Raw genomic sequence first — 56,673 nt, 5'->3', positions numbered from 1 at the left:
GGCGTCAGCCAGAACGCGGTGGAGATCTTCCGCCAGGCCGGCTACAGCCAGATCGAATACCACCAGACTTCGCTGCCGGAAGACGAGCTGAAGGCGCGCGTTGCCGAGGCGCACATCGTCGGCATCCGCTCGCGCAGCCACCTCACCGCCGACGTGCTGGCCGAAGCCAAGCGGCTGATCGCGGTGGGCTGCTTCTGTATCGGCACCAACCAGGTAGACCTGGAAACGGCCAAGAAACTGGGCGTGCCGGTGTTCAATGCGCCCTACTCCAACACCCGCAGCGTGGCGGAGCTGGTGCTGGCAGAGGCGATCATGCTGCTGCGCGGCATCCCGCAGAAGAACGCGCTGTGCCACCGCGGCGGCTGGACCAAGTCCGCCGCCGGCAGCTACGAGGCGCGCGGCAAGACGCTCGGCGTGATCGGCTATGGCCACATCGGTACCCAGGTCGGCGTGCTGGCCGAGGGCCTGGGCATGCAGGTGATCTTCCACGACATCGAGACCAAGCTGTCGCTCGGCAACGCCCGCGCGGCGGCAAGCCTGGACGACCTGCTGGCGCGCTCGGACGTGGTCACGCTGCACGTTCCCGAGACTCCCGCCACCCAGATGATGATCGGCGCCAGCCAGCTGGCGAAGATGCGCGCCGGCGCGCTGTTGATCAACGCATCGCGCGGCACCGTGGTGGATATCGACGCGCTGGCCAAGGCACTGCAGCAAGGGCATCTGGCCGGCGCCGCGATCGATGTGTTTCCGGTCGAGCCCAAGGGCAACAGCGACCCGTTCGTCTCTCCGCTGGTGGGCTTGGACAACGTGATCCTGACACCGCACATCGGCGGTTCCACGCTCGAGGCGCAGGACAACATCGGCATCGAGGTGGCCGCCAAGCTGGTGCGCTACAGCGACAACGGCTCAACCCTGTCGGCGGTGAACTTTCCCGAGGTGTCGCTGCCGGAGCACCCGCGCAGCCGCCGTCTGCTGCACATCCACCAGAACGTGCCGGGCGTGCTGTCGCGCATCAACGAGCTGTTCTCCGCCGGCAACATCAACATCGACGCGCAGTTCCTGCAGACCGACCCGCAGGTCGGCTACGTAGTGATCGACGTCTCGGCCGACGAGGCGCAGGCCGACGCATTGAAGGACAAGCTCGCCGCGATCCAGGGCACGCTGCGCACGCGAGTGCTGTACTGAACCAGGCCGGTTCGACCGGAGGCACTCCTGGCCATCGCAAGGACGCAACTGACGCAAGCAGGCAACAAAAAACCGCGCCGAGGCGCGGTTTGATGGGACGATGCAGCCGCCCAGCTAATCAAATGGTCGGGGCGGCCGGATTCGAACCGACGACCCTCTGCCCCCCAGGCAGATGCGCTACCAGGCTGCGCTACGCCCCGACTGAAACAAGTCCGCAAGTCTAGCAGCTTGCGGGGCCGCGCCGGAAGCTCTCAGCGCCGCAGCATGCCCAGCACTTCTTCCAGTTCCATCCGCACCTGGCGCACGATCTGGTGCGACATGCTCGCTTCCATCCTCGCCTGGGGCCCCTCCAGACGGGCGCGCGCACCGGTAATGGTGAAGCCCTCGTCGTACAGCAGCGAACGAATCTGGCGAATCATCAGCACGTCGTGGCGCTGGTAGTAGCGCCGGTTGCCGCGGCGCTTGACCGGGTTGAGCGCAGGAAACTCCTGCTCCCAGTAGCGCAGCACGTGCGGTTTCACCCCGCACAACTCGCTGACCTCACCGATGGTGAAATAGCGCTTGGCCGGAATCGCGGGTAGTTCGGTGTTATTCCCTTGGTCCAGCATAGCCCTCGACCCGCACCTTGAGTTTCTGACCCGGACGGAACGTCACCACCCGCCGCGCGGAGATAGGAATCTCCTCGCCGGTTTTCGGGTTGCGCCCCGGACGCTGGTTCTTCATGCGCAGGTCGAAATTGCCGAAACCGGACAACTTCACCTGTTCTCCCCTTTCCAAGGCTTCGCGCACCACCTCAAAGTAAGCGTCGACGAATTCCTTCGCCTCGCGCTTGTTGAGGCCCACTTCGAGGAACAGGCGCTCGGCCATTTCCGCCTTGGTCAGCGCCATCTCAACCTCGCAACCTTGCCTTGCATGACATCTCCAACGCGGTAACCGCCTCACGTACGCAACGGTCCGCGTCGTCGTCGGTAAGCGTGCGTGAAGCGTCCTGTAAAATCAAGCCCATAGCGAGACTCTTTCGGCCTGCTTCGACCCCTTTGCCGCTGTACCGATCGAACAACTTGAGCTCGCTCAGTACGGCACCGAGGGTGTCACGTACCACCCGCTCGATCTGTGACCAGCTGACCGCCTCGGGCAGATCCAGCGCCAGGTCGCGGCGAACCGAGGGGAATCGTGCGACCGGTCGCGCGCGCGGCAGCCGGCGGGTCAGCAGCGGATCGAGGGCAACCTCCAGCACGTGGACGTCCGGCCCGAGATCAAGCACCTTGGCCAACTGCGGATGCAGCGCACCGAGGAAGCCCACAGTCACGCCATCGTGCGCCACGCGCGCACCGCGCCCAGGATGCAGCCACCCGGGCAGCTGGTCGGCGTGCACCGACCAGCGCTGCGGCTCGCCACCCCAGGCGATCAGGGCGTCGAGATCACCCTTGAGATCGAAGAAATCCAGCGCGCGGGCCGGCACGCCCCACTGTTCGGCGTGCGCGCCGCCGCAGGCGGCGATCGCCAGGCTCGGCGTTTCCAGCGGCGGATCGCCGGCAGCGAACACCCGCGCCACCTCGAACAAGCGCACCCGCTCCTGCTGGCGCGCCCGGTTGTGGCGCAGCGACTCGACCAGGCCAGGCAGCAACGACGGGCGCATGATCGCGAGGTCCGCCGACAGCGGATTGGCCAACGGCACCCCCTGGTCGCCAAAGCCCCAGCGGGCAAGCAGCTCGGCCGGCACGAACGACAGGTTCACCGCCTCGTAGTGGCCCCGCGCAGCCAGTTGCTCGCGCAGGGCAAGTTCGTCGATGCGCGCTTCCGGCGCAGCCGCCAGCGTCAGGGCGCCCGCCGGCGTATGGGTGGGGATGTTGTCGTAGCCGTAGATCCGCGCGACCTCCTCGATGAGGTCCTCTTCGCGCTCGATGTCGAAGCGGCTGCTGGGTGCGGTGACGCGCCAGCCATCGGGCGCATCCTCCACGCGCATGCCCAGCGCGGTAAAGATGCGCGACACTTCGGCGTCGGCCACCATCACGCCCAACACGCGGCGCAGGCGATCGCGCCGCAGGGTGACCGGCACGGGCTGCGGCAGGTCGTCGGGCCGCTCCGCCACCAGCACGGGCCCGGCGCGGCCGCCAACGATCAGCAGCAGCAATTCGGTGGCGCGCTCGAGCGCCCGCTGGGGCAGGGCCGGATCCACGCCGCGCTCGAAACGGTGCGAGGCATCCGTGTGCAGACCCAGCTTGCGCGCCTTGCCCATGATCGCGGCCGGCGCGAAGTGGGCCGACTCCAGGAACACGTTCACCGTGGTGTCGGTGACGCGGGAGCCATGCCCACCCATCACGCCAGCGACGGCCAGCGCCTGGTGCTCGTCGGCGATCACCACGAAGCCGCCGTCGAGCGTTGCCTCGCTGGCATCGAGCAGCTTCAGCGTTTCGCCTTGCGCCGCATGGCGCACCACGATGTCGCCACGGAGCACGTCGTTATCGAACGCATGCATGGGCTGGCCCAGCTCGAGCATCACGTAGTTGGTGACGTCGACCACGGCGCTGATCGGGCGCAGCCCTGCCCGGCGCAGGCGTTCGGCCATCCACAATGGCGTGCGCGCGGTCGCGTCGATGCCCTCGATGATGCGGCCGAGATAACGCGGCGCATCCTTGCCCGCCTCCAGCCGAATGCCGCGACGGGCGGCGCCGGTCACCGGAGCGGTCGACTGCGCCGGCACCTTCACCCGGCTGCCGAAAAGCGCTGCCACGTCGTGCGCGAGACCTACCAGGCCCAGGCAATCCGGACGGTTGGGCGTGAGCTTGAGCTCGATGCTGGCGTCCGGCAGGCCGAGGTAGGTCGCCAGTGGCTGGCCAACCGGCGCGTCCGCCGGCAGCTCCAGCAAGCCGGATGCATCGGCATCGACTCCCAGCTCCTTGGCCGAGCAGAGCATGCCTGTCGACTCCACCCCGCGCAGCCTGGCTGCCTTGATCGCGATGCCGCCCGGCAGCGAAGCGCCGACGGTGGCCAGCGGCACTTTGATGCCCACGCGCGCATTTGGCGCGCCGCAAACGATCTGCAGTAGCGCGCCCTGTCCGGCATCGACGCGGCACACCTGCAGCCGATCGGCTTCCGGATGCTTTTCGGCCGCCACGATCTCGGCCACCACGACCCCATCCAGCCCCTGGCCCAGGACGGTAAGTTCTTCCACCTCCAGGCCCGCCATGGTCAGTGCGTGAGCCAGCTGGGCCCGGTCCGCCTCGATTTCGACCAGCTCGCGCAGCCAGTTCTCGGAAAATTTCATCGTTGTCGGTTCCTTGCCGGGCTTACGCGAACTGCTTGAGGAAGCGCAGGTCGTTCTCGAAGAACGCGCGCAGGTCGGACACGCCATAGCGCAGCATGGCGAAGCGCTCCACGCCCAGGCCGAACGCGAAGCCGGTGTACCGCTCCGGATCAATGCCGCAGTTTCTCAGCACGTTCGGATGCACCATGCCGCAGCCCAGGACCTCCAGCCAGCGGGTGGATCCATCCTCCGCATCCCAGCGGATGTCCACCTCGGCCGAAGGTTCGGTAAAGGGGAAGTAGCTCGGGCGAAAACGCATCTCGAAATCGCGCTCGAAGAACGCCCGGACGAACTCGGCCAGCGTGCCCTTGAGGTCGGCAAAACTGGAGGTCTCGTCGACCAGTAGCCCTTCGACCTGGTGGAACATCGGCGAGTGGGTCTGGTCCGAATCGCTGCGATAGACCTTGCCCGGCGCGATGATGCGGATCGGCGGCTGCCGACCCTGCATCGAGCGCACCTGCACCGGCGAGGTGTGGGTGCGCAGCAGGCGCCCGTCGCCGAAGTAGAACGTGTCGTGCATGGCACGCGCCGGGTGGTGCGGCGGGAAGTTCAACGCCTCGAAGTTGTGCCAGTCGTCCTCGATCTCCGGACCGTCGGCGCGCTGGTAGCCGAGCCGGGCGAAGATCGAGGCGATGCGCTCGAGCGCGCGGGTGATCGGATGGATGCCACCGCGCTCACCGTCGCGACCGGGCAGGCTGATGTCGATGGTCTCCGAGGCGAGGCGCCGGTCCAGTTCGGCCTGTTCCAGGGTTGCCTTGCGTGCAGTCAACGCCTCGGCAAGCCGCTCCTTGACCCGGTTGACCTCGGCGCCGCGTGCCTTGCGCTCCTCGGGCGCCAGCGTGCCCAGCGACTTCAGCGCGGCGGTGACGACACCGCTTTTGCCGAGCAGGCCGACGCGCAGCGCATCGAGCGCGTCCAGCGAAGCGGCCCGTTCGATATCGGCCAGCGCCTGCGCGGCGCGGCTGTCCAGATCGTCCATCGATGCAGTTCCGGTGATTGCCCCAAACGAAAACGGGGAGGAGGCGTTGGCCTCCTCCCCGCTTGCTTTACATCATATCGTCGGCGCGCGAGCGCTGAAGACGATCAAGCAGCCAGACTGGCCTTCGCCTTTTCCGCGATGGCACCGAATGCCTTGATGTCGTGCACGGCGATGTCGGCCAGCACCTTGCGGTCGACCGTGATGCCGGCCTTGCTCAGGCCATTGATCAGACGGCTGTACGACATGCCGAACTGACGTGCGGCAGCATTGATGCGCACGATCCACAGGGCGCGAAACTGACGCTTGCGCTGCTTGCGACCGATGTAGGCGTACTGACCGGCCTTGATGACGGCCTGGTTGGCAACGCGGAAGACCTTGCGACGGGCGTTGTAATAGCCCTTGGCGCGGCCAATGATTTTCTTGTGACGACGACGGGCGGTAACGCCACGCTTTACACGAGCCATGGTTTATCTCCCCGCCTTAAAGGTACGGCAACATGCGAGCTACACCCTTGGTGTCGCACGCTTTCAGGTGGTTCGGGGCACGCAGGCCGCGCTTACGCTTGGTCGACTTCTTGGTCAGGATGTGTGACTTGAAGGCGTGACCGCACTTGATTTTGCCCGACGCGGTCTTGCGAAAACGCTTCGCAGCCGCCCGGTTGGTCTTGATCTTGGGCATGGAAATGCTCCTTATCCGGTTTCTGACTGATCTGGCGGTGGCGATGATCCAAAGGATCGAGCCACTCTTTCCGTCCTGCCGCGATCGGTGCACGACCCTTCCAAGCGGGTCGAACCGCGAAGTATACGCAAGCATGTGGCAGCGCACCAGTAGCCGGATGAAAAGGCCAGGAACAGTTGCCCGAAAGCCCTGCCACCCCAAGAGCGCGGCGCGCCATATGCCCGGTGCCGCGGGGCGAAAACGCAAAACGGCGGCCCGAAGGCCGCCGATTGCACTGTCCGCGCCGGGCGAACCGGCCGCGTGATCGCCTACTTTTTCTTCGGCCCGATCATCATGACCATCTGGCGCCCCTCGAGACGCGGGAACGATTCAACCTGACCGTTCTCGCCGACGTCTTCCTGGATCTTCTTGGCCAGGTTCTGGCCCAGATCCTGATGGGACATCTCGCGGCCGCGAAAGCGGATGGTGACCTTGACCTTGTCGCCCTCTTCCAGGAAGCGGAGCATGTTGCGCAGCTTGATCTGGTAGTCGCCCACGTCGGTCACGGGGCGAAACTTCACTTCCTTGATCTCGACCTGCTTCTGCTTCTTCTTGGCGGCGGAAGCCTTCTTCTGGGCTTCGAACTTGAACTTGCCGTAATCCATGATGCGGCAGACCGGCGGATCGCCGTTCGGCTGGATCTCGACCAGATCCATGCCTGCTTCCTGCGCCAGGGCCAAGGCCTCGTCACGGGTGAGAATGCCAAGCTGTTCGGAATCGACGCCGATCACGCGGACCCGCGGAACGCGGATCTCGAGGTTGCGGCGATTGCCCTTGCTGTCGGTGGTTGCGATACCACTATCCTCCAGAAAATTGTTATTGAACCGGGCGCGCCGTCAACGGCGCGTCTCGGCCTGCAGACGTTCGATGAAGTCGGCCAGCGGCATGCTGCCGAGATCTTCCCCCGAACGGGTACGCACAGAAACGGCACCGGCCTCCTTCTCGCGATCACCAACGACAAGCAGGTACGGCACTTTCTGGATCGTATGCTCCCTGATTTTATAGCCGACCTTCTCGTTGCGCAAATCGGCCTCTACCCGGAAACCTTTGTCGACAAGGGCTTGCGTTACCTCAGCGACATAATCCGCCTGGGCGTCGGTAATGCTGAACACCGCCGCCTGCACCGGCGCCAGCCACGGCGGCAGCAGGCCTGCGTGGTGCTCGATCAGGATGCCGATGAAGCGCTCCATGGAACCGACGATGGCGCGATGCAGCATCACAGGGTGCTGGCGCTGCGAGTTTTCGTCGACATACTCGGCGCCCAGGCGCTCCGGCATCATGAAATCGACCTGCATGGTGCCCACCTGCCATGCCCGACCGATCGAGTCCTTCATGTGGTACTCGATCTTCGGGCCATAGAAGGCTCCTTCGCCCGGCAGCTCTTCCCACTGCACGCCGGCGGCCGACAGCGCCGCGCGCAGCGCGGCCTCGGCCCGATCCCAGACCGCGTCAGTGCCAATGCGCTTGTCTGGACGCAGTGCGATCTTCAACGCGATGTCTTCGAAGCCGAAGTCGCCGTACACCGCCATCGCCTGCTGGTGGAAGGCGGTGACTTCGGACTCGATCTGTTCGGCGGTGCAGAAGATATGGCCATCGTCCTGGGTAAACGCACGCACGCGCATGATGCCGTGCAGTGCACCGGACGGCTCGTTGCGGTGGCATCCGCCGAACTCCCCGTAACGAATGGGCAACTCGCGGTAACTGTGCAGGCCGGTGTTGAAGATCTGCACATGGCCGGGGCAGTTCATCGGCTTCAGCGCGTACGTATGCTTCTCCGACTCGGTGAAGAACATGTTCTCGGCGTAATTGTCCCAGTGGCCGGACCGCTTCCACAGCGACACGTCCAGCACCTGCGGGCAACGCACTTCCTGATAGCCGCTCTTGCGGTAGACGTCGCGCATGTACTGTTCAACCTGCTGCCAGATCGCCCAGCCTTTGGGATGCCAGAACACCATCCCCGGGCTTTCTTCCTGCTGGTGGAACAGATTCAACGCCTTGCCGATCTTGCGGTGATCGCGCTTTTCAGCCTCTTCCAACTGATGCAGGTAGGCCTTCAGATCCTTGTCGTTCAGCCAGGCGGTGCCGTAGATGCGGGTGAGCATCGCGTTGTTGGAATCGCCCCGCCAATAGGCGCCCGCCACCTTCATCAGCTTGAACGCACGCAGCTTGCCGGTGTTGGGCACGTGCGGGCCGCGGCACAGGTCGGTGAATTCGCCCTGGGAGTAAAGCGACAGATCCTCGCTGGCCGGAATCGACTCGATGATCTGCGCCTTGTACTCCTCACCCAGACCGCGGAAGAACGCCACGGCCTCGTCGCGCGATTTCACGCTGCGCGTCACCGGCAATTGCTCGGCAACGATCTTGTGCATCTCGGCCTCGATCTTCGGTAGGTCTTCCGGGGTGAAAGGCCGCTCGTAGGCGAAGTCGTAGTAGAAGCCGTTGTCGATCACCGGGCCGATGGTGACCTGCGCGCCCGGGTACAGCCGTTGCACTGCCTGGCCCATCAGGTGCGCAGTGGAATGACGCAGGATCTCCAGCGCCTCCGGGCTCTTGTCGGTGACGATCTGCAGGCTGGCGTCGTGATCGATCGGGAAGCCGGCATCGACGAGCTTGCCGTCGACCTTGCCGGCCAAAGTGGCCTTGGCCAGTCCGGCGCCAATGGAGGCGGCCACGTCCTGCACGCTCACGGGATGCTCGAACGGCCGCTTGCTGCCGTCGGGAAGGGTGATCTCGATCATGAAAAGTCTCTTTTGAAAGCAAAAAAGGGCTGGACGCCCTTTTCCTGATGACAAGGCGTGGAAAAAGTCAGCGTGGGCGGGAGGTAGTGGACATGTCGCACACTCGGCCGGCGTTTGGCACGCGAGCCACCTTGGCAGGAAGATCGAAGCAGATACCTAGTCTAGCCGAGAAAATGCGCCGGAACAGGTGCCCTGGGGCGCCTCCTTTCACACCGCAAAGACCACGTCCGTCAGGTGGGCGATAGAATCGCCGCTTCGCCTCAGGGAACCGACGCCATGCGTATTCTTGTCACCGGCACCGCCGGCTTCATCGGGGCGGCGCTCGCGCAACGGCTGCTGGCGCGCGGAGATGAAGTGTGGGGTCTGGACAATCACAACGACTACTACGACACGGCACTGAAAGAGGCCCGGCTGGCGCAGTTCGCGCAGCATCCGGCTTACACCCACCAGCGTGCGGACCTGGCCGATGCCGATGCCGTGCAAAGCGCATTTTCCCGATTCCGGCCGCAGCGCGTGGTCAACCTCGCGGCGCAGGCCGGCGTGCGCTATTCGCTCAAGAATCCGCACGCCTACGTGAGCAGCAACCTGGTCGGGTTCACCCACATCCTGGAGGCATGCCGGCATCACGCGGTGGAGCATCTCGTCTACGCCTCGTCCAGCTCGGTCTACGGCGCCAACCGCAAGCTGCCGTTCGCCGTCGAAGACGCGGTGGATCATCCGGTCAGCCTCTACGCCGCCACCAAGAAGGCGAACGAGCTGATGGCCCACACCTACAGCCATCTTTACGGGCTGCCGACGACGGGGCTGCGATTTTTCACGGTGTACGGTCCGTGGGGTCGGCCGGACATGTCGCCGATGCTGTTCGCCGACCGCATCAGCCGGGGCGAGCCGATCGACGTGTTCAACTTCGGCAACCACAGCCGCGACTTCACCTATGTGGACGACATCGTCGAGGGCGTGATCCGCACCCTCGACCACCCGGCCACGCCCGATCCCGCATACGACCCGATGCAGCCGAACGCCGGCACCTCGCTGGCACCCTATCGGGTCTACAACATCGGCAACGATCAGCCGGTGCAACTGCTGCGCTTCATCGAACTGATGGAGCAGGCACTGGGCCGCACGGTGGAAAAGCGTTTGCTGCCGATGCAGCCGGGCGACGTCCCGGACACCTGGGCCGACGTATCGGCGTTGCGCCGCGACGTCGGCTACTGTCCCGGCACGCCCATCGAGGAGGGCGTGGCGCGCTTCGTGGAGTGGTACCGCGCCTATCACGGCAGCTGATCGCCGGGGCGATTTGCGCAGCCCGGTCGACGTGCTTCGGAAACCCACCAGCAGTAGCACCCAGACCGAGCAGCGCCCTGGGCCATCTCACCCAACGCATCGAACCACGACTGCTGGCGCTGCTTGCGGTGATCGCCGGGCACTGTGGGTGTTCATCGGGACGGCCGGCGAAATGGTCGAAGGCGACAACCGACACCTGGGCCAATTGATGCTGCTGTCGATGCGGGTGGCCGGCCATCCAGAGACGCCGCCGGGGCCGGCGTGGCCGCAGGACGCCACCCGCGACATGGCCGCGCCGGGCAGCGTGACCCTGCTGGGGTGGCTGGTGCTGGCGGTGATCCTCTTTCTGCTGCTCGCATGCCGGCACGGCCCGGGGCCGTTCGTGGCGCAGGCCATCACCGGGGTGCGCTCGCCGCCCGCCTGCTCAAACAGGGCTTCCATCGCCCCCGCCCGCAGCTGTTTCCGCACGGTGACCTAGTGGTCACCGCCAGCTTTCGCAGCGGACGCGCGATGGTCTACCTGACCTGGAATCGCTGCTCGCCGAAACCGTCGCCACGCCCGGTCTGAAGATCTATCTGAATGAGCCCGTCCTGCGCGCTTGCGGCCCTTTTGAGTATCAGCCGGGTCTATCTCGTCGTGCACTGGCCGACTGGCGTGATCGCCGGCTGGACCACCGCTGCGGCCTGGGCGTTGCTGTGGTGGCTCGGTGCGAAATGGTTCGCTCGGCACTCGGCTTTGCCGGCATGGCCGGCAGACCCACGGTATCCCGCGAGGGGTCGTCCTGCTCCAACCGGCACTGCCCACGCCTGGCTGGTCGACGCATCGCTCGGTGCAAGGCGAGCGGACGGTCGTGCTCGAGCACCCGCATCGTGCGCTACCGCCTTCATGGCGGCAGCAACGCCCGGACCCGAGGTCTTGCTGCGTAGACCTAGAACGGCTTGGCCAGCACCAGGAAAATCACCGCGAGCAACACCAGTACCGGCAACTCGTTCAGCCAGCGCAGCGCCCTGGATGAGGGCAAGGTGCGCCCCTGCTCGCTGCCCTTGAGCAGCCGCCCGCATGCGATGAAATAGGCCAGCAACACCGCCACCAGCCCCAGCTTGGCGTCGATCCAGTGCATCCCCGCAGTGACATTGGGCAGGGCCGCCGGCCACACCCGCCAGCCCTGCCACAGTACGAGTCCGAATGCGAACGCGATGCCGAACATATTGTGGCCGAACTTGTACAGCCGCCGCCCCATCAGCTGCAGCCGCGCACGCACCGCCGCATCGCCCCCCGCCTCGGCCACGTTCACCAGGATGCGCGGCAGGTAGAACACCGTCGCCATCCACGCGATCACGAACAGAAGATGAAACGACTTGATCCAGAGGTAGGTCATGCGGGGGCCCAAGGAAGAGACTGCTCATTGTGGCGCAGCTGCGGTGCTGGAGCGAACACGGCGGCAGCGTGCCAGTAGAAAATCCGGTCCGCCTCGACCCGGCGGCCCATTTGTGCCTGACTGCGGTACGCACGCCGCAGCCCAATTTTGAGCGCATGACGCAGAATTGCTGCACCGCGGTTCCCTTATAGTGCCGGTTTGTCGCTCGTAGCTTGCGGGTACTACCCACCTCAACGGTAGTTGCCGGCAGGTTGCTGAGCGGACAACGCTGAGTGCAGGTTCGGGGAACCAGATTCATGCGCTGCTCAAACTTTACTCATCAATGCAACAGCGGCCGCTGCGCACCGCGCGGGCGGCGTCGTGGCGCATTGCTGGCCATGTTCGCCATGGGCCTGCAACCGGCCATGGCAGACGTGGGGCCGCAGGATCTCAGCCGCCTGTCCATCGAGGACCTGGGGAATGTGCTGGTGTCCTCGGTTGCCAAGCGCCCGCAGCCGCTCGCCACGGCACCTTCGTCGGTCTACGTCATCAGCCATGACGACATCATCCGCTCCGGCGCACGCAACCTGCCCGAGGCCCTGCGGCTGGCGCCCAACCTGGAGGTGTTCCGGACTAGCCCGAGCGACTACGTGATTGCTGCACGAGGCCTCAGCGGCAGTGACGCGGCGCAGAACTTCCCGAACAAGCTGCTGGTGCTGATCGATGGCCGCAGCGTGTACTCGCCGATTTTCTCGGGCATGTACTGGGATGACCAGTACGTGCTGCCGGAGAACGTCGAGCGCATCGAGGTCATCAGCGGCCCGGGCGGCGCGCTGTGGGGCGCCAACGCGGTCAACGGGGTAATCAACATCATTACCCGCGATGCTGCGACAACTACCGGCACGGTCATCACCGCCAGTGTCGGCAACCTGCAGCACAGCGCGGCGGTGCAGTACGGCGGCGCGCTTGGCGACAGCGCCCATTACCGGGTCTATGCGCGTGACCTGCACGTGGACGCTTTCGACGACCAGGCAGTCAATGACGCCCGCAACGGCAGCCATCAGCAGCAGGCCGGCGCCCGGCTGGACTGGGAGCTGGGTCCGGCGGACACCCTGATGGCGCAGGGCTACCTGCATCAAGGCCGCGAGGGGCAGTCTGGCACCACGGACCGGCGCAACGCCGGGGGCAGCGTGCTGGTGCGCTGGCGGCGCGCCAGCGAGGCCTCCAGCATTCAGTTGCAGGCCTACTATGACCACGTGCATCGCTGGGCCGATGCCAGCGGTGGCGGCTTCTACCTGGACACCGGCGACATCGAACTGCAGCAGGATCTTGCCGTCGCCGGCAAGCACAAGCTCACCTGGGGCATCGGCGACCGCATCTACCACTACAAGATCATCCCGCGCATCGGCATCGCCAACTCCCTTCTGTGGGACCCGGCCGTCAACACGCAGAACCTGGCGAATGCGTTCGTGCAGGACCAGGTTGCGCTGTCGCCGCACACCCAGTTGACGCTGGGGCTGAAGGCGGAGAACGACCCGTACTCGGGCGTCTCGCTGATGCCGAGTGTGCGAATGTCCTGGGCCGCCACCGGGCAGCAGTCGCTGTGGGCCGCCGCCTCGCGCGCCGTGCGTACGCCAACACCTTTCGACGAGGACGTTGTCGAACAGGTCGGTTCCCAGCCGTTCCTGGTCGGCAACCCGCATTTCCGGCGCGAAAAACTCACCGCCTTCGAAGCCGGCTGGCGGATGCAGTTCGCCACCCGCGCGACGCTGTCGCTGGCGAGCTTCTACCACGCGTACGACGACCTCAAGAGCATCGAATTCTCTCCCGCCGGCCTGCCGCTGCTGTGGGGAAATGGCATGGCCGGGCACAGTTACGGGGTGGAGGCCTGGGGCAGTTATGAGGTCAATGACTGGTGGCGACTGAGCGCCGGCATCACTGCGCAACGCCAGCGGTTCCATTTCAAGAGCGGCGCCAGCGGCTTGCTCGGTGTTTCCCAGGCCGGCAACGATCCGCGCCACTACGGTTTCATCCGCTCCAGCATGAATCTTTCCGATCGGTGGATGCTGGACGCCAACGTGCGTGAAGTCGCCGCCTTGCCCGAGCCCCACCTGCCTGGCTATGTGGAACTCGATGCGCGGCTGGCCTGGCGGGCCAGCGACACACTGGATGTCGCGCTGATCGGCACCAACCTGCTGCACGACTGGCATCAGGAGCGCGTGTCCGGCGATCGCATCGGCCGCAGCCTCTCGATCGACCTGCGTCTGAAACTCAAATGAGGACGCATGGCCACAGGACCACGGCTCCGGGGCGCGTGGCGCTGGCCCGGCGTGCTGCCTTGCGCCTTGGCCGGCGCCGCGGCATACCGGCCATGCTTGCCCTGCTGATGGCTCTGGCTTGCGTTGCTGCGCCCGCGCAGCCCGCCCCGCCTTCGCTTTCGCTGGAATACGCAGTCAAGGCCACCTATCTGTACAAGCTGGCGCCGTTTGTCGACTGGCCCGGCGGAACCCTGCCCACGCCGCAGGCACCTTTCGTGATCTGCGTGATCGGCGACGATCCGTTCCACGGCTACCTGCAAACCGCCGTGGCCAGCCAGACGTATGGAACACACCCGTTCGAGGTGCGTGAACTGGACACCGCGAGCAAGGCGGACGGCTGCCAGATCCTGTTCATCGGACAGGCGTCCCGCCAGCGCGTGGAGCAGATCCTCGCAGCAGTCAGCGGCAAGCCCGTGCTCACCGTGACCGACTCCGATATCGACGCGCCGGGATCGATCGTGCATTTCGTGCTGAGCGACGGGCGGGTGCGATTTCGGATCGATGCTGAGGCCGCTTCCCGCCACCAGCTGGCGATCAGCGCCAAGCTGATGGAACTTTCGATGGCGGCCAGGAGCGACTCGTGACCGCCGGGAGCACCAGGCAGCCGCTGGTGTCCAGGCCCGTGGTGGCGGTCATGGCCACCTTGATGCTGTTGGCAGCCGGCGCCCTCACCACGGCTTACCAGTACCACGCGAACCGGATCGAGCGCGGTCATCGGTTGACCGTACAGGCGAATATCCTGGCAGCCAGCGTGACCGCTGCGATCGCGTTCAATGACCGCGCAACCGCCCAGGAATACGTCAACGCATTGGAGCTCGACTCCCGACTCGAGGCTGCGGCGGTCTACGACCAGGCGCACCGGCGGGTGGCCGGGTTCCATCGGCCGGGAACGCTGCCCATCGACCCTGCGCTTATCGGCCGCGAAACGCTTCGGCCCGAGGCGGGCCTGGTGGAGGTGACGGCCCGACAAGGCAGTACGCTCGTGGGCTTCGTCTACCTGCGCAGCACCCGCGAATCACTGCTCGCGCAAGCGACGCGCTACAGCGGTGTCCTGCTGCTGACACTCATGGCGGCGCTGATGCTGACCGCGTTGGCTGTGGCCCAGCGCGCGCTCGCGCGCGCCAACGCCGCGCTGGGCGAGCGCGCCACCGAGTTGGCCGACGCCTACACCCGCCTCAGCGCCGAGATGGAGCAACGCGCGCGGACCGAAGAGGCCCTTCGGCAAAGCCAGAAGATGGAAGCCATCGGCCAACTCTCCGGTGGTGTCGCGCACGATTTCAACAACCTGCTGATGATCATCCGCGGCAGCCTCACCCGGCTCGAGCAGCGCCTGCAGCAGAGTCCCGCAACGATTGAGCGCCCGTTCCACGAGACGCTGGCGGCCGGGCATGACGAACCGCCGGCGCCTGGAGGAGAGGCGCCTGTTGTAGTCGCTCGCGGGAGCCGCGACCTCCAGCTAAGCCGTTACCTGGACATGGCCCACGAGGCGATCGATCGTGCTGCCGGCCTGGTCCAGCGGCTTCTGAGCTTCGCGCGCAAACAGCCCTTGTCGCCGAAACGGCTCAACCTGGACGACCTGATCCGCGGCATCCAGCCCTTGCTCGGCCACTCGCTGGGCTCGAACGTGAGTATCGACTTCCAGCTTCAATCCCGCTGGAGCGTGTTCTGCGACGCCAACCAGATGGAAAACGCGATCCTGAACCTGATCATCAATGCCCGCGACGCGATGCCCAGCGGCGGGCGCATCACCCTGCGAACAGAAGACATCACCGTGGATACCGGTCGGCGGGTCAACGAGGTTCCCGCCGGTGATCACGTGCACCTGCAGGTGACCGACACCGGCACGGGCATGAGCGATGACGTGCGCCGCAAGGCGTTCGATCCGTTTTTCACCACCAAACCGGTCGGCCAGGGTTCGGGCCTGGGGCTGAGCACCATCCTGGGCTACGTCGAGCAGTCCCACGGCGTGATCTGGATCGAAAGCCAGGCAGGCCACGGCACCACCCTGCACATCGTGCTGCCGCGAGACACTGTCGACCTCATCAGCGAGGAAGCGTGATGCCACCCCCCACTCCCGCGGCACCGTTCCGGCTCCTGCTGGTCGAAGACGAGGCCCTCCTGCGCGAGATTCTTTCGGAACTCCTGCGCGACGCCGGCTTTCTCGTGACCGAGGCGGCCCACGGAGCCGCCGCACTAGCGGTGCTCCAGTCCGATGCGCCGATCGATCTGCTGCTCAGCGATATCAAGCTGCCGGACATGGACGGCTATACGGTGGCCGAAGCGGGCAACGCCGCCCACCCGGGCCTGAAGGTGATCCTGATGACAGGTTACGCGCCCTCGCCGTTGCCCGCGACGCTGCAATCGGCGGTATACCGGGTGCTGCAGAAGCCGTTCCCGCTGGAAGAATTGTTGCGAATCCTCCGCTCAGCCGTCGGTGCATAACGGCCGAGGCCGGTTCAGCGGAAGGGTGCACCGGGCGGCACGTTGGACTCGAGGGGAGAATGAAAAAAGCCGGCGCACTGCGCCGGCTTTTGTTCAACTCTTGGTGGGCGGTACAAGGATCGAACTTGTGACCCCTACCATGTCAAGGTAGTGCTCTACCGCTGAGCTAACCGCCCAAGAGCCGCGAAGTATAGCCAAAGGGCAAAATGCGGCGCAAGGACCTTCGCACCGGCAAGAGCCCGCGCCCCCGCACTCAGCGAAGCGCCTGCTCGCGCAGCTTTCCGATCTGGTCGCGCAGGCGGGCGGCATCCTCGAACTCGAGGTTCTGGGCGTGCTTGTACATCTGGCTCTCGAGCTTCTTGATCGCTGCCGAAGCCTGGGCGGGGCTCATTGCGGCGTAATCGCCGCCCACCTCCGCCACCGCCTTCTCGCGCTCGCGGCCACCACGCTTGCCACCGCGCCCGCGCGCGCCGGCATCACTGCGGGCGCCTTCCATGATGTCGGCGATCCGCCGCACCACCGTCTGGGGCGTGATGCCCTGCGAGGCGTTCCAGGCGATCTGTTTCTCACGGCGCCGGGCGGTCTCCTCCATCGCTGCCTGCATCGAGCCGGTGATCTGGTCGGCGTAGAGAATGGCGCGGCCGCGCACGTTCCGCGCGGCGCGCCCGATCGTCTGGATCAGCGAGCCGGTGGATCGCAGGAAACCCTCCTTGTCGGCATCCAGGATCGCCACCAGCGAAACCTCGGGCATGTCCAGCCCCTCGCGCAGCAGGTTGATGCCCACCAGCACGTCGAACTCGCCCAGTCGCAGGTCGCGGATGATCTCGCTGCGCTCGACGGTCTCGATGTCCGAGTGCAGATAGCGCACCTTCACGTCGTGCTCGGACAGGTACTCGGTGAGATTCTCCGCCATGCGCTTGGTCAATGTGGTCACCAGCGTGCGGTCACCCTTGGCGATCTGCTTGTGGACCTCGCTCAGCAGGTCGTCGACCTGGGTGCGCACCGGGCGCACCTCCACCTCGGGATCGACCAGGCCGGTGGGTCGCACCACCAGTTCGACCACCGCATCGCCGGACTTCTTCAGCTCGTAGTCGCGCGGCGTGGCCGAGACGTAGATCGCCCGCGGCACGCGCTGCTCCCACTCCTCGAAGCGCAGTGGGCGGTTGTCCATGGCCGAGGGCAGCCGGAAACCGAACTCCACCAGCGTCTCCTTGCGCGACCGGTCGCCCTTGTACATGGCCCCCAGCTGCGGGACCGTCACGTGGGACTCGTCCACCACCAGCAGGCCGTCCGCCGGCAGGTAGTCGAACAGCGTCGGTGGCGGCTCGCCAGGCAGCCGCCGCGTGAGGTGCCGCGAGTAGTTCTCGATACCCTGGCAGTAGCCCACCTCGGCCATCATCTCGATGTCGAAACGGGTGCGCTGATCCAGCCGCTGGGCTTCGAGCAGCTTGCTGTTGGCGTACAGCTGGTCCAGCCGCTCCTTCAGCTCGACCTTCACCGTCTCGATCGCGTTGAGCACGCTCTCGCGGGTCGACGCGTAGTGCGTGCGCGGGTAGACCGTGTAGCGGGGCACCTTGCGGATCACCTCGCCGGTGAGCGGATCGAACAGCGCCATGTTCTCCACCTCACCATCGAAGAGCTCCACGCGCAGCGCCTCGGTTTCGGACTCTGCCGGGAAGACATCGATGATCTCGCCGCGCACCCGGTAGGTGCCGCGGCGCAGTTCCATCTCGTTGCGGGTGTATTGCAGCTCGGTCAGCTGGCGAATCAGCTGGCGCTGATCGATCCGCTCGCCCTTGGCCAGGATCAGCCGCAGCGAGAGATAGTCTTCCGGATTGCCCAGGCCATAAATGGCCGATACGGTGGCAACGATGATCGAATCCCGCCGCGACAGCAGCGCCTTGGTGGCAGCCAGGCGCATCTGCTCGATGTGCTCGTTGATCGACGCATCCTTCTCGATGAACGTGTCGGAGGCCACCACATAGGCCTCGGGCTGGTAGTAGTCGTAGTAACTGACGAAATACTCCACCGCGTTGTGCGGGAAAAACTCCTTGAACTCGCCATACAGCTGCGCCGCGAGCGTCTTGTTCGGCGCCATCACGATGGTCGGCCGCTGCACCTGCTGGATCACGTTGGCGATGGTGTAGGTCTTGCCCGAGCCGGTCACGCCGAGCAGCGTCTGTGCCGCCAGACCGGCCTCGAAGCCCTCGCTGAGGCGCTTGATGGCCTGTGGCTGGTCGCCGGCAGGCTGATAGGGAGAGACGAGTTCGAAGCGATCGGTCATGGCGGTTACATGCGGGCGCGGACCCGCATTTTAAATCGCAGCTGCTGACAGGGCGTGTCAGCAGCCACCCACGCGCGCGAGCTGCCTGCGTCCACTGCAGGCGAGGCCGGAGGGCGCCTACGATCAAAAGCGCCCTCGCAGGAGCAAAGGCATGCAAGACGGGAAAGGACACCGTTACCGTGGTCACCGCGCCCAGGCAGGCGTGACCCTCATCGAGCAGATCATGGCGCTGGCGGTGGTCGCCATCGTCGCCAGCATCGCCGCGCCCTCGCTGGGCGGCTTGATGGCGCGCAGCCGCCTGCAGTCGATGCAGACCGACTTCATCGCCGGTCTCAACCATGCACGCCTCACCGCCGTCACCCGCGGCGTTACCACCGTATTCTGCCCCACCGACGACGGGCAACAATGCAACGGGAGCAACGTCTGGAGCGGCGGCTGGCTGGTCGGCGAAGACCGCGATGCCGATGGCCAGCCGGATGGCCGGCCATTGTATGCAGGCTCATCGATGGCGAAGCACGTCGTCGTGCGCAGTGGCACCGGCCGCTACCGGGTGCGGTTTCACGCCGACGGCACCGCGCCAGGAAGCAACCTCACCATCACGCTGTGCTCCCCGGACAACCGCCAGCCGCCACTGAATGTGGTGGTGTCCAACGCCGGGCGTATCCGCGGCGCCCCGGCGTCAGGGCCGCAGGCAGCTGCGTGCCGTGGGGCCGGATGAACCATTGCCTCGCGCCAAACAAAAAAGCCGGCATCTCTGCCGGCTTTTTTGTTGCATGTGGCGCCCGAAGTTGGACTCGAACCAACGACCCCCTGATTAACAGTCAAGTGCTCTAACCAGCTGAGCTATTCGGGCGGGAGCTGCGTAGTTTGTCGAGGGAGGAACGGGCTGTCAAGACACGGCCAGCCTCATCAACGCTCAGGCCGAACGCACGCGATAGCAAGGTTCATAGGCCGTGCCGCCAGGCAGCTTCATGCGGTGCTGCGAAACAAATGCCTGCAGCAGTTCGTCCAGCGAACGCATGATGTCTGCCTCGCCGTCGATATCGAACGGGCCGTGCTGCTCGATGGCCCGTACGCCCTCTTCCTTCACATTGCCGGCGACGATGCCCGAGAACGCCCGACGCAGGTCGGCGGCCAGTTCGTGCCGCGGCCGATCCCGATGAATGGCCAGCGCCCGCATCGCCTCATGGGTGGGACGGAACGGCATCTGGAAGGCAAAGGGAATGCTCAGCGCCCAGTTGAAGAAGAACGCATCCTTGTTGTCCAGGCGATGGTTGCGCACCTTGTCCACGCCCTTGACCATCGCCCGAGCCACCGCCGCCGGATCGTCCACGATGATCTGGTAATGCTGGGCCACATCCTCGCCCAGCGTCAGCCGCAGGAAGCGATCGATCTGCTCGAAATACGCGGCGGACTGACGCGGCCCGGTAAAGATTAGCGGGAACGGCACGCCTGCGTTGTCCGGGTGAAGAAGGATGCCGAGCAGATAGAGGATTTCCTCCGCCGTGCCCACGCCACCGGGGAACACGATGATGCCGTGCCCCATCCGCACGAACGCCTCCAGGCGCTTCTCGATGTCCGGCATGATCACCAGCTGGTTGACGATCGGGTTCGGCGACTCGGCCGCGATGATGCCCGGCTCGGTGATGCCGATGTAACGGTTGTTGCGCCGACGCTGCTTGGCGTGGGCGATGGTGGCACCCTTCATCGGGCCCTTCATGGCGCCCGGGCCGCAGCCCGTGCAGATGTCCATGCCGCGCAGGCCGAGCTGGTAGCCGACCTGCTTGGTGTATTCGTACTCGTCGCGCGAGATCGAGTGACCACCCCAGCACACCACCAGGTTCGGGTCGATCTGCGGCTTGAGGATGCGCGCGTTGCGCAGGATCTCGAACACCGCATGGGTGAGACCCACGGTGTCGTCGAGGTCGAAACCGCCCTGCTCCAGCTGGGTCGACACGTAGACGATGTCGCGCACCACCGCCACCAGCAGCTCGTTGATGCCACGGATGATCTGGCCGTCGACGAACGCCTGCGCCGGCGCGTGGGTCAGCTCGATCTTGATGCCGCGATCCTGCTGCAGCACCTGGATATCGAAGTGCGGGTACAGCTCGAACATCGAACGCGGGTCGTCGCTCATGCTGCCCGAGGTCAGCACCGCCAGCGCACAGCGGCGCAACAGGGCGTGCATGCCCGAACCGCTGGCATCGCGCAGCCGCGCCACTTCGTTGCGCGAAAGAATGTCCAGGCCACCGGCGGGCGAAATGCGCGCGCTGACGGTGGTTGCCTTGCCGGCGGCGCCGGCGTGAATCTCGTTCATCCGCAAACTCTCCTGCCGCTGACGGCCCACTGCCTCATGCAGCGCCGTGGCGGACCGCCAAGCATCCCCCGCACTCATGTCACGGTCAAGGCAATAAAAAACCGGCGCCCTCGCGGGCGCCGGCTGAGTTGCAGCAAGATCCGATCAGAGGATCAGAAGGTGTACCGCACGGTGAGCTGCACGGCCCAGCGCTGGGCGAGATCGCTCGGATAGGTCGAGGTAGGCACCTGCTCCGGGCTGTAGTTGCCGTTGTCATCGAGGTAACGGCTGCCCGTGATGTCGTAGACGTACTTGCCATCCTGGGTGCCGTAGAAATCGGCCAGCGCCCGGTAACCAGGGAAGTTGGCGCGCTTCTCGATGCCCCAGTGCTTGTTCAGCAGGTTGGTGAAGTTGTAGACGTCGAGCTTGATCTGGCCCTTGTTCCCTTTGAAGATGCCCGGGATCTCCTGGCTGAAGCTCAGGTCGATCTGGTTCAGCCAGCCCGCGCGGTCACCGTTGCGGCCGGCCGCGCCGCCCTGATGGTTCTTCAGGTAATCGTTCTTGCTGATGAAGCTGTAGAACTGCTGGATGAGCTTCTCGTCGGTGCCGTTCTTGAAGACCACATCGCCCTGGTTGGGGATGTAGACCAGGTCGTTGGTGAACCCATCGCCATTGGCGTCGTTGCCGAACGTCCAGCTGTACGGCGAAGCGCTGTGCCCGTCATAGAAGATGCTGGCGCTGGTTGCGTAGTTGCCGAAGAAGCGGTGCTGCCAGTTCAGGCCGGCAATCACGCGACGCGGGATCGACGAATTGGACGGGCTGGCGACGTTCTCGTTCGGGTTGACCACGTAGTTGTTGACGTAGTTGGAGCGCGCCACGCTGCTGGTTCCCGGGTTGACCTCGGTCGAACGGCTCCAGGTGAAGCCGACCATGCCCGACCAATCGGTCGAGAACGGCTTCTTCAACGACAGCGCGAGGCTGTCGGCACTGCCGCGGCTGGTGTTGGCAAGGTTGACCATGGAATCGGAGAACGCCGGGTTCGCCAGATAGCGCGATGTCGTCGAACGCGGGTCGACAGTCGGGTCCTGGGCGTAGCTGAAGCGACCGTCCGGCAGCACGCCGGTGGGCGCGCCCAGGTTCAGGTTCTGGTACCAGATCGCGTCGCGGACCTTGATGTGCTCGTAGTCGGCGGTGGCGATCAGGCCCCACCACGGCAGTTCCTTGTCGAAGCCCAGGCTGAACTTCCACACGCTCGGCAGGCGGAAGCCCGGCTCGATCGTGTTGACGGTCTGCTGGCCGGAGCCGGCCTGACCGTCGTTCTGGTTGTGCGCATCCGGGCTGAAAGCAGGCAGATCATCGCTGCAACCGTTCTGGGTCGGACCACAGTTGTACTGCGTCTGGGTGGCGCCCGAGTTGGAATAGATGTTGCCGATCCACACGCCCGGCGGGTTGGAGATGAACAGGCCGGCACCACCGCGCAACTGGGTCAGCAGCTCGGTGTCGAAGGCGTAGTTGAACGACATGCGCGGCTGCACCACACGGTTGCCGTTGATGGTGGTCTGGTTGGTGCGCCCGAAGCCGCCGGTTGCCTTGCCCGTCACCGGATCAACCCCCGGAGCCGCAGCGAACGCCGGGTTGTACTGCGGCTTGTCGCTCACCAGCGGAATGTCGACACGCACGCCGTACTGCACCGACAAATTGTTGGTGACCTGCCAGGTGTCCTGCAGGAACACGCCCCACTGCTTCAGCTCGAAGTTCGCAGCAACGTCATCCAGGTTGCCGCTGGTCGGACGGTTGTAGCGGTACTGGTAGTACGAGCCACGCGCGAAATTCTCCAGCCCGGTGTACTTCTCACCGGTAGCCGGGTTGATGTCGTCAGAGCCCTCGAACGTGTAGCTGCCGAAGTAGTTCTGCAGGAACAGGTTGTAGGTGGTGTCGCGCTCGTAGTCGAAGCCGCCCTTGAGGGTGTGGTCACCTGCGTAATAGGTGCCCGCCCACGCTGCATTCAGCGTCTTCACGTCCAGCACGTTGGCCTGGTACGAGTAGTTGGTGCCGAACTCGACCGCGGAATCCCTGTAGGTCAGCGGGTAGACCGTGATATCGGGCAGATCGCCGCCGGTCACCGGGCTGCTGCCCTTGTGGAACTTGGCGTACGAGATGGTGGTATCGGTGGAGAAGTTCTCCGACCAGTCATCGTAGAAATGCAGCGCGTAGCTGGTGTTCTTGGTCTCGGAGTTGTACCAGCCGCTGGAGAGCACCAGCTTGGAGCTGCTGCCGGGGATGGTCGGCTTGCTCTCGTTGGTCCGGCTGTAGGTGAAGCTGGCGCGGTGGTTGTCGGTGATGTTCCAGTCGATCTTGCCGAGATAGCGCTTGTCTTCGAGGTCGGTGCTGCCACCGCCGTACGTGCCGATGTTGGTGATGCCGTACTGGGCGGCGATATCGCGCACCTGCTCCACCTGCTCCGGGGTCAGACCCTTCACGGTAACGCTGGCACCGGTGCCTTCCGGACCATACGAACTGCCCGCACCGATCTGCTTGCTCTTTTCCGCCGAGAGGAAGAAGAACAGCTTGTCCTTGACGATCGGACCACCGACCGTTGCGCCACCGGTCCACTGACGATCGAAACCGTTGAACTTCGCGTCGTCCTCGTTCTTGCCAATCATGTTCTGGTTCTGGAACACGTAGTAGACAGAACCGTGGAAATCGTTGGTGCCGCTCTTGGTCACCGCATTGACGATCGCGCCCACGCCGCGGCGGGTAGCAACGTCATAGTTGGCGGTGGAAATGTTGTATTCCTCGATCGTGTCCTGCGAGATCGGGGTAGCCAGGGTCGGCAGGCCGTTCGCGTTCAGGCCGAAGGGGTCGTTCGCGCTGACCGAATCCACCGTGATGTTGTTGTAGCGGCTGTTCTGGCCGACGGCCGAAAACGAACCGGCGGCGCGGTCGGTGACGACGATGCGCGGATCGAGTCGGACAATGTTCTGGATCGAGCGATCCGGCGTCGGCATGGCTTCGATCTCGCGCGCCGACACGTTGGTCGACAGGCCCTTGTTGTCGGGGCTGAAGGTCTGCGCCAGAGCGCTGGCGGACACGGTGACGCCGCCGAGCTCGGTTGCCTGCTGGGCGCTGGCCGGGCTCATCGTGATGTTGATCGCCGACTCCTGGCCGAGCTGCAGGTAGACGTTGTCCTGGTCGGCTTCGGTGCCGTCCTTGCTGACCTTGACGTCGAACGGGCCGCCCACGCGCAGGCCCTGCGCCACGTAGCGACCGCTGGCGTCAGTGGTAACCACCTTGGTGGTGCCCGACGGCTCGTGCACGATCTGAACCGTGGCATTTGCCACCGGCTGGCCACTGGCATCAAGCACACGGCCACTGATCGACGAGGAGGTGTCCTGCGCCATCGCAGGTGCCGACACGGCCAGCAACGAGGCGATGGCAAACGGCAGGACTTTGGAGCGAATTCGACTGTTCATTACGGTATCGACCCTTGGGTTCGCAACGGAAATCGGTTTCAGGAACGCAAACGGCTCACGGCCCAGCGGATGCCAGGCGGCAGTGGAAGGTGCGTTCCCCGGTTTTGGTGTGACGCGTGTGTCGGACGAGCAGCTCGCGGTGGTCCACCCACCTGCCAACTAATTGTTAAACCGACTTTAACGATAGTGTATGACACTTTTGTAACGGTTTCACTTCAGCTCCACCGGCACGGCCATCGAGCGGGTGAGGCGTTTTCACGCGGCGCCAGGCCCCAGTCACGACTTGCCCAGATAGCGCGCTCGCTTGGCCGGCTTGAGGTTTGCCAGATCCAGCATCACCAGTCCGTCGACGCAACCGGAGAAACCGGGGTCCTCACCGAAATCCAGGAACTGCACCCCTTGTGGCTCGACCAGATCCACGTACTGGCGATAGAGCACTGGCAGGCTCACGCCGAGCGCATCCAGATGATGTTTCAACTTGCCCAGGCCCGCGCTGGGCTCGAGCCCGGCGAGCGCGGCACGGACCAACTCGATCACGTCTCGCGAAATCACGAACGGCTGCCGGGCAGAGGCCAATCCCGGCGCACCGAAGTAATGCTGGTGCGCTGCGGCGATCCACTCCCGTGCCTCGCGCGGAAGGTTCACCGACATGCTCACCGGGCCGAACAGGTAACGAAGCTCCGGATGACGCTGCAGGTACAGGCCGATCCCCTGCCAGAGCTGGTCGAGCGCACGCGACTTCCAGTACGCAGGGGCGATGAAGCTGCGGCCAAGCTCCAGTCCCTGCGCGAGGCGGGACTCCAGTGCCGGCGAATAATTGAACAGGCTGGCGGTATAGAGCGAGGCCAGGCCCCGCTCGGCGATGATGCGACCGCCGTGGCCGAAGCGGTACGAGCCCACAATGCGCAGCGCCTTCGGATCCCACAGGACCAGATGCTCGTAGTAGCTGTCGTAGACATCCAGATCGCGGCGCGCTCCCGTGCCTTCGCCGACCTTGCGGAAGGTCAGCTCACGCAGGCGCCCGATCTCGCGCAGCACGGGGCTGTCGGCAGCACCCTTGAACAGCATCACCTGCTTGCCATCAGCCAGCTCGGCCAGCTTCTCCGCGTCGGCGGCAAGACCTGCGACCACCCGTTCGGCGGGTTCCGGATGGGCCAGCGGCGCCTGGCCGCCGAACACCAGGCCGCGATGTCGGCCAACACGGTAAACGTGCCGGCGCATGAGCTTGGCGGCCTGCGCCGGGTCGTCGCCGCTACGCTGGGCGAGTTCTTCGGCACTGACCAGCGCACCGACACTGAAGCCGATGCGCTGGCGCGTCGGCGCTACCGCTTCGCGCGGCAGCATGGCGGTGGACAAGGGCTTGGCCAGCATCGACAGGCCGTAGAACATCGCCGAGTTGCGTGCCGCCATGTGCACCGGCAGCACCGGTGCCTTGCTGCGCAGCGCCAGCCGGGCAAATCCGTCGGACCAGACACCGTCGCGCAGACCGCCGGGTCCCAGACGCGATACCTCGCCGGCGGGGAACACGATCAGCGCCTCGCCATTGTCCAGCGCCCGATAGATGTTGCGCAGTTTGGAAGCCGCGCCCTTGCCGAAGACATCCACCGGCAGCAGCAGGCGACGCAGTGGCTCGATCAGCGCCAGCCAGTCATTGCCCAGAATGCGCACGTCCGGCCTGACCGAACCGATCAGATGCAGCAGCGCGAGCGCATCGACCATGCCCAGCGGATGGTTTGCGACCACCAGCAACGGACCGTCGACCGGGATGTTCTCGCGTTCGCGCGGGTTGATCCGGTAGCTGGCGCCGAGCACCTCCAGCGTGCGCTCGACGAAGTCGAACCCCTCGACATCACCAACCGCGCGCAGCACGCGATTGAAGCCTGCCTCATCGGCCAGTCGGCCCAGCACGCCCGCAACGGGGCGGCGGATCCGCGGATGCTGGGCAAGCCAAGGCATACGCTCAATGAGGCTTTTGTCGATGCTGAGCATGACCATCTCCTGGGGCTCTGCCCATGCTGGCGGCCAATTATGACAGTCGCTTGATGCCCTGGAGCAGTCGCGACGACAAATCGTTGCGATCGCCGTTTCAAACAGCCAGGTGCAGGTACGCCGCGATGCCGCCGAGGAACATCTGCACCGAGAGCGCGATCAGCAACATGCCCATCACCCGCTCCAGTGCAGTGAGCACGCTTTCGCCGAGCCAACGGAAAAGGTAGGTGGAGCTGAGCAGGATCAACGACGTCGCCAGCCACGCCAGCACCAGCGCCATCGCCCAATCGGCGGTGCGGCCCGGCTGGGTATTGGTGAGCAGCAACAGCGCGGCCATCGCGGAAGGACCCGCCACGCCGGGAATCGCCATCGGCACGATGAATGGCTCGCCCTCGCCGGGCTTGCCGAAGATCCCGCCACCATCCGCGGGCGGAAACACCATGCGGATGCCGATGAGAAACAACACGATGCCGCCTGCGATGCTGATCGACTCCTGGCGCAACTGCAGGGCCTTGAGAATCACCTGCCCGCCCACCAGGAACACCAGCAGCACCCCGAGCGCGATCAGCAGCTCGCGCACCATGACCAGCCGGCGTCGACGCGGTGGAACGTCCTTGAGCAGGCTGAGGAAGAACGGGATGTTGCCCAGCGGGTCCATGATGAGAAACAGCAGGATTCCCGCCGACAACGTGGTCATCTGCGTTTCCATAGAACAACCCCTGTGCGTATTGCCGTGTAAGTGAGGGAGTCGGCTTCGACCAATTCGCCGGCGCGATCAGGCGCGCAGATCGAGTACGGCACCGCGCGCACCCGCGCCCTCGGCGCTGAGCAGATAGACCACCGCCTCGGCAGTCACATCGGGCAGCGGATGCATCAGCGTGTCCTCGCCGAAATACGCTTCCCGCCGCAGCGCCGTGCGCATTGGCGCCGGCAGCACGCCGTGGACACGCACACTGCCGCGATCATTCTCGTGATGCAGGATTTCCGCCATGCGTTCCAGCGCCGCTTTCGACGCACCATAGCCACCCCAGTGCGCACGGGCCACGAGATCGGGATCGTCATGCACGAACACCACCGCACTGTCTGCAGCGCCTGCGAGCAGCGGCAGGCAGGCCTGGGTAAGTGCGAACGGAGCGGATACGTTCACGTGCATCGCGCGCAGGAAGTGGTCCGGCTTGTGCATCGCAAGCGGCGTTAATCCAGTAAAGCTCACGGCGGCATGGACGATGCCGTCGAGCCGACCCAGATCGCGCTCGATCGCGTCGGCAAGCGCCTCGTAATCCGCAGGCGTCGCGGCCTCCAGGTCCAGCGGATGGATCACCGGCTCGGGCAGCTGCTGCCGGACCATCTCGTCGTACAACTGCTCCAGCTGGCGCTTGCGGCGCCCGGCAAGGATCACGGTCGCGCCGGCATGCGCAGCGGCGTGGGCGACCGCAGAGCCAAGGCCACCGTAGGCGCCCGTCACCAGCACCACGCGCTCGGCGAGCGCATCGGCCGGCGCATGCGCCGGCCGCTTGATCATCGGCAGGCTCATTCGTGCACTGCCCCGAGTACGTCCGAGGCCATGCGCTGCAGTTCGCCGGCGGCGTGCAGGTCTTCCATGATGTCGCACCCGCCGATCAGTTCGCCCTGGATGTAGAACTGGGGAAACGTCGGCCAGTTGGCATAGTGCGGAAGGGCCGCCCGCATCTCCGGATCGGCCAGCACGTTGACCGCGTGGAACGATGCCCCCGCCGCTTCGAGCGCGTGGACCGCTCGGCTGGAAAACCCGCACATGGGAAAGCGCGGCGTGCCTTTCATGAAAAGCACCATGGCGTGTTCGGCGAGCACCGCCTTGATTCGCTCGTTGACGTCCATAACTGGGGGTTTCATCACTACAATGCAGTCAAGCCGCTAGTGTATCAGCCGCTCTCCGGCCGCCGCGCATGCGCGGCCTGCCCTTTCCCCTTCTAGCCACCGTCAAGGAGCCAAAGTCATGGCGATCGAACTGCCTGCCCTGCCCTATGAAAAGAATGCACTCGAACCGCATATCTCTGCCGAGACGCTGGAATACCACTATGGCAAGCATCACCAGGCCTATGTGACCAATCTCAACAATCTCATCAAGGGCACCGAATTCGAGGATGCCCCGCTCGAGGAGATCGTCAAGAAGTCCTCCGGCGGCGTGTTCAACAATTCCGCCCAGGTGTGGAACCACACCTTCTACTGGAACTCGATGAAGCCCAACGGCGGTGGCGAGCCTACCGGCAAGCTGGCCGACGCGATCAGCAAGGCGTTTGGCTCGGTGGACAAGTTCAAGGAGGAGTTCAGCAAATCTGCCGCCGGCAACTTCGGTTCGGGCTGGACCTGGCTGGTGCAGCGCCCGGACGGCTCGCTCGGCATCGTCAATACCTCCAACGCGGCCACTCCGATCACCGGTAGCGACAAGCCGCTGTTCACGGCCGACGTGTGGGAACACGCCTATTACATCGATTATCGCAACGCCCGCCCGAAGTACCTGGAAGCTTTCTGGCACCTGGTCAACTGGGATTTTGCGGCGCAGAACCTGGCGTGATCACGAGACGGCGGCATCGCGAGCGCGCTCGCCTCTGACGCCGTCGGTAAAAGCCTGAATAAAAAAACGGAGCCGGTGACGGCTCCGTTTTTTGTTCGCAAGTCCCCGCAGAATCAGCTCAGCAAGTCCAGCAGCGGCCGGGCCTGCTCCTGCCGACCCAGTGCCTGCGCGACCGCGGCCACGCGATCGGCCAACGTCGTGGCGTCGGGTGCGCACAGGGTGGCATGCCCAACCTTGCGGCCGGGGCGCGCCTCTTTGCCGTAGTCGTGCCAGTGCCCATCCACCGCCCGCAACAGCGGCTCCTTTGCCGGAAGCTCACCAATCCAGTTGAACATCACCGACAGCCCGCGCGCGCCGGTGTCGCCGAGCGGCAGGCCCAGCACGGCCCGCACATGGTTCTCGAACTGACTGGTGTGCGAGCCCTCGATCGTCCAGTGGCCGGAGTTGTGCACCCGCGGGGCCATCTCGTTGCCCAGCAACTGCCCGTCCTTGACGAACAGCTCCAGCGCGAACACGCCCACGTAGTCCAGCCGCTCGGCCAGCGTCTTTGCCAGCGCCGTGGCCCGGGGCTGCAGCGCATCGATGTCGGGCGCCGGGGCCAAGCTGAGGCTCAGCACCCCGTCGGTATGCCAGTTGCGGGTCAGCGGCCAGGTCCGGAACTCGCCGTCGCGACCGCGCACCGCCAGCACCGAGAGCTCCCGCTCGAACGGGACGAATGCCTCGAGAATCAGCCCGTGCGCCGACGCCTGCGCCCCCAGTGCCATCCAGGCCGCATCGGCGTCCGCGAGCGAGTGCAGGCGGAACTGCCCCTTGCCGTCATAGCCGAGCCGGCGCGTCTTGAGGATCGCCGGTACCCCCGTGATCGCCAGCGCCCGCTGCAGTTCTTCGCGGGTGTCGACCGGCACGAACTCGGGAGTTGCCAACCCGCACTCGCGGAACAGGGTCTTTTCGGTGAGCCGGTCCTGCGCGACCGCCAATGCGGACGGATTGGGGAAAACCGGCAGCTGCTCGGCCAGTCGATGAGCGGTCTGCGCCGGCACGTTCTCGAAATCGAAGGTCGCCACATCGACCGTGGAAGCGAAAGCGGCCAACGCCGGCTTGTCGTCCCAGGCCGCCACGGTGAGTGCCGCCACCTGCCCCGCGCAGGCGTCGGCAGCCCCATCCACGACCACGCAGCGTACGCCCAGCGGCGCAGCAGCAAGCGCGAGCATGCGTGCCAGCTGACCGCCGCCGAGGATCCCGAGAACGGCCCGGTCTTGCCCGCTCATGCGCGCGGGTCCGGCTGGTCGAGCACGGCCTGCGTCTGCCGCGCTCGGAAAGCGTCGAGCGCACCGGCCAGCTTGTCGTCCTGCAGCGCCAGGATCGCCCCGGCAAGCAGTGCGGCATTCACCGCGCCAGCGCGGCCGATCGCGAGCGTCCCGACCGGGATGCCGGCTGGCATCTGCGCAATCGACAGCAGCGAATCCATGCCATTGAGCGCACGCGACTGCACCGGCACGCCAAGCACCGGCAGGCGAGTCTTGGCCGCCAGCATGCCCGGCAGATGGGCGGCGCCGCCGGCGCCGGCAATGATCACCTGGATGCCGCGCCCGGCAGCCTGTTCGGCGTAGCGGAAAAGCAGGTCCGGCGTGCGGTGCGCCGAGACCACCTGCACCTCGTGCGGCACCCCGAGCTGGTCGAGCAACTCGACCGCGTGCTGCATCGTCTCCCAGTCCGAGCGGGAACCCATGACCACGCCCACGCGTGGCTGCAGTGCGGCTTTCGACATGGCTGGCGCGTCCAAAAACAATTATTGTAGGGGCTTTCCCCAGCGCAGACACCCTCAAGCCTCATGGACAAGCGCCTGCTCGACATTCTCTGCTGTCCGGTCAGCAAGACGCCGGTGAGGCCGGCGACCCGCGCGGAGCTGGATGCGCTGAACCGCGCCATCGCGGCCGGTGATCTGCAAAACGTGGGGCACGCCCCGGTGACGGCCCGCATCGACGAAGCGCTCGTCACGACCGACCGCAAGGTGCTGTACCGGGTCGAAGACGGCATTCCGGTCATGCTGCCTGAAGAAGGCATCGGCACCACCCAGCTGGCCGATTTTCCCGCCGGTTGACGAAAAACTGCTGCCCAGCGCATGACACGGTAATCAAACTGGGCTTATTGTTGGGACTCGTGCGGCCGCAGTGGCCGCTGTTGTCCATGCGGCAACGCCTCGGGGGACGGCGATGAAAGACGCCATCGAACCAACCAAGATCGTCAGTCTCAGCCAGCGCAGCGACTCGCCAGAGCGGCTGGGCGACTTGTTGCACGCGGTTCGCGACACCGCCAGCCGCAAGCTGCAGAAGCTGCTGGGCAACATGTTCGAGCACGTTGATGACGCGCTGTTCGATCTCGCGGAAAAGGCCGAGAACAACGCGGCGCAGATGCACTATTTCGACGGCATGCGCGAGGTGCGCAAGCGCCGCCCTGCCGTGGAGCGCAGCTATCTGGCCCAGTTCAGTCGCGGCTTGTCCGATTTTGCTGCCAACCGGCGCGCCGCGTCCGCCGAAGCCCCGCCCGTCACGACCGGCGGGGTCGAGCTCAGCCTGGTGGCCGACAACGAACTGGAAGAGTCGCTGGCGATCACCAGCATGATCAGCAAGAACGAGGCGCGCCTGACCCGCGAGCTGTTCGCGGTAAACCAGCGCCTGGGCGTGATCTGCGGCGGCATCAAGGTGGACGACGCGAACAACCCGGTCGGGCCGGGCGTGCTTACCCAGACGTTCCGGCAGGCGATGCGGGAGCTGGCGGCCGACATGCGCGTCAAGCTGATCATCTACAAGCTGTTTGACCGCTATGTCCTCTCCGGACTGGAAGAGTTGTACCAGGAGTTGAACGTCGAACTCGTGCGTGCCGGCGTGCTGCCGCAGCTGCGGCGCGAGATTGCCCGCGGCACGGCCGCGCGCGGGGCCGCCAGCCGCGGCCCGGCCGGTAGCGACGCGGCCGACGGGACAGGCATCGATGGCGCGGCCGAGGACGCCGGCAACCTGCTCCATACGCTGCACGCGTTGTTCAGCGCTCGCCGCGGCCAGCCGAACGGCAGCCTCGGTGGCGGCGCGGCACCGGGGCCGCAGACGATTCCCACAGCCAATGAGCTGCTCGGTGCGTTGAGCGTGCTGCAGAGCCAGATCGCAACCGACGGCTCGCTGCCGAACTACGGGGACGCCTCCGGCGCCGACATCGCGCATGAGGTGGCCCAGCTCAAGGAGCAATTGTTCAACCAGATCGGCTCCCTGCGCGGCGAGCGTCCGCACCACGTGTCATCCATCGATGAAGACACCATCGACCTGGTCAGCATGTTGTTCGAGTTCATCCTCGAGGACCGCAACCTGCCCGCGCAGATGCAGGTCATGCTGGCCCGGCTGCAGATTCCCTATCTCAAGGCGGCAATCCTGGACCGGCGGCTGTTCGCTCACCGCCAGCATCCGGCACGCCGGCTGCTGGACAGCCTGGCGGACGTTGCCAAGGGCTGGTCGGAAGAGTCCGACAAGGATCGTCGCCTGCACGACAAGGTGAAGTCCATCGTCGAGCAGCTGCTGCACGACTTCGATGACGACATGGGCATTTTCGAGCGCCTGGCCGTTGATCTGCAGGAGTTCCAGGAACTGACCCGCAAGCGCGCGGAGCTGGCCGAGCAGCGCGTGGCAGAGTCCACTCGCGGCCGCGAGAAGCTGGAGCAGGCCCGCCGTCGCGCCGCTCGCGAAATCCTCGACCGCATCGATGGCAAGCCGCTGCCGCCACTGATCCATGGCGTGCTCGCGCGCGCCTGGGCGAACTACCTGGTACTGATCCTGTTGCGCCAAGGCGATGGCTCGCCGGAATTCGCCGATGGTCTGCGCTTCGTGAACGAGCTGATTGCCAGCACCCGGCTGGCCGGAGACGAAGAAGGTCGCGCCACGCTGCGGCAGATGTTGCCCGGTATCGAGCGCGCGCTGCGCCGCGGCCTGGCGAACGTCGCGTTCCAGGAGGACGACGTCGAGCGGCTGCTGACCCAGCTGCAGGCTTACTACCGCCAGCAGTTGGGTGAAGCCCCCGCGGCGCCCGCCGACGCGAGCCCGATCCAGGCCCCGCCCGCCATTCCGGAGAGCGTGCAGTCGATCGTCGAGTCGGTACCCGAGCCCGCCCCAGCGGTGGAGCTGGAGGCCGAGGAGTCGCTCGCGATCCTGCCGCCGGAGGTACGCGAGCAGATGGCAACGGTGGGCGCGATGAAGCCGGGCGTCTGGGTCGAGTTCTGTCCGGCCGAAGGTGCGGTTGAACGGGCGAAGCTGTCGTGGATCAGCCCGATGAGCGGACGCTACCTGTTCGTCAACCGGCGCGGTCTGAAGGTGGGCGATTATTCACCGCCGGAGCTGGCTGCGTCCTTTGCCGACGGAACCGCCCGACTGCTGGCCTCCAACGCATTCTTCGACCGCGCCATGGATGCCATCGTGGGCCGGCTCAGCCAACCCGCCGCCGATAACGCAGAGCACGAATGACGTCGGAGAACCGTTTCGCCCGCCCTGCCGCCGAACTGATCCAGCAGGATGTCGAACGAGCCCTGGCCGAAGATCTCGGTTCCGGAGACGCAACGGCCGACCTGCTACCGGCCGATGCCTCGGCCGAGGCGGTATTGGTCTGTCGCGAGCCCGCGGTACTGGCTGGCAGCGCCTGGTTCGACGCATGTTTCAGGTCGCTGGACGCCGAGGTAAGCATCGAGTGGAACGCCGTCGACGGTGATCGCGTCCCGGCCGACAGCACGCTATGCCGGTTGCGAGGCAACGCACGTGCGCTGGTCACCGCGGAGCGTTCGGCGCTCAATTTCCTGCAGCTGCTCTCCGGCACCGCCACGGTCACTGCCGGGTTCGTGGCTGCGCTCGCCGGCTCGCGGACGCGGCTGCTCGATACCCGCAAGACCATTCCGGGCCTGAGACTGGCGCAGAAGTACGCGGTGCGTTGCGGCGGCGGCGTCAACCACCGCATCGGCCTGCACGACGGCATCCTGATCAAGGAAAACCACATCATCGCCGCTGGCAGCATTGCGCTGGCGGTGGGTAACGGCCGCCGCATTCATCCGGATCTCCCGCTGGAAGTCGAGGTGGAAACGCTCGATGAGCTGCGACAGGCGCTGGATGCCGGCGCTGATCGCATCATGATCGACAACTTCGACCCGGCTTCGATGCGGGAAGCGGTGCGGATCGCCAATGGCCGGGCGTCGCTGGAAGTATCCGGCAACGTCGACCTGGACCGCATCGGCGAGATCGCCGCCAGTGGCGTCGACTTCGTGTCGGTGGGCGCGCTGACCAAGCACGTCAGGGCGGTCGATCTTTCGCTGCGCCTGCGGTTGCACTAGCGGCGCCAGCGAACTTCATCCCCGCACCGGTCCCCGCGCTGCACGCTCGCGGCGCCTGGCCTTGCGGAGCCGCCCGGCGGCACACACACTGCGGAGATGGGCAATCTGCACGACCTCATGCTTCTTGTCTGCCTCGGCGGCATCGTGGTGACATGGCTCCAGCTTGCCCGGGCGCGAGAGGTAGCCGTGCTGGAGGTGCGCCGCCTGTGCGAGCGTCACGAGCTTCAGCTGCTGGACGAAACGGTAGGCATGCGCGCCTTGCGCTTGCGCCGCATCGACGGCCAGCGCCTGCTGGAGCGTTGCTACGGCTTCGATGTCAGCGTGGCCGGAGACGACCGCAGCCATGGCCGGCTCTGGATGGCCGCGGGACGAGTCACGGAAGTGCAGCTGCCGACGAGCCGCTGGTTCAACACGGTGGGGGCGGTATCCGCCCCAGACGGCCCGAAAGAAGCGGCCGAACCGGAAGCCCGCTTGACCGCTCCCGACAACGTGGTGCCGCTCCGCCCGCGCCCGCGCCTGGAGCAGCGAGGCGACTGAAAAGCGCAGTACGCGGTGCAGCGAGTTCCATGCGTACGCGCCTTGCGCGCGCGTACGCAGGAACGCTGGCCGCTACTTGACCACCCGCAGGTGCGGCGCGCCGCGACGAGGCTTGTCGTCGCCATCGGGGCCGGCGTCGGGACCAGCGGGCGGTTCACCGCCGTCGCTTGGCGGAGTTGGCGGCGTGTCGCCATCACCCTCTTCGGCGGGAAACATCATGCCCTGCCCGTTTTCCTGCGCATAAAGCGCCAGCACGGCGTGAACCGGAATGAGGATCGACTGGCTGACGCCGGAGAAGCGGGCCTGGAAGCTGATCCAGTCGTTGCCCAGGTCGAGGTTGGCCACAGCGCGCATGGCGAGATTCAGCACGACCTGGCCGTTCTTGATCACCTGCGGCGGCACCCGCACGCCCTCCTTGCCTGCATCGACCAGGATGTACGGGGTCAGGTTATTGTCCGAGATCCAGTCGTAGATCGCCCGCAGCAGATACGGGCGATTGGAGCTCATCGGCGGCGCTTCGTCGGCGCCCATCATGCCGCCCGCATGGCTTTTTCTTCCGCGGTAAGGCTGCGCGCGTAGCCCTGGCCGTTGAACAGCCGCTCGCCGTAGTCGAGGATCGGACGCCCCTCGCGCCCCAGATCCACGCCCAGCCACGGCAGCCGCCAGACCACCGGAGCCACCAGGCAATCGGCCAGGCTCATTTCCGGATTGAGGAAGAATTTCGCCGCCTTGAACAGCGGCAACGCCACCAGCAGGTGCTCTCGCAGACGCTTGCGCGCCGCGTCGGCGGGGCGTCCACCGGCGCGGATGATGTCCACTTCCGGCAGCCAGTCGCGCTCGATACGCACCGCCGCGAGGCGCAGTCGCGCGCGCGACTGCGGATCGATGGGCATCAGCGGCGGATGCGGGTAGCGCTCGTCGAGGTACTCGCAGACCACCGATGTGTCGTACAGCGTCAAATCGCGATCGACCAGGGTCGGCGTGCTCGCGTACGGATTCAGGTCGACGAGATCTTCCGGCGGCTTGCCGGGTTCCACCATCACCCGCTCGTAGCTGACGCCCTTGGCGGCCAGCAGCAGACGCACGCGATGACACTGGACGTCATCGGCGGTGGTGTAAAGGGTGAGCACCGTACGCGAACGGGCGCTTTGAACCATGCGCAATCTCCCCGACTAACAACGTAACGCGGCGGCCAGTGGCCGCCGCAGGGTTACCAATGGAGCGACGCTCAGTGCACGTCCTTCCAGTATTCCTTCTTGAGCAGGTAAGCCAGGAAGGTGAAGCCGGCGAGGAACAGAAGCACCCAGATCCCGTAGTGCTTGCGCTGGATCGCCGCCGGCTCGGACACGTACTCGAGGAAGCTGGTGAGGTCACGCGTGGCCTGCTGGTACTGCGCCGGGGTCATCTTGCCCGGCTTGGAGAGCTCGAGCTTCTCGACGCCCTCCTCGCCTTCCTTGCGCACCGCGGTCTGCACACCCTGCAGCTCCCACAGCGGGTTCGGCATCGCGGCGTTCGGGAACACCGTGTTGTTCCAGCCCACCGGGCGGCTCGGGTCCACGTAGAACGCATTGAGGTAGGCATAGACCCAGTCAGCGGTCTTGGCACGTACTTCAAGCGACAGATCCGGCGGTGCCTTGCCGAACCACTTGGCGGCCTCTTCGGCCGGCATGTGCGACTCGATGGTCTCGCCGAACTTGGCGCCGGTGAAGTTGAGGTTCTGCATCACCTCCTGCTCGGACAGGCCAAGGTCTTCCGCCATGCGCGAGTAGCGCATGTACTTGAGCGAATGGCAGCCCGCGCAGTAGTTGAAGAAGAGCTTGGCGCCGCGCTGGAGAGACGCCTGATCGTTGATGCTGGCACCGGACGAGGGCAGGCCGCCCTCCTCGGAGGCCGCAGCCGACAGGCTGCCGGCGAGCAGGCCGAGGGCCAGCGCGATCGAGAAAAAATAGCGCTTAGTCATGCATCGTCACCCGTTCCGGAACCGGCTTGGTCGACTCCCAGCCAAGGCGCGTGTAGAGCCCGAGGAAGACGAAGAAGCCAAAGTAAATCAAGGTCATCACGCGGCCGAACAGGTTCTCCCAGAACGTCACGTCGACGTCGCCGAACCACTCGGGAATCACCTCGGCCGTCACGCCGGCACCGACTGCACCGAGCATGATGAACGAGAGCACGAACACGCCCAGCGCCACCTTGTAGCCCGTGCCGCGATAGCGGATCGAGCGCACCTTGCCCACGTCGATCCACGGCATGGCGAACAGCACGGCGATGGCGCCGAACATGCCCAGAACGCCCCAGAACGCCGTGCCCAGGAACGACGGGATCATGCGGAGAATCGCGTAGAAGGGGGTGAAGTACCACACCGGCTTGATGTGCGACGGCGTCACCAGGTTGTTGGCCGGGATGAAGTTGTCGTGCTCCAGGAACCAGCCACCGAAGGTCGGCGCAAAGAAGATGATGAACGCGGCGATCAGCAGGAAGAAGCCCACGCCGACCAGATCCTTCACCGTGTAGTACGGGTGGAACGGAATGCCGTCGGCCGGCTTCAGCGCATCCCAGCGGTTGCCCTTGGGTCCCTTCTTGATATCCACGCCGTCAGGGTTGTTGGATCCCACCTCGTGCAGCGCCGCGATATGCAGCACCACCAGCAACAGCAGCACCAGCGGCATCGCGATCACGTGCAGTGCGAAGAACCGGTTGAGCGTCGCGTCGGCCGGGATGTAGTCGCCCATGATCCACTGCACCAGCGCGTCGCCGATGTAGGGGATGGTGCCGAACAGCGAGATGATCACCTTGGCGCCCCAGAACGACATGTTGCCCCACGGCAGCACGTAGCCCATGAAGGCCTCGGCCATCAGCACCAGGAAGATCAGCATGCCCAGCACCCACACCAGCTCGCGCGGCTTCTTGAACGAGCCGTACATCAGGCCGCGGAACATGTGCAGGAACACCACGATGAAGAACAGCGAGGCGCCGGTGGAGTGCATGTAGCGGATCAGCCAGCCCCACTCCACGTCACGCATGATGTACTCGACCGAGGCGAACGCTTCGAGCGCGCTGGTCTTGTAGTTCATGGTGAGGAAGATGCCGGTGACGATCTGGTTGACCAGCACCAGCAGCGCCAGCGAACCGAAGTAGTACCAGAGGTTGAAGTTCTTCGGCGCGTAGTACTCGGTCATGTGCTTGCGATACGCAGGCATCATGTTCGGAGCACGCTCGTTGACCCAGTCACCCACGCGGGAGAATACGTTAGCCATCAGCTGGCCTCCTTCGGATCAACGCCGATCTGGATGGTGCTGTCGTCGACGAAGTGATACGGCGGCACCTGCAGGTTCTTCGGCGCGGGCACGCCCTGGAACACGCGCCCGGCCATGTCGTAGCGCGACTTGTGGCAGGGGCAGTAGAAGCCACCCTTCCAGTTCGGGTCGAACGGCTCGGGCTTGATCTCCGGGACGAAGTCCGGCACGCAGCCAAGGTGGGTGCAGATGCCCACCACCACCAGCCATTCCGGCTTGATCGCGCGGCTTTCGTTCTGCGCGTACTTCGGCTGCTGGTCGGCCGAGATGCCCGTGGACGTGGGATCGACCAGACGCGAATCGACCATCGGCAACACCGCGAGCTGCGCCTTGGTGCGGTTCACCACGAACACCGGCAGGCTGCGCCACGGGAAGGTGACCTTCTGGCCCTGCTCGATCTTGCTGATGTCCACCGTCACCGGAGCACCGGCGGCCTTGGCGCGCGCGCTGGGTTCCCACGTCTTGATAAAGGGCACGACTGCCGCGACGACTCCTGCACCACCCACCACCGCGGTGGTGGCTGTGAGGAAACGGCGGCGGCCGTGATCGACGACTTCATTCGCCATCAGGCTCTCCGGAACTTGCAATGCCATTGAGGTGCGGACCGGTGGCTTCCACTGGTGCTTGCGAAGCAGGTCAACAGCCCGGGGCTGGATGCCCGGAGGCCCGCGACCCGTTCCGAAGCTTGCGCGGCACGCGAAAACCCGCGAACGACGCTGCCCCTTCAGAACATGACGTGGACAAACCGGAACGGCCTGCTTGGCAAGCACCGGACGGAATCCGGCACCCGCAAAAATCGCGTTAGTGTAGCGTCAGCCCCTGCCCCGTACAATCAAACCCGCTCTGCGGTGACGCGCCGCAGCCCGGCGCGCGCGCTCAGCTTCCGCGCATCATTTTACGAAAGCCCACTCCATGAAACACGCCGCCGGCACGCTCGCTTTCATCGCCCGATTCGTGGTGCTCGGACTCGCGCTGGCGTTCGTGGTGGGGCTGTTCTGGCCCGGCAGCGGCCAGCGGCTGCGCGAGCGTTTCGGTCTCGACGCCAACCCGCCCGCCGCCGCAGTGGCCGCACCGGCGGCCGGCCCCACGCTGTCCTATGCCGATGCGGTGGCCCGGGCGGCGCCGTCGGTGGTCAACATCTATGCCAACAAGACGGTGACCGAGCAGGCCTTGCGCATGTACTCGGACCCGCTGCTGCAACGCCTGTTCGGCGGACGCCCGGCAGGACCGGCGTACAAGCGGCGCGAGCAGAGCCTCGGTTCCGGGGTCATCGTCAATGCCGATGGCTATGTGCTTACCAACAACCACGTGATTGCCAACGCCGACGACATCCAGGTGCTGCTGTATGACGGCCGGGTAGCCAAGGCCACGTTGGTCGGCGCCGACCAGGAAACCGACCTGGCCGTGCTGAAGATCGACGCCGGCAATCTGCCAGTGGCCCACATCCGGCCCCATACCGAGGTGCGGGCGGGCGACGTGGTACTGGCGATCGGCAACCCCTTCGGGCTCAACCAGACCGTCACGATGGGCATCGTCAGCGCGATTGGGCGCCAGCTGAGCAGCGCGAGCCCGGAGGACTTCATCCAGACCGATGCGGCAATCAACCTGGGCAACTCCGGCGGAGCCCTGATCGACGCCCAGGGCAATCTGGTGGGCATCAACACCCTGCTGATCGGCAAGGCCGCCAACGCCGAAGGCATTGGCTTTGCGATTCCCGTGGACAACGCCAAGAAGGTGCTCGACCAGATCATCGACAGTGGCCACGTGGTGCGCGGCTGGCTGGGCGCCGACTACACTTTCGTGCCCGTGGCGGCAGACAGCGGCCTGCCGGCAGCGGCGCGCGGCGTGGAGGTTGCCGAGGTCTATCCAGGCAGCCCGGCCGCGGCAGCCGGCATCCAGGCGCATGACATCCTGCTGCGGATAGGCCACGACGACATTGCGGATCCGTCCGACCTGCGCAAGCGTGAGGCGGCACTCAAGCCCGGCAGCACGGTAGATGTCTCGGGGCTGCGCAACGGCGTGCCGTTTCGTCTTTCGGTGACTATCGCCCAGCGCCCGCCCAACCTCGACGTGGACAGTTCACTGGAGGGCTGAAGCCATGCCGCCACGCATCGTCAACGGCGGGTGGATGGCCTTGCCATAGCGCTGTCGCAGTGCCTCGACGCGCTCCACGTAAACCCGAGTCTCGGCATAGGGCGGCACCCCGCTGTAGCGCTGCACTGCGCCCGGCCCGGCATTGTAGGCCGCCGCGGCCAGCCGCTCGTTGCCGTGGAATGCCTGCAGCAACCCGCCCAGGTAGCGCGCGCCGCCGCGGATGTTCTGCTCGGCGTCGAAGGCGTCCAGCACCCCCATGTCGCTGGCGGTGCCCGGCATCAGCTGCATCAGCCCCTGGGCGCCCTTGAGCGACAGCGCGTGTGGGTTGAAGGCGCTCTCGGCGTGGATGATCGCGCGCAGGAACGCCTCGTCCACGCCGTACTCGATGCTGGCCTGACGGATCGCGCTGGCATAGTCCTGCAGGTTGAGCCGCACCGAGTTCCAGTGGATCGGCGAGTGCAGGTCGCAAGCCATGCAGGTGGCCAGGTAGGTGAACAGCATGGTGACCGCATGGCCGCGCTGCCGGGGCGGCGCGATGTTGGTGTATTCCACGCTGCCGTCCGCGCGCTTGACCCGGTAAACCGCCCCCCGCAGCACCCGACTGCCGCCGCCCGCCTCCGGGGTCGAGGCCGATGCCATGGCGGCGGTGGAGTCGCTGTAGCTCCAGCCTCCGCTGGCGCCGGGCGCACTCGCCCTCATCCGCGCGGCGGGGAGCCCGGACAGCGTGATGGCACTGGTCTGCACCGAGGCCTGCACGTCGGCAAACCGGGCGCGTGCGCGGATCAACGCAGCGGCCCGGGCGCGGTCGCGCTGTGCGTCGGTGATCGCGTCGGCGCTGGTACTGACGGAAGAAACAACGCTGCCGAACCGATCACGGCGCGCCCGCGGAGCCCGGGTGCCGGCGGCGCGCGGCGCGGCGTAGGAACCGATGCGCTGGCAGTGCCGATAGCCCGCGGTATTGCTGCTGTAAACGGCCTCGCCGCTGGCCCCGGTGCAACGGTACAGGGCATCGGCGTGTGCCGGCTGTGCCAGCGCGCCCAGCATCAGCAGGGCGCAGCAAAGCATCCAGCGAAGCAGGATCGAGCGAGGCGGGAAGCGGCCTGCCGGATGGCCGGCGCTTCCCCCGTGGCGCGTGGCGGCGGTCATGTCGCGCAGTGTGCAGCGATCGCGGCCACTGCGCCAAGTACGGCAGGCACGCCGCGTGAACCAGGTCCGGCATTCACAACACGCCACTGCATCGCGCCCCGCGTCGCGCAAGTGCTTGATCCGGCAGGCAGCGATGGTGGCGACGCGGCGGGGCCGCGAGTAAACTGCCGGGTTCGACAACTCCTGTCCACCACGCAAGGCACGGCACCCGATCCCATGAGCGGCAAGCTTTTCATCAAGACCCACGGCTGCCAGATGAACGAGTACGACTCGACCAAGATGGCCGACGTGCTCAAGGCCTCGCACGGGCTCGAGCTGACCCAGGACGAGTCCGAGGCGGACGTGATCCTGATCAACACCTGCTCGATCCGCGAAAAGGCACAGGAAAAGGTGTTCAGCCAGCTCGGCCGCTGGAAGGAACACAAGGCCGGCGACAAGCCGGTGCTGATCGGCGTGGGCGGCTGCGTGGCGAGCCAGGAGGGCGACGCGATCGTCAAGCGCGCGCCGTATGTGGACCTGGTGTTCGGCCCGCAGACCCTGCACCGCCTGCCCGAGCTGATCGAGAAGCAGCGCGCTACCGGCAAGCCGCAGGTGGACATCTCCTTCCCCGAGATCGAAAAGTTCGACAACCTGCCCGAGCCGCGCGCCGAGGGGCCGACCGCGTTCGTGTCGATCATGGAAGGCTGCTCCAAGTACTGCAGCTACTGCGTGGTGCCGTACACCCGCGGCGAGGAGATCAGCCGGCCGTTCGACGACGTGCTCGTCGAGGTCGCCCAGCTCGCCGAGCAGGGCGTGCGCGAGGTCAACCTGCTGGGCCAGAACGTCAATGCGTACCGCGGCGCCACCCACGACGGCGGCACCGCCGACCTGGCCGTGCTGATCCACGCCATCGCGCAGATCGACGGCATCGGCCGGATCCGCTTCACCACCTCGCATCCGCTGGAGTTCTCCGACTCGCTGATCGAGGCGTATGCCAGCGTGCCGAAGCTGGCCAACTACCTGCACCTGCCGGTGCAGGCGGGCTCGGACCGCATTCTCAGCGCGATGAAGCGCGGCTACACGGCGCTGGAGTTCAAGCAGAAGATCCGCAAGCTGCGCGCGGTGCGCCCGGACATCTGCATCAGTTCGGACTTCATCGTCGGCTTTCCCGGCGAGACCGACGAGGATTTCGGCAAGACCATGAAGCTGATCGCCGATATCGGCTTCGACCAGAGCTTTTCCTTCATCTTCTCCGCCCGCCCCGGCACGCCGGCCGCCAACCTCGCCGACGACACGCCGATGGCGGTCAAGCAGCAGCGACTGGCCCAGCTGCAGGCAGCGATCAACGCCAACGCGAAGGCCATCAACGAGGCGATGGTCGGCAGCGTGCAGCGCGTGCTGGTGGAAAAGCCCAGCCGTCGCGATGCCAGCGAACTCAGCGGCCGCACCGAGAACATGCGCTACGTGAATTTCGCCGGCCACCCGCGCCTGATCGGCCAGTTCGTCGACGTCGAGATCACCGAGGCGATGAGCAATTCGCTGCGCGGACGGCTGCACCTGACCGACGACGTCGCCGCCTGAAGCGGTCACCCGTGGCGCGGTGCCCGCGGCCGCCTTCAGTCCAGCCGCTTGCGGAAGCGGCTGATCGCCAGCACCAGCATCGCGGCAGTGAATGCCACCAGCGCCAGCAGGTCCGGCCACACCTCGCCCGGTGACGCGCCGCGCAGCATCACGCCGCGCACCAGGCGAAGAAAGTGCGTCAGCGGGAGGATCTCGGCGAACCATTGCACCGGCCTTGGCATCCCCGCGAACGGAAACATGAAGCCGGACAGCAGCAGCGACGGCAGGAACACGAAGAAGGTCACCTGCATTGCCTGGAACTGCGACCGCGCCTGGGTCGAGATCAGCAGGCCCATCGCGAGGTTGGCCATGATCAGCAGGGCCGCCGACAGATAGACGTCCGCCAGGCTCCCGCGCACCGGCACGTCGAACAACCACACGCCGAGCGCCAGCACCACGCTGGTCTGGATCAGGCCGATCACGATGTAGGGCAGCACCTTGCCGATCATCAGCTCGGTGCTGGTCAGCGGCGTGGCGATCAGCAGCTCCATGTTGCCGCGCTCGCGCTCGCGCACGATCGCGATGGCGGTGAACAGCACCATCGTCATGGTCAGGATCACGCCGATCAGCCCGGGCACGATGTTGACCGCCGAGCTGCGCTGCGGGTTGTAGAAGCTCACCACCGCGATCGCCGTCTCCGGCGGCGTGCTCGTTGCCGGTGCCCGGGTATCCGGGCGCGCGCTGTCGAGCGGGGTCTGCGCCAGCTGGGACGCCGCGTTCTGCACTGCGGTGTCCGTGCCGTCGACGAGGATCTGCGCCACCTGGCGCCCGTCGATGCGGCGCCGCTCGAAGTCCGGCGGGATCACGATGCCGACGCTGATCCGGCCACGACGCAACATGCCCATCAGCTGGTCCGGCGTCTGCACGGTTGCCACCGGCGCCACCAGGCCGGTGTTGAGCATGTCCATCACCAGCGCCCGCGAGTCGGCGGTGCCGGCCTGGTCGGCGATACCCGCGTCCAGGCCCCGCAGGGTGAAGTTGATCGCGTAACCGAACAGCAGCAGCTGGACTACCGGCAGGCCGACGATCATCACCAGCGTCACCCGGTCGCGCCGCAACTGGCGCAGCTCCTTGATCACGATCGCCCACAGCCGGCGCAGGTTCACGACGGCTCCTGCGCGGCCCGTTCCGCTGAGCGTGTCGCCGCTACGAACACGTCCTCCAGGTTCGGCTCCGCAACCGCTATCTCGCCCGCCAGCGCGGACCGCGACAGCGCCGCGCACATCCGCTCGCGCGCATCCGCCGCGCTGGCGTCGTCGGTCAGCACGCGCAGCAGGTTGCCCACCTGGGCGACGCCCAGCACGCCCGGCACATCGGACAGCACGTGCTGCGCCTTGCGTGGCTGCGGCGTGTCGACGGTGAACGTGCGTCCGTCCAGGCGCGCAGTCAGCTGGTCCGGCGTACCGTCGGCCACCAGCTTGCCCCGATCGAGGATCGCCAGGCGATGGCAGCGCTCGGCCTCGTCCATCAGGTGGGTGGACACCAGCAGCGTGGTGCCGGCATCGGCCAGTTCGAACAGCTTCTCCCAGAAGTCGCGCCGCGACTCGGGATCCACCGCGCTGGTCGGTTCGTCCAGAAACAGCAGCTCCGGCGCGTGGATCACCGCGCAGGCCAGCGCGAGGCGCTGCTTCTGGCCACCACTCATGGTGCCGGCGAGCTGGTCTTGGCGGTCACCGAAGTGGTACTGCTCGACCAGCTCGTCGATGCGCCGGCGCGTGCGCGCCCTCGGCACGCCCTGCACCGCCGCCAGGAACTGCAGGTTCTCGCGCACCGTGAGGTCTTCGAACAACGAGAAGCGCTGGGTCATGTAGCCGATGCGCGCGCGCAATTCGTCGGCCTGCTCCGGCACGCGCAGCCCCAACACGTCGATCTCGCCCGCGCTCGGTGTGAGCAGGCCGCAGAGCATGCGGATCGTGGTCGACTTGCCCGAGCCGTTGGGGCCCAGAAAGCCGTAGACGCGCTTCGCCGGCACGTCCAGATCGACATGATCGACCGCCGTCAGCCGGCCGAAACGGCGCGTCAGGCCGCGGGCGCTGATCGCTGGTGGCGCGGTGTCCGCCATGGCGGCCGGCTCGCTCACGGCGCGGGCGCGGCAGGCAGTTCCACCCGCACCGGCAGGCCGGCGGGCAGGTCGCGGGCGTCGGCGTCGAGGGTGACTTCGGCCAGGTAACTCAGGCGCGTGGCGTCGTCGCCGATGAGGGCGTAGTACGGCGTGAACGCCGGCTCGCTGCGCACCATCCGCACCACGCCGGTCAGCGCGCGGGACCGCCCGGCGACAAACACCCGCACCCGGCTGCCCACGCGCACGCGGGTGCGTTGCGGCTCGGGAATGTACACGCGCGCGTACGGCGCGTCGCCCGCCAGCAGGATCGCCACGGGCGCACCGACCGGCGCCTGGTCGCCGAGCTTGTAGGGCAGGCTGTCGATTCGTCCCGCCCGGGGCGCGGCCACGCTCAGCTTGTCCAGGGTGACCCGCTCTGCGTCGGCCTGTGCCTGCGCCGCGGCCAGCGCCGATTGCGCCTGCGCCAGTTGCTCCGGCCGCGTCCCGTGCACCAGCGCGTCCAGCGCAGCGGTTGCTGCAGCGACTTCACCCTCGGCACTACCGGCGGTGGCGCGGGCACGGTCCAGCTCGGCCGCGGCGACATAGTTGCGGCCCTGCAGCGGCTTCAGTCGTGCGTAGTAAGCGTGCGCCTCGCGCGCCTGCGCCTGCGCGGCGGCGAGGCTGGCCCGCGCGCGGGCGATGTCCTCGCGGCGCGGACCCGCCTGCAGCTCGTTCAGCCGCTCGCGCTGCTCGGCAACCTGCGCCTGCGCGGCCGCCAGCTGCGCCTGTGTGCGGGCGGGATCGAGCTGCAGCAGCGGCTGGCCGGCAGTCACCGTATCGCCCTCGCCGACGTCGATCCGCACGATGCGCTCCGCTGCCGCGGCGGGCAGCGCAATGCGGTCGTATTCGATTGTCCCCAGCGCCTGCGGCGCGGATCTGCTGCAGGCCGCCAGCGCCAGCGCGGCCGCCAGCGCAAGCCAGGGAGATCCCCGGCGCAACGGAGCGTTCATGTCGTCTCTCCACCGGATCCAGCACGCATGCCCGAGCCGAGCAAGGCCAGGGTGTGGTCGAGCATGGCGCGCGAACGCAGCGGCTCGGCGTCCATGGCCTGCTTCCAGACCGGGGCGGCCGCGGCCGGAAACATCGTCAAGCCGACCAGCGACACCACCATCAGGCGCGGATCGAGCGCGGGATTCATGCGTCCGGCCGCCTGCGCAGCGGCGAACCGGCCGGCCAGCCACTGCGGCAGCATCGGCACCACCTGCCGGAACACCACCTCGCGCAGCGTGCCGCCCTCGCACAACACCTCGCGCACCCACAAGGGCGGCAGCCAGGGATGCCGCTCCACGATCTCGGCCACGCCGTGCGCGAACGCCGCCGCCAGAGCAAGCGGATCGTCGCCCACTGGCTCCAGCCGCTCGCGCAGCGGCTGCATCGCCGGCATCAGGCGCTCCTCCACCAGCGCCTGGGTCAGCCGCGCCTTGTCGCCGAAGTAGTAGTGCAGCATCGCCGGGGTGACGCCGGCCGCCGCCGCGATCGCCCGCAAGGAGCTGCCTTCGATGCCGCTGCGGGCGAACTGTGCCGCGGCCGCGTCGAGCAGGTGCGCCCGCAGGTCGAGATCGTCGCCGCCCGGTCGGCCGGCGCGACGCCGGGGTGCTTTTGCTGGCGTGGGGCGAGTCATGTCGATAAATTAATTGAACCATTAATTAGTTTCAAGAGCGCGTTAGCGTGGGGACTTCAACCCGCCAGTTGCAGCCCACGGCACCGCCGGCCGCGATGGTTCTTCCACGTGCGCCGCGCTACGCTTCGCCGCTTATGACCGACATCAACAAGCGCGACTTCGTCATCGACTCCGACGACAACGCCCGCCTCGCCAATCTGTGCGGCCCCCTGGACGAACACCTGCGGCAGATCGAACTGCGCCTGGGGGTGGAGATAAACCACCGTGGTGGCATCTTCCAGGTGCTGGGCGAAGAGCCGGCGACCCGCGCTGCCGAAAAGGTATTGCGCACGCTGTACGAGCTCACCGCCGGCGAAGCGCTGACCGGCGCCATCATCAACCTGCACCTGGCCGAATCGGGCATCGACGCGATCACCGCTGAAGCAGCCGAGGGCGCGCAGGAAGTGGTGATCCGCGTCAAACGCGGCGTGGTCAAGGGACGCGGGCCGAACCAGGCGCGCTACCTGCACGCGATCACCACGCACGACATCAGCTTCGGCGTCGGCCCGGCCGGCACCGGCAAGACTTACCTCGCGGTAGCCAGCGCCGTCGAAGCGCTCGAGGCCAATCGCGTGCAGCGCCTGCTGCTGGTGCGCCCGGCGGTGGAGGCGGGCGAGAAGCTCGGTTTCCTGCCGGGCGACCTCAGCCAGAAAGTCGACCCGTACCTGCGCCCGCTGTACGACGCGCTGTACGAGATGCTCGGCTTCGAAAAGGTCGCCAAGCTGATCGAACGCAACGTGATCGAGATCGCGCCGCTGGCCTACATGCGCGGACGCACGCTCAACGACTCCTACGTGATCCTGGACGAGGCGCAGAACACCACGGTCGAGCAGATGAAGATGTTCCTGACCCGCATCGGCTTCGGCTCGGTGGCGGTGATCACCGGCGACGTCAGCCAGGTCGACCTGCCCCGGCACATCCGCTCGGGCCTGCGCCACGCGGTGGAAGTGCTGCGCGGTGTCGACGGCATCAGCTTCACCTTCTTCACCTCGCGCGACGTGGTGCGCCATCCGCTGGTGGCCAAGATCGTGCGCGCCTACGAGGCTTTCGAAGTCGACGCCGAGAACGGCGAGATCAAGCCCGGCAAGGCGGGCTGAGCATTGGCCGCCCGTTCCGCCGCTGCCGGCAGTGCACCGGTCCCGAGCGTGGCCGTGAGCTACGGCCTGGACCGCCGCGGCGTGCCCGCAGCGGCGAGCTTCCGGCTGTGGGTGGCCGCTGCGCTTCGCGGCGCACGGCGACAGCGTGCCGCCGAGCTCGCGATTCGCCTGGTTGGCGAGGAGGAAGGCCGCGCACTCAATCGCGACTACCGCGGCAAGGACTACGCCACCAACGTGCTGTCGTTCCCCGCCGAACTGCCGCCGGGCGTGCGGCTGCCGCTGATCGGCGACCTTGCCATCTGCGCACCGGTGGTCGTCCGTGAAGCGGCCGAGCAGGGCAAGCCGGCGCGGCACCACTGGGCCCACATGACGGTGCATGGCGTGCTGCATCTACTCGGTTACGACCACCTCGTCGATGCCGAGGCCGAAGCCATGGAAGCGCTCGAAACGCGCATCCTGGCAGGTCTCGGCGTGCCCGACCCGTACCACTGGCCGGCGGCCTGAATCGCCTGGCGGTTTCCGCTAAACTCGGTCTTCCGCCCGACGCTGGGCAGAACCCCAAAGAGTAATGAACGACGACCCTGGCAGTACCGGCGGCCCGGCTCACCGATCATGGTGGGATCGACTGGGCCACATGTTTTCCGGCGAGCCGCGCAATCGCGAGGAACTGGTCGAAGAGCTGCGCGCTGCGCAAGCCAATGGCCTGCTTTCCAACGACACTCTCACCATGGTCGAGGGTGCCCTGAAGGTCACCGAGCTGAGCGTGGACGACGTGATGGTCCCGCGCGCGCAGATCGTGATGATCTCGGCCGAGTCGCCCCTGAGCGACATCCTCGCCGCCGTGGTGGAATCGGGTCACTCCCGCTTCCCGGTGCACGGCGAGGACAAGGATGAAATCCTCGGCATCCTGCTGGCCAAGGACCTGCTGAAGTACTTCGGCGACGGCGCCGCGTTCGACATCCGCGCCATCCTGCGCCCGGCCGTGCTCATTCCCGAGTCGATGCGCCTGAACGTGCTGCTGGCCGAGTTCCGGCTGTCGCGCAACCACATGGCGCTGGTGGTGGACGAGTACGGCGGCGTCGCCGGCCTCATAACCATCGAGGACGTGCTCGAGCAGATCGTCGGCGAGATCGACGACGAGCATGACGACGAGGAAGAACCCTCGCTGATGCACGCCCAGCCGGACGGCGACTGGCTGGTGAGCGCGCTGACACCGATCGCGGATTTCAACGAGCAGACCGGATCGTCCTACTCCGACGAAGAGTTCGACACCATCGGCGGCATGGTCACGTCCGAATTCGGCCACCTGCCGGAAGCGGGCGAGGAAATCACCGTGGGCGATTTCCTGTTCCACGTGACCGAGGCGGACGATCGTCGCGTGCAGCAGTTCCGCGTGAGCCGGGCCGGCACCGCCGACTGAGCCATCGGGTGGGAAGCAATCAGGTGGCTTCCTTGAGATGTGCAGCTGTGGTTCCTGGGGACGGCGCTGCCGCCCGGCGCTGAAACCCCGCGGATGCCGCTCGCCCAGGTGCGGCCCAAGCTCAAGTTGGCCGGGCCGGCATCGACGCGTCCTGCGCTCGCCACTACAGTGGTGTCCCCCGCCTTCAGACCCGACATGCCGATGCCCCTGCTTCACCGCGCCCTCGCGCTGCTGGCGTTGATCTTCCTTGGCGCCCTCGGGTCGGCACATGCCGGCGTGGCCAATGCCCCGGCGGCCAACCTTCAGATCACCCTGATCACCTACGGCCCCGGCGATACCTACTGGGAGCGGTTCGGGCACATCGCGATCGAAGTGAAGGACGTCGTCGACGGTGAGGCCGTGAGCTTCAACTATGGCGTCTTCGACTTCGACCAGCGCGGCTTTCTGCTGAACTTCGCGCGCGGCCGCATGCACTACCTGATGGACGCGGCGCCTACCGCGCTGGACGAGGGCTACTACGTGCAGGCGGGACGCTCGATCACGCGCCAGCGGCTGGCCTTCACGCCCGAGCAGGCCGCCGCGCTGCGCGAGTTCCTGCTGTGGAACCTGCGCCCCGGAAACGCCCGCTACGACTACGACTACTACGCGGACAACTGCAGCACCCGCGTGCGCGATGCGCTGGACAAGGCGCTGGGCGGCGTATTGCGGGCCGAGCTTGGTCATACACCGGCCGAGATGACCTATCGCCAGCAGACCGACCGGCTGATGAGCGCGCAGCCCTGGCTGATGCTGCTGATGGATCTCGGGCTCGGCCCCTACGCCGACCAGCCGCTCACCGCATGGCAGGAGAGCTTCCTGCCGATGGTGCTGCAACGGGACCTGCGCCAAGTGCGCGTGGTCGACGACCAGGGACACTCGCATCCGTTGGTGGTGGCCGAGCATGTGGTGTCGCCAAACCGCCTCGACCCACCGCCCGCGAGGGCACCGGACTTGCGCGGCCCGCTCGCGCTCGCCGGCGCATTGATTGCACTGGCGCTGCTGGGCATGCGCCGCACCATGCCGCTTGCATTTGCGGTGGTGGGCACGCTGTACCTGCTGGCCGCGGGGCTGGTGGGGCTGCTCATGCTCGCGCTGTGGACGCTCACCACCCACCACTCCGCCTGGGCCAATGCCAACCTGCTGCTGTTCAACCCGCTGGCGCTGGCGCTGATCCCTGCGCTGTGGCGCGCGCGCCGCGGCGACAGCACACCTCGATGGGTCGATGGCTGCCTGTTGGCGCAACTGTGCGCCGGTCTGGTGGCGGTGCTGCTGCATGCGTTGCCTGGCCTGGTGCAGCAGAACCAGCCCTGGCTGCTGTTCGCCTTGCCGGTGTGGCTCGCGCTTGCGTTCACGCTACGTCACATGCGCGCTCCCGCCCCGCACTGACCATTGCCCGGCGCGGACGCGCAGGGGCATCATGCAGCGATGCAAAACCCTGTCGCCTCCAAAGCCGCCGTACCCGCCCAGCTTGCCGGCATGGTAGTCAACTGCGTCGCCTACCATCGCAACGGCACGCGCATCGGCGACATCTCGCTGGACGCCATCAGCGACGTACTGGAGGAGCCGGACACCTTCGTCTGGGTCGGCCTGCATGAGCCCGACGAGCCCCTGCTGGAAAAGCTGCAGGAAGAGTTCGACCTGCACGACCTGGCCATCGAGGACGCACATCACGCGCACCAGCGCACCAAGATCGAGGCGTACGGCGACTCGCTGTTCATCGTGGTGCAGACGGCGCAGCTGGTGTCGGGAAAGCTCGCCTTCGGCGAGACACACATCTTCCTGGGTGCCCGTTATCTGGTCACGGTGCGCCACGGCGCATCACTGTCGTATGCGCCGGCGCGGCGCAGCTGCGAAAATTCGCCGGACCTTCTGGCGCACGGGCCGAGCTACGGCCTGTACGGCGTGCTCGATTTCATCGTCGACAACCTGCTGCCGATCGTGCGGGACTTCCGCGAAGAGCTGCAGGAGCTGGAGCAGGACATCTTCGCCGAGACCTTCAAGCGCGAAACGGTCAAGCGGCTGTATCACATGCAGCGCGACCTGATGACGCTGCGCCTGGCGGTGGCGCCACTGCAGGACATCATCAGCCAGCTGGTACGCATGCACCCCAACCTGATCTCCGACGACCTGCGTGCGTATTTTCGCGACGTCTACGACCACGTGTTCCGCGCCAACGAATCGGTCAGCGCCATGCGGGAAATGCTCAATGCGGCGATCAGCGTGAACCTTTCGCTGGTCAGCTTCGGGCAGAACGAAGTCATGAAGAAGCTCGCCGGCTGGGCTGCCATGCTGGCTGCCCCCACCCTCCTCACCAGCTGGTACGGCATGAATTTCCAGCACATGCCCGAGCTGGACAAGCCGTGGGCCTACCCCACCATGATCGTGGCGATGGTGGTGGTGGTCGGCGGCATCTACACCTGGCTGCGCCGGGTGCGCTGGCTGTAGGGCTACCGCCGGCCACCGGGCACCACTCCATAGGCCGCATCTGCGGCCCATCAAGTCGGTGGCCTGCCGGAGCCGCAACCACGAGGACACCACCGAAGACAGCGCGGAGATTGCACTGCGGTGTCCGGTGGGTCCGTGCTCGCGGGATCAGCTCAGTTCCCGGCGTCGGGTGCCGTCCACTTCTTCAGCCACGCATTGACCGTCTCGTGCCACTGCACGCTGTTCTGCGGCTTGAGAACCCAGTGGTTCTCATCCGGGAAAGTGAGCAGCTCGCTGGGGATGCCGCGGCGCTGCAGCGCGGTGAAGGCACCTAGCCCCTGCGTGATGGGGATGCGGAAATCCTGCGCGCTGTGGACCACCAGCATCGGCACGCGCCAGTCCTTGACGTGGTTCGCCGGATTGAAGCGTTCGTAGTTCTCGGGGTGCTCGAACGCGGTGCCGCCGTTCTCCTTTTCCTCGAACCACAACTCGTCCGTGTCGTAATACATGGCGCGCGTGTCGAACACGCCATCATGGTCGACGAAGCACTTCCAGGGTTCGTTCCAGATGCCCGCCATCCAGTACACCATGTAGCCGCCATAGCTCGCGCCCAACGCACAGGCGCGACTGCCGTCGAGGAAGTCGTACTTCGCCAGCGCCGCCTTCCAGCCTGCCTTGAGATCGTCCAGCGGCTTGCCGCCCCAGTCTCCTGAAATGGCGTTGGTGAATGCTTGGCCGTAGCCGGTGGAGCCATGGAAGTTGATGGTGACCACCGCGAAGCCCTGGCCAGCATAGGTCTGGGGGTTCCAGCGATAGCTCCACCCGTTGTCCATCGCGCCCTGGGGGCCACCATGGATGATGAAAGCGACGGGATAGGTCTTGCCACGCTGGTAGCCGGCCGGCTTCACCACGTAGCCCTGCACCGGCTCGTTGTTTGCGCCGTTGAAGGTGAAGAACTCGCTCGCGCCCATGGTGGTCTGCCGCAGCCGCTCGGCATTGAGGTGGGTGACCTGGCGAAGGTTGCCACCATCCGGACGCACCACGTAGAGGTCTGCCGGATGCTGCAGGTCATCGCGCGCGAACAGCAACGTGTTTCCGGCCAGTGCGTAACCACCCACCGTGCCCTCGCCCACCACTTTGCGCACGGCGCCGGAGCCGGTATCGATCGCAAACAGCGGATGCTGACCACGGTCGTCCGCCGTCGCGTAGAGCGTCTTGCCGTCGGCAGACACCGCGAGGTTGCCGGGCGAGCGGTCCCACGCCGGCTCCACTTCGCGGCTGCGTCCACTGGCGAGGTCCAACGCCATGATCGCGAAGCGATCGGCCTCGAAGCCCGGCTCCTTCATCGCCAGGTAATAAAGCGTCCGCCCGTCCGGCGAGGGCACGGGATAGGCGTCCCATGCAGGGTTGGAAGCGGTGAGGTTCTGCGGTGGCGCAGCGCCATCGACGTTCACCCGGTAGATATCGAAATTGGTCGACCAGGGCTCACTTGTGCCCGCCTCGCGCGCGCCGAAGTAGACGCTGCGTCCGTCCGGCGAAAACGCGACCTCTTCCATCCCGCCAAACGGCTTGCTCGGCACGTCGCCGTCGATCCCGCGGCTGAGCAGCGCGGGCTCGGCAGCGACCACGCCGTCCGCGTTGAAAGGCGCAATGAACAGCTGGCTCCGACGACCGGTCGACCAGCTGTCCCAGTGGCGCACGAACAACTTCGTGTAGAGCGTCCCACTGGACTTGTCCGATGCGTCGCCACTCGCACGCTCGCGCGTGCAGGCGAGGTTCGGACAATCGGGATAGACCTCGTAGCTGAGGGCGACCCGCTTGCCGTCGGGCGATAACACGAAGCCGCCCAGGTCCACTGCCGTGTGGGTCACCTGCACCGGCGCTGCGGTGGCAGGCCGGCCGGGGTCCTTGCCCAGGTCCAGACGCCAAAGCTGTGCCACGTCGCCGGCGGGGGCGACGTAATACAGGCTGTGTCCGTCGGCCGACCAGCGTGCCGAGCCCCCCTTCTCCACCACTTTCCGGGGCGCGGAGCCATTGCGCAGGTCCTGCACGAACACCGCGCTGACGCCCTTGTTTGCTGCGTAATCAGTAGTTCGCACGCTAAACGCCGCATAGCGCCCATCGGGAGACAGCTGCGGATCGCTCACGCGATCCAGCATGACCAGATCGCGGACGGTGAAAGGGTGCGCGGCTTCTGCCGATGCCGAAGATTGGTCCTTTGGTTGCCGGGCTTCTGCCCACAGCTGCGAGCCGGAAACCAAGAGAAGTGCAGTCAGTAAGAGCTTCATGAGATGTTCCTGCATCACTTATGGGCCGAAAACAGGCTTGGCGAAACCATACGGAACATACAGCTAAAGGGCCTCGCCATGACCTGCGCTACTCTCCGCGGAGACAATAGCTGAGCTGGAAAATCGCCCATGGGTTTTACCGTGTCAGGTCAACCTGCAGCTCAACTCCGAACGTCACCACCAGTTGATCATCGTGCAAGGACATCAGGCGATCGCCCCTGGCGCTGGTGGTTGCTGCTGCTGCTCGTCGGCCTTGCTGCGGCCTCCGCTCGATTTCACTACGTCACCCAAGCCCAAGTCCTGCAACGGGTTGACGACCAGTCACGCGCACGCGGGGATGGCGTCGAGTACTACGCCTACGCGCGCAACCTGGCGCAGCACGGGGTGTTTTCCATGGCGCCCGAGGGCGAAGTACCTCCTGTCCGCGACAGCTTTCGCGATCCCGGCTACCCCGCATTCCTGGCTCTCTGGATGCGTATCTTCCCGTCGTGGCCCCAGTGGTATGCGGCTGTTCTGCTGTCGCAGGCGCTGATCAGCGCCCTGAGTGTCGTCCTGACCGTGGGCATCGGCCGGCATTGGATGCCACCATCATGGTTGTTTGGAGCTGGCTTGCTGATGGCCATTTGGCCCCACAGCATAGCGATGAACAGCTACATCCTGAGCGAGTCACTGGTGGGCTTTCTTTGTGCCGCGGCCATGCTGGTAATGTCGCGCACCGTCGAAAAGCCACGCGTCCGCCCCGCAGCGGCTGGTGGATTCACCATGGCACTGGCCGGGTTGAGCAACGCAGTCTTGTTACCCTTCGCGCCGCTGGTTGCCGGATGGCTCTGGTGGCGCGGATTTGCTGGCAAGCAGGTCTGCGCGGCACTGCTGCTCGGAGCTACGCTACTGCCTGCCGCCTGGATATGCCGCAATGCCACGCTGCCCGCGGGGCAATCGCCCCAGAGGCAATCGTCCAGCCAGCGCGCGTTGATGAACCTGGATCAAGGTGCCTGGCCCGAATACCACGCAGCGTTCCACGGGTCGATTAACGGCGATCAGCAGTCAATCGTGACAATGAACAAAATGGGACAGGAGATCGCTCTGCTGACGGCGGATACGCCCCGGGGCCTTCAGCAGGTGCTTGCCCGCCTCGCCAGAACGCCTTGGCAGTCGCTGGCGTGGTACGCCCGCAAGCCGGCGCTGCTTTGGGACTGGGACATACGGATAGGCCAGGGCGACATCTATACCTACCCCACCAGGCATTCGCCATTCGTCGAAAGCGCCTCCTGGCGAGCCATCGAAGCACTTTGCCACGCGTTGAACCCTTTCCTGCTTCTGGCGATGATCGGTGGCGGTGTAGCAGCCCTGGTGACGAGACGCGGGGCGCCTCCGGCAGTCCAACTGGTCAGTCTTTTGCTCGTGTGGGTCACGCTGGTGCACACGGCGCTGCAGGCGGAGCCCCGCTACGCGGAGCCGTATCGGCCGATCCAGATCCTGCTCGCGGCATGGTTCTGCTACTCGTTGAGTGTACGCATCCGCACATGGCGTAACGCTCGACTGACCGAACGTGACCCCATTCACGAATCCGGCGGCCAACTGCCTTCCGACTGATTCCCAATTTGCAATCCTGCGGGATTGGTACAAAACGTGCCTTCACATGACGTCACCTAAGGGGAACATCATGCGACGCGCTCGACTTTCAGACGGCTTCACGCTGATAGAACTGATGATCGTGGTAGCGATCATCGCGATCCTCGCTGCAATTGCGATACCTGCCTATCAGGACTATGTCATTCGGGCGCAGGTTTCAGAGGGCGTGGTGCTCGCCTCGGGCGCCAAGGCGGCTGTCTGGGATTTCACCTCGGATACCGGCCACTATCCGTCTAACAACGCGTCTGCCGGGCTGATCAGCAGCGCATCGATCACCGGCAAGTATGTCTCCGAGGTCGACGTCGCGGGGGGCGTGATCAAGGTGCGGTTCGAAGCGGGAGATGCCAACACGCATTTGCAAGGGCAAGAGCTGGTGCTCTCACCGATCACCAACGCCGGAAGCATTGCTTGGACGTGCACTCCGAGCACGGTGGAAGGCAAGTATCTCCCGACGGCTTGCCGCCGCTAGCCGCCTCGTCGGCCACAATGTGACGATGAGTGTCCACGACTGACGCGGCGCGGCACGTTGAAGTAGAACTACATGCGTCACGAATTCAGCAATTGCCTGCAACAGCGCCCGGCCTTGTTAGGCTTCCGTGATCACGTGCACAATCGCGATCGCCGCGAATGTGGGGAAATTCGCGGCGAGGGGCACATGGCACGCAAGGTGCTTGTGTCCCTTTGAGCTTCCTGGTCGTTCCTGACCGTGCAAGAGGGGTCCGATCCCACCTAGGGGGATTTGGGACCGGGGCTCAGGGGGCATCCATCCGGTTAGCTAACCAGTAAACAAGAAGGAATCACCATGAAGAAGATCCAGAAAGGCTTCACCCTGATCGAACTGATGATCGTGGTCGCGATCATTGCGATCCTGGCGGCTATCGCCATCAGCCAGTACCAAGACTATGTGATTCGTTCGCAGGTCTCGGAAGGCTCCTCGCTCGCTGACGGCATGAAGACCGCCGTTGCCGAGTTCTACAACAACAACGGCCGCTTCGCTGCCAACAACGCCTCCTTCGGCTTGGCCACCGCAGCGTCGATTACCGGCAATTATGTCAACGGTGTCG

Annotated in this window: 52 protein-coding genes, 3 tRNA genes and 1 pseudogene (1 of these 56 only partly in view); 24 read left to right on the top strand and 32 right to left on the bottom strand. The window is 65.9% G+C overall.

All coding sequences use genetic code 11. From position 1 onward, the window contains the following. Window positions 1-1,185: the 3' portion of a phosphoglycerate dehydrogenase gene (gene serA / locus VFG40_RS07930; protein WP_324896700.1), read on the top strand. Its footprint begins 48 nt before the window's first position; the window shows 1,185 of its 1,233 coding nt (coding positions 49-1,233); the start codon falls outside the window, past its left edge; it ends in the stop codon at window positions 1,183-1,185. 123 nt (window positions 1,186-1,308) lie between these two features. Here serA and VFG40_RS07925 read toward each other — a convergent pair. From VFG40_RS07925 to thrS, 9 genes are all read right to left on the bottom strand, one after another. Next, window positions 1,309-1,385, bottom strand: a tRNA-Pro gene (locus VFG40_RS07925). 51 nt (window positions 1,386-1,436) lie between these two features. Further along, entirely contained in the window at window positions 1,437-1,793 is a 357-nt protein-coding gene (locus tag VFG40_RS07920) for a MerR family transcriptional regulator (RefSeq protein WP_324896698.1), read from the bottom strand. Further along, a complete protein-coding gene (gene ihfA / locus VFG40_RS07915; RefSeq protein WP_109722733.1) occupies window positions 1,774-2,073 on the bottom strand; it encodes an integration host factor subunit alpha in 300 nt (99 codons plus the stop codon). Before ihfA ends, VFG40_RS07920 begins: the two co-directional genes overlap by 20 nt. A 1-nt stretch (window position 2,074) precedes the next feature. Then, the gene (gene pheT, locus VFG40_RS07910; protein ID WP_324896695.1) at window positions 2,075-4,453 is read right to left on the bottom strand and encodes a phenylalanine--tRNA ligase subunit beta; all 2,379 of its coding nucleotides are present in this window, start codon (window positions 4,451-4,453) and stop codon (window positions 2,075-2,077) included. Window positions 4,454-4,475: 22 nt separating this feature from the next. Beyond that, the gene (gene pheS, locus VFG40_RS07905) at window positions 4,476-5,471 is read right to left on the bottom strand and encodes a phenylalanine--tRNA ligase subunit alpha (protein WP_324896693.1); all 996 of its coding nucleotides are present in this window, start codon (window positions 5,469-5,471) and stop codon (window positions 4,476-4,478) included. 104 nt (window positions 5,472-5,575) lie between these two features. Beyond that, window positions 5,576-5,935 (bottom strand): 50S ribosomal protein L20, encoded by a 360-nt coding sequence (gene rplT, locus VFG40_RS07900; protein ID WP_324896691.1) that lies wholly within the window; start codon window positions 5,933-5,935, stop codon window positions 5,576-5,578. A gap of 16 nt (window positions 5,936-5,951) precedes the next feature. Next, entirely contained in the window at window positions 5,952-6,149 is a 198-nt protein-coding gene (rpmI, locus tag VFG40_RS07895; RefSeq protein ID WP_077445148.1) for a 50S ribosomal protein L35, read from the bottom strand. A 308-nt stretch (window positions 6,150-6,457) separates the two neighbouring features. Continuing rightward, on the bottom strand, window positions 6,458-6,997 hold the full coding sequence (gene infC, locus VFG40_RS07890) for a translation initiation factor IF-3 (RefSeq protein WP_414649270.1): 540 nt from the start codon (window positions 6,995-6,997) through the stop codon (window positions 6,458-6,460). 27 nt (window positions 6,998-7,024) lie between these two features. After that, window positions 7,025-8,926, bottom strand: coding sequence for a threonine--tRNA ligase (gene thrS, locus VFG40_RS07885; protein WP_324896686.1), 1,902 nt, complete (start codon window positions 8,924-8,926; stop codon window positions 7,025-7,027). Window positions 8,927-9,202: 276 nt separating this feature from the next. On the opposite strand from thrS, the gene VFG40_RS07880 reads away from it, so the two are divergent. Together VFG40_RS07880 and VFG40_RS07875 are read left to right on the top strand one after the other, a co-directional pair. Further along, entirely contained in the window at window positions 9,203-10,210 is a 1,008-nt protein-coding gene (locus tag VFG40_RS07880) for an NAD-dependent epimerase (RefSeq protein WP_324896684.1), read from the top strand. Window positions 10,211-10,382: 172 nt separating this feature from the next. Beyond that, window positions 10,383-10,688 carry a hypothetical protein gene (locus VFG40_RS07875; protein ID WP_324896682.1) on the top strand — a complete coding sequence of 102 codons (306 nt, stop codon included), beginning with the start codon at window positions 10,383-10,385 and terminating at the stop codon, window positions 10,686-10,688. 450 nt (window positions 10,689-11,138) lie between these two features. Here VFG40_RS07875 and VFG40_RS07870 read toward each other — a convergent pair whose 3' ends face one another. Next, window positions 11,139-11,588, bottom strand: a complete 450-nt coding sequence (locus VFG40_RS07870; RefSeq protein ID WP_324896680.1) for a CopD family protein — start codon at window positions 11,586-11,588, stop codon at window positions 11,139-11,141. 377 nt (window positions 11,589-11,965) lie between these two features. Between VFG40_RS07870 and VFG40_RS07865 the strand changes: the two genes are divergently transcribed. From VFG40_RS07865 to VFG40_RS07850, 5 genes and pseudogenes are all read left to right on the top strand, one after another. Next, on the top strand, window positions 11,966-13,846 hold the full coding sequence (locus VFG40_RS07865) for a TOL_0244 family TonB-dependent receptor (RefSeq protein WP_324896678.1): 1,881 nt from the start codon (window positions 11,966-11,968) through the stop codon (window positions 13,844-13,846). Between the two features lie 92 nt (window positions 13,847-13,938). After that, window positions 13,939-14,469 (top strand): TOL_0243 family YfiR-like periplasmic protein, encoded by a 531-nt coding sequence (locus VFG40_RS07860; protein WP_324896676.1) that lies wholly within the window; start codon window positions 13,939-13,941, stop codon window positions 14,467-14,469. A 50-nt stretch (window positions 14,470-14,519) separates the two neighbouring features. Further along, window positions 14,520-14,783 (top strand): annotated as a pseudogene (locus VFG40_RS17835) (CHASE sensor domain-containing protein); the annotation flags it as partial. A 393-nt stretch (window positions 14,784-15,176) separates the two neighbouring features. After that, window positions 15,177-15,944: a sensor histidine kinase gene (locus VFG40_RS17830; RefSeq protein ID WP_414649269.1), complete on the top strand. Its 768-nt coding sequence runs from the start codon at window positions 15,177-15,179 to the stop codon at window positions 15,942-15,944. Further along, window positions 15,944-16,327 carry a response regulator gene (locus tag VFG40_RS07850; RefSeq protein WP_324896672.1) on the top strand — a complete coding sequence of 128 codons (384 nt, stop codon included), beginning with the start codon at window positions 15,944-15,946 and terminating at the stop codon, window positions 16,325-16,327. The genes VFG40_RS17830 and VFG40_RS07850 overlap by 1 nt, the downstream gene beginning before the upstream one ends. A 101-nt stretch (window positions 16,328-16,428) precedes the next feature. On the opposite strand, the gene VFG40_RS07845 is transcribed toward VFG40_RS07850, so the two are convergent. Continuing rightward, window positions 16,429-16,503 (bottom strand) — tRNA-Val (locus VFG40_RS07845). 77 nt (window positions 16,504-16,580) lie between these two features. Next, on the bottom strand, window positions 16,581-18,611 hold the full coding sequence (gene uvrB / locus VFG40_RS07840) for an excinuclease ABC subunit UvrB (protein WP_324896670.1): 2,031 nt from the start codon (window positions 18,609-18,611) through the stop codon (window positions 16,581-16,583). A gap of 151 nt (window positions 18,612-18,762) precedes the next feature. Between uvrB and VFG40_RS07835 the strand changes: the two genes are divergently transcribed. After that, the gene (locus VFG40_RS07835) at window positions 18,763-19,329 is read left to right on the top strand and encodes a GspH/FimT family pseudopilin (RefSeq protein ID WP_324896668.1); all 567 of its coding nucleotides are present in this window, start codon (window positions 18,763-18,765) and stop codon (window positions 19,327-19,329) included. Between the two features lie 58 nt (window positions 19,330-19,387). On the opposite strand, the gene VFG40_RS07830 is transcribed toward VFG40_RS07835, so the two are convergent. The 7 genes from VFG40_RS07830 to grxD form a co-directional block, all read right to left on the bottom strand. Continuing rightward, window positions 19,388-19,464, bottom strand: a tRNA-Asn gene (locus VFG40_RS07830). A gap of 63 nt (window positions 19,465-19,527) precedes the next feature. After that, on the bottom strand, window positions 19,528-20,928 hold the full coding sequence (gene ppnN / locus VFG40_RS07825) for a nucleotide 5'-monophosphate nucleosidase PpnN (protein WP_324896666.1): 1,401 nt from the start codon (window positions 20,926-20,928) through the stop codon (window positions 19,528-19,530). 152 nt (window positions 20,929-21,080) lie between these two features. Then, window positions 21,081-24,380 (bottom strand): TonB-dependent receptor, encoded by a 3,300-nt coding sequence (locus VFG40_RS07820; protein WP_324896664.1) that lies wholly within the window; start codon window positions 24,378-24,380, stop codon window positions 21,081-21,083. A 276-nt stretch (window positions 24,381-24,656) separates the two neighbouring features. Then, the gene (gene olsF / locus VFG40_RS07815; protein WP_324896662.1) at window positions 24,657-26,369 is read right to left on the bottom strand and encodes a bifunctional ornithine lipid synthase OlsF; all 1,713 of its coding nucleotides are present in this window, start codon (window positions 26,367-26,369) and stop codon (window positions 24,657-24,659) included. A gap of 97 nt (window positions 26,370-26,466) precedes the next feature. Continuing rightward, window positions 26,467-27,066 (bottom strand): YhgN family NAAT transporter, encoded by a 600-nt coding sequence (locus tag VFG40_RS07810; RefSeq protein ID WP_324896660.1) that lies wholly within the window; start codon window positions 27,064-27,066, stop codon window positions 26,467-26,469. 78 nt (window positions 27,067-27,144) lie between these two features. Next, window positions 27,145-27,891, bottom strand: a complete 747-nt coding sequence (locus VFG40_RS07805; RefSeq protein ID WP_414649267.1) for an SDR family NAD(P)-dependent oxidoreductase — start codon at window positions 27,889-27,891, stop codon at window positions 27,145-27,147. A gap of 8 nt (window positions 27,892-27,899) precedes the next feature. Further along, entirely contained in the window at window positions 27,900-28,226 is a 327-nt protein-coding gene (grxD, locus tag VFG40_RS07800; RefSeq protein WP_324896720.1) for a Grx4 family monothiol glutaredoxin, read from the bottom strand. Window positions 28,227-28,344: 118 nt separating this feature from the next. Between grxD and sodB the strand changes: the two genes are divergently transcribed. Next, on the top strand, window positions 28,345-28,923 hold the full coding sequence (gene sodB / locus VFG40_RS07795; RefSeq protein WP_324896656.1) for a superoxide dismutase [Fe]: 579 nt from the start codon (window positions 28,345-28,347) through the stop codon (window positions 28,921-28,923). Window positions 28,924-29,036: 113 nt separating this feature from the next. Here the strand turns inward: sodB and VFG40_RS07790 are convergent, their stop codons facing one another. Beyond that, complete coding sequence (locus VFG40_RS07790) at window positions 29,037-30,191, bottom strand: 5-(carboxyamino)imidazole ribonucleotide synthase (RefSeq protein WP_324896654.1); 1,155 nt, start codon at window positions 30,189-30,191, stop codon at window positions 29,037-29,039. Then, window positions 30,188-30,691, bottom strand: a complete 504-nt coding sequence (gene purE, locus VFG40_RS07785; protein WP_324896651.1) for a 5-(carboxyamino)imidazole ribonucleotide mutase — start codon at window positions 30,689-30,691, stop codon at window positions 30,188-30,190. Before purE ends, VFG40_RS07790 begins: the two co-directional genes overlap by 4 nt. A gap of 63 nt (window positions 30,692-30,754) precedes the next feature. On the opposite strand from purE, the gene VFG40_RS07780 reads away from it, so the two are divergent. The 4 genes from VFG40_RS07780 (at window position 30,755) to VFG40_RS07765 (ending at window position 34,816) form a co-directional block, all read left to right on the top strand. Further along, the gene (locus VFG40_RS07780; RefSeq protein ID WP_324896649.1) at window positions 30,755-31,024 is read left to right on the top strand and encodes a Trm112 family protein; all 270 of its coding nucleotides are present in this window, start codon (window positions 30,755-30,757) and stop codon (window positions 31,022-31,024) included. A gap of 112 nt (window positions 31,025-31,136) precedes the next feature. Continuing rightward, window positions 31,137-33,425, top strand: coding sequence for a DUF1631 domain-containing protein (locus tag VFG40_RS07775; protein ID WP_324896647.1), 2,289 nt, complete (start codon window positions 31,137-31,139; stop codon window positions 33,423-33,425). Then, a complete protein-coding gene (gene nadC / locus VFG40_RS07770) occupies window positions 33,422-34,279 on the top strand; it encodes a carboxylating nicotinate-nucleotide diphosphorylase (protein ID WP_324896646.1) in 858 nt (285 codons plus the stop codon). The genes VFG40_RS07775 and nadC overlap by 4 nt, the downstream gene beginning before the upstream one ends. 96 nt (window positions 34,280-34,375) lie before the next feature. Further along, on the top strand, window positions 34,376-34,816 hold the full coding sequence (locus VFG40_RS07765) for a DUF3301 domain-containing protein (protein WP_324896644.1): 441 nt from the start codon (window positions 34,376-34,378) through the stop codon (window positions 34,814-34,816). Between the two features lie 72 nt (window positions 34,817-34,888). Here VFG40_RS07765 and VFG40_RS07760 read toward each other — a convergent pair whose 3' ends face one another. From VFG40_RS07760 to petA, 5 genes are all read right to left on the bottom strand, one after another. Continuing rightward, window positions 34,889-35,323: a ClpXP protease specificity-enhancing factor gene (locus VFG40_RS07760; RefSeq protein ID WP_324896642.1), complete on the bottom strand. Its 435-nt coding sequence runs from the start codon at window positions 35,321-35,323 to the stop codon at window positions 34,889-34,891. A gap of 23 nt (window positions 35,324-35,346) precedes the next feature. Further along, a complete protein-coding gene (locus VFG40_RS07755; RefSeq protein ID WP_324896640.1) occupies window positions 35,347-35,973 on the bottom strand; it encodes a glutathione S-transferase N-terminal domain-containing protein in 627 nt (208 codons plus the stop codon). Window positions 35,974-36,044: 71 nt separating this feature from the next. After that, window positions 36,045-36,776 carry a cytochrome c1 gene (locus tag VFG40_RS07750; protein ID WP_324896638.1) on the bottom strand — a complete coding sequence of 244 codons (732 nt, stop codon included), beginning with the start codon at window positions 36,774-36,776 and terminating at the stop codon, window positions 36,045-36,047. Next, window positions 36,769-38,070 (bottom strand): cytochrome b, encoded by a 1,302-nt coding sequence (locus tag VFG40_RS07745; RefSeq protein ID WP_324896637.1) that lies wholly within the window; start codon window positions 38,068-38,070, stop codon window positions 36,769-36,771. Before VFG40_RS07745 ends, VFG40_RS07750 begins: the two co-directional genes overlap by 8 nt. Continuing rightward, the gene (petA, locus tag VFG40_RS07740) at window positions 38,070-38,675 is read right to left on the bottom strand and encodes a ubiquinol-cytochrome c reductase iron-sulfur subunit (RefSeq protein WP_324896635.1); all 606 of its coding nucleotides are present in this window, start codon (window positions 38,673-38,675) and stop codon (window positions 38,070-38,072) included. The genes VFG40_RS07745 and petA overlap by 1 nt, the downstream gene beginning before the upstream one ends. A 346-nt stretch (window positions 38,676-39,021) precedes the next feature. Between petA and VFG40_RS07735 the strand changes: the two genes are divergently transcribed. Next, window positions 39,022-40,203, top strand: coding sequence for a S1C family serine protease (locus VFG40_RS07735; protein WP_324896633.1), 1,182 nt, complete (start codon window positions 39,022-39,024; stop codon window positions 40,201-40,203). Here the strand turns inward: VFG40_RS07735 and VFG40_RS07730 are convergent. Next, complete coding sequence (locus VFG40_RS07730; RefSeq protein ID WP_324896631.1) at window positions 40,189-41,349, bottom strand: lytic transglycosylase domain-containing protein; 1,161 nt, start codon at window positions 41,347-41,349, stop codon at window positions 40,189-40,191. The two genes, VFG40_RS07735 and VFG40_RS07730, sit on opposite strands and share 15 nt — an antisense overlap. 216 nt (window positions 41,350-41,565) lie before the next feature. Here VFG40_RS07730 and miaB point away from each other — a divergent pair, with 216 nt between their 5' ends. Continuing rightward, window positions 41,566-42,909: a tRNA (N6-isopentenyl adenosine(37)-C2)-methylthiotransferase MiaB gene (gene miaB / locus VFG40_RS07725; protein WP_324896629.1), complete on the top strand. Its 1,344-nt coding sequence runs from the start codon at window positions 41,566-41,568 to the stop codon at window positions 42,907-42,909. 35 nt (window positions 42,910-42,944) lie between these two features. On the opposite strand, the gene VFG40_RS07720 is transcribed toward miaB, so the two are convergent. From VFG40_RS07720 to VFG40_RS07705, 4 genes are read right to left on the bottom strand one after another with little or no spacing between them, the layout of a single operon-like run. After that, the gene (locus tag VFG40_RS07720) at window positions 42,945-44,054 is read right to left on the bottom strand and encodes an ABC transporter permease (RefSeq protein WP_324896627.1); all 1,110 of its coding nucleotides are present in this window, start codon (window positions 44,052-44,054) and stop codon (window positions 42,945-42,947) included. Then, window positions 44,051-44,986 (bottom strand): ABC transporter ATP-binding protein, encoded by a 936-nt coding sequence (locus VFG40_RS07715; protein ID WP_324896718.1) that lies wholly within the window; start codon window positions 44,984-44,986, stop codon window positions 44,051-44,053. Before VFG40_RS07715 ends, VFG40_RS07720 begins: the two co-directional genes overlap by 4 nt. 38 nt (window positions 44,987-45,024) lie before the next feature. Then, on the bottom strand, window positions 45,025-45,999 hold the full coding sequence (locus VFG40_RS07710) for an HlyD family secretion protein (protein WP_324896625.1): 975 nt from the start codon (window positions 45,997-45,999) through the stop codon (window positions 45,025-45,027). After that, a complete protein-coding gene (locus VFG40_RS07705; protein WP_324896623.1) occupies window positions 45,996-46,670 on the bottom strand; it encodes a TetR/AcrR family transcriptional regulator in 675 nt (224 codons plus the stop codon). The genes VFG40_RS07710 and VFG40_RS07705 overlap by 4 nt, the downstream gene beginning before the upstream one ends. Window positions 46,671-46,804: 134 nt before the next feature. Here VFG40_RS07705 and VFG40_RS07700 point away from each other — a divergent pair, with 134 nt between their 5' ends. The 5 genes from VFG40_RS07700 (at window position 46,805) to corA (ending at window position 51,710) form a co-directional block, all read left to right on the top strand. Continuing rightward, window positions 46,805-47,806, top strand: a complete 1,002-nt coding sequence (locus VFG40_RS07700) for a PhoH family protein (protein WP_324896621.1) — start codon at window positions 46,805-46,807, stop codon at window positions 47,804-47,806. A gap of 48 nt (window positions 47,807-47,854) precedes the next feature. Beyond that, window positions 47,855-48,310, top strand: a complete 456-nt coding sequence (ybeY, locus tag VFG40_RS07695; RefSeq protein WP_324896716.1) for an rRNA maturation RNase YbeY — start codon at window positions 47,855-47,857, stop codon at window positions 48,308-48,310. A gap of 64 nt (window positions 48,311-48,374) precedes the next feature. Next, window positions 48,375-49,226: a CorC family transporter gene (locus tag VFG40_RS07690; RefSeq protein WP_324896619.1), complete on the top strand. Its 852-nt coding sequence runs from the start codon at window positions 48,375-48,377 to the stop codon at window positions 49,224-49,226. Window positions 49,227-49,427: 201 nt separating this feature from the next. After that, window positions 49,428-50,651, top strand: a complete 1,224-nt coding sequence (locus VFG40_RS07685) for a lipoprotein N-acyltransferase Lnb domain-containing protein (RefSeq protein WP_324896617.1) — start codon at window positions 49,428-49,430, stop codon at window positions 50,649-50,651. Between the two features lie 39 nt (window positions 50,652-50,690). Then, complete coding sequence (corA, locus tag VFG40_RS07680; RefSeq protein ID WP_414649266.1) at window positions 50,691-51,710, top strand: magnesium/cobalt transporter CorA; 1,020 nt, start codon at window positions 50,691-50,693, stop codon at window positions 51,708-51,710. A 152-nt stretch (window positions 51,711-51,862) separates the two neighbouring features. On the opposite strand, the gene VFG40_RS07675 is transcribed toward corA, so the two are convergent. Further along, a complete protein-coding gene (locus tag VFG40_RS07675) occupies window positions 51,863-53,977 on the bottom strand; it encodes a S9 family peptidase (RefSeq protein ID WP_324896615.1) in 2,115 nt (704 codons plus the stop codon). 231 nt (window positions 53,978-54,208) lie between these two features. Here VFG40_RS07675 and VFG40_RS07670 point away from each other — a divergent pair, with 231 nt between their 5' ends. The 3 genes from VFG40_RS07670 to VFG40_RS07660 form a co-directional block, all read left to right on the top strand. Continuing rightward, window positions 54,209-55,570 carry an ArnT family glycosyltransferase gene (locus VFG40_RS07670; RefSeq protein WP_324896613.1) on the top strand — a complete coding sequence of 454 codons (1,362 nt, stop codon included), beginning with the start codon at window positions 54,209-54,211 and terminating at the stop codon, window positions 55,568-55,570. A gap of 70 nt (window positions 55,571-55,640) precedes the next feature. Beyond that, window positions 55,641-56,078: a pilin gene (locus VFG40_RS07665; RefSeq protein WP_414649268.1), complete on the top strand. Its 438-nt coding sequence runs from the start codon at window positions 55,641-55,643 to the stop codon at window positions 56,076-56,078. A gap of 333 nt (window positions 56,079-56,411) precedes the next feature. Next, the coding region (locus tag VFG40_RS07660; protein WP_324896609.1) for a pilin at window positions 56,412-56,673 on the top strand (262 nt) is incomplete at its 3' end.

Source organism: Dyella sp., assembly GCF_035685805.1.
Lineage (GTDB): Bacteria > Pseudomonadota > Gammaproteobacteria > Xanthomonadales > Rhodanobacteraceae > Dyella_A.
This window is presented reverse-complemented; position numbering and strand designations above follow the sequence as displayed.

Coding starts and splice junctions, on each gene's coding strand:
- VFG40_RS07760 (WP_324896642.1), bottom strand. CDS start 35,323: ATGAGCTCCAATCGCCCGTATCTGCTGCGGGCGATCTACGACTGGATC.
- pheT (WP_324896695.1), bottom strand. CDS start 4,453: ATGAAATTTTCCGAGAACTGGCTGCGCGAGCTGGTCGAAATCGAGGCG.
- purE (WP_324896651.1), bottom strand. CDS start 30,691: ATGTCGAAAGCCGCACTGCAGCCACGCGTGGGCGTGGTCATGGGTTCC.
- sodB (WP_324896656.1), top strand. CDS start 28,345: ATGGCGATCGAACTGCCTGCCCTGCCCTATGAAAAGAATGCACTCGAA.
- VFG40_RS07700 (WP_324896621.1), top strand. CDS start 46,805: ATGACCGACATCAACAAGCGCGACTTCGTCATCGACTCCGACGACAAC.
- miaB (WP_324896629.1), top strand. CDS start 41,566: ATGAGCGGCAAGCTTTTCATCAAGACCCACGGCTGCCAGATGAACGAG.
- uvrB (WP_324896670.1), bottom strand. CDS start 18,611: ATGACCGATCGCTTCGAACTCGTCTCTCCCTATCAGCCTGCCGGCGAC.
- VFG40_RS07875 (WP_324896682.1), top strand. CDS start 10,383: ATGGTCGAAGGCGACAACCGACACCTGGGCCAATTGATGCTGCTGTCG.
- VFG40_RS07810 (WP_324896660.1), bottom strand. CDS start 27,066: ATGACCACGTTGTCGGCGGGAATCCTGCTGTTTCTCATCATGGACCCG.
- VFG40_RS07775 (WP_324896647.1), top strand. CDS start 31,137: ATGAAAGACGCCATCGAACCAACCAAGATCGTCAGTCTCAGCCAGCGC.
- VFG40_RS07705 (WP_324896623.1), bottom strand. CDS start 46,670: ATGACTCGCCCCACGCCAGCAAAAGCACCCCGGCGTCGCGCCGGCCGA.
- grxD (WP_324896720.1), bottom strand. CDS start 28,226: ATGGACGTCAACGAGCGAATCAAGGCGGTGCTCGCCGAACACGCCATG.
- VFG40_RS07780 (WP_324896649.1), top strand. CDS start 30,755: ATGGACAAGCGCCTGCTCGACATTCTCTGCTGTCCGGTCAGCAAGACG.
- VFG40_RS07685 (WP_324896617.1), top strand. CDS start 49,428: ATGCCCCTGCTTCACCGCGCCCTCGCGCTGCTGGCGTTGATCTTCCTT.
- VFG40_RS07745 (WP_324896637.1), bottom strand. CDS start 38,070: ATGGCTAACGTATTCTCCCGCGTGGGTGACTGGGTCAACGAGCGTGCT.
- VFG40_RS17830 (WP_414649269.1), top strand. CDS start 15,177: ATGATCATCCGCGGCAGCCTCACCCGGCTCGAGCAGCGCCTGCAGCAG.
- VFG40_RS07690 (WP_324896619.1), top strand. CDS start 48,375: ATGAACGACGACCCTGGCAGTACCGGCGGCCCGGCTCACCGATCATGG.
- VFG40_RS07665 (WP_414649268.1), top strand. CDS start 55,641: ATGCGACGCGCTCGACTTTCAGACGGCTTCACGCTGATAGAACTGATG.
- VFG40_RS07820 (WP_324896664.1), bottom strand. CDS start 24,380: ATGAACAGTCGAATTCGCTCCAAAGTCCTGCCGTTTGCCATCGCCTCG.
- VFG40_RS07880 (WP_324896684.1), top strand. CDS start 9,203: ATGCGTATTCTTGTCACCGGCACCGCCGGCTTCATCGGGGCGGCGCTC.
- VFG40_RS07790 (WP_324896654.1), bottom strand. CDS start 30,191: ATGAGCGGGCAAGACCGGGCCGTTCTCGGGATCCTCGGCGGCGGTCAG.
- thrS (WP_324896686.1), bottom strand. CDS start 8,926: ATGATCGAGATCACCCTTCCCGACGGCAGCAAGCGGCCGTTCGAGCAT.
- VFG40_RS07835 (WP_324896668.1), top strand. CDS start 18,763: ATGCAAGACGGGAAAGGACACCGTTACCGTGGTCACCGCGCCCAGGCA.
- VFG40_RS07755 (WP_324896640.1), bottom strand. CDS start 35,973: ATGGTTCAAAGCGCCCGTTCGCGTACGGTGCTCACCCTTTACACCACC.
- VFG40_RS07860 (WP_324896676.1), top strand. CDS start 13,939: ATGCTTGCCCTGCTGATGGCTCTGGCTTGCGTTGCTGCGCCCGCGCAG.
- ppnN (WP_324896666.1), bottom strand. CDS start 20,928: ATGAACGAGATTCACGCCGGCGCCGCCGGCAAGGCAACCACCGTCAGC.
- VFG40_RS07805 (WP_414649267.1), bottom strand. CDS start 27,891: ATGATCAAGCGGCCGGCGCATGCGCCGGCCGATGCGCTCGCCGAGCGC.
- pheS (WP_324896693.1), bottom strand. CDS start 5,471: ATGGACGATCTGGACAGCCGCGCCGCGCAGGCGCTGGCCGATATCGAA.
- VFG40_RS07765 (WP_324896644.1), top strand. CDS start 34,376: ATGGGCAATCTGCACGACCTCATGCTTCTTGTCTGCCTCGGCGGCATC.
- VFG40_RS07870 (WP_324896680.1), bottom strand. CDS start 11,588: ATGACCTACCTCTGGATCAAGTCGTTTCATCTTCTGTTCGTGATCGCG.
- nadC (WP_324896646.1), top strand. CDS start 33,422: ATGACGTCGGAGAACCGTTTCGCCCGCCCTGCCGCCGAACTGATCCAG.
- VFG40_RS07920 (WP_324896698.1), bottom strand. CDS start 1,793: ATGCTGGACCAAGGGAATAACACCGAACTACCCGCGATTCCGGCCAAG.
- VFG40_RS07850 (WP_324896672.1), top strand. CDS start 15,944: ATGCCACCCCCCACTCCCGCGGCACCGTTCCGGCTCCTGCTGGTCGAA.
- VFG40_RS07710 (WP_324896625.1), bottom strand. CDS start 45,999: ATGAACGCTCCGTTGCGCCGGGGATCTCCCTGGCTTGCGCTGGCGGCC.
- VFG40_RS07865 (WP_324896678.1), top strand. CDS start 11,966: ATGTTCGCCATGGGCCTGCAACCGGCCATGGCAGACGTGGGGCCGCAG.
- VFG40_RS07735 (WP_324896633.1), top strand. CDS start 39,022: ATGAAACACGCCGCCGGCACGCTCGCTTTCATCGCCCGATTCGTGGTG.
- VFG40_RS07750 (WP_324896638.1), bottom strand. CDS start 36,776: ATGACTAAGCGCTATTTTTTCTCGATCGCGCTGGCCCTCGGCCTGCTC.
- VFG40_RS07675 (WP_324896615.1), bottom strand. CDS start 53,977: ATGAAGCTCTTACTGACTGCACTTCTCTTGGTTTCCGGCTCGCAGCTG.
- olsF (WP_324896662.1), bottom strand. CDS start 26,369: ATGCTCAGCATCGACAAAAGCCTCATTGAGCGTATGCCTTGGCTTGCC.
- rplT (WP_324896691.1), bottom strand. CDS start 5,935: ATGGCTCGTGTAAAGCGTGGCGTTACCGCCCGTCGTCGTCACAAGAAA.
- ihfA (WP_109722733.1), bottom strand. CDS start 2,073: ATGGCGCTGACCAAGGCGGAAATGGCCGAGCGCCTGTTCCTCGAAGTG.
- rpmI (WP_077445148.1), bottom strand. CDS start 6,149: ATGCCCAAGATCAAGACCAACCGGGCGGCTGCGAAGCGTTTTCGCAAG.
- corA (WP_414649266.1), top strand. CDS start 50,691: ATGCAAAACCCTGTCGCCTCCAAAGCCGCCGTACCCGCCCAGCTTGCC.
- petA (WP_324896635.1), bottom strand. CDS start 38,675: ATGGCGAATGAAGTCGTCGATCACGGCCGCCGCCGTTTCCTCACAGCC.
- VFG40_RS07730 (WP_324896631.1), bottom strand. CDS start 41,349: ATGACCGCCGCCACGCGCCACGGGGGAAGCGCCGGCCATCCGGCAGGC.